Raw genomic sequence first — 55110 nt, forward strand, 5'->3', positions numbered from 1 at the left:
AAGGGGTGTCAACTCGACGAAAAGCGTGTCGAGTTGACACCCCTTCTCGCATGCAGCAAGAGCTGTGGCGCGACTCGTGACGGGACCCACCGCCCAGCCCGTTTGGTAAGGACAGCTCGCCTTCGGCTTCGCGGTGATCTGGGTTCTGTTGCGCTTCCACGTTTGTGTGTGGGCGACACCCGTTCACTCTGTGGTGGAGGGCCAACCTCGTTGTGTAGGTTGACAAACCTATGCGTGGGAACAAGTTCTTCGTGGTACTGGGCGCGGGTCTGTTGGCGGTCTGCACGGCCTGTTCTGCTGCTGTGCCTCAGACTCAGGCGCCGCCGCCGCAGATTCCTCGGATCACGCCACCCACGACTCCGTCGCGGGTTCCGGTGATGGTGGATCGGGCGTTGCCTGACGACTGTGAGCTCGTGGTGCCCGTTGAGGTCATGAACGCGACGCTGGGGCAGGAGATCGGCGGGGAGCCTCGGATCATCGTCGGCATCAAGGAGCCTGGGATCGGGCGGACCGGGAAGATCGATTGTTACTACGGGATTCCTGAGAAGAAGAACCTGCTCGATGCCAAGATCGTCATTGGGCTGTCGACGTACACGGATGATCTGACGGCTCGGACTCGCGTCAACGAGAGTGTTGAGGCTGAGCGGGCTGAGGGGGCGAAGGTCACCGAGGTTGATGTCGGCAAGCAGAAGGGGACGTTGGTCGAGGGCAAGGACGAGCAGCTGTTGATCGGGTCCTTGGGGAAGTCGACCTTCGTGGTGCGCAACCGGAACAACTTCATCCCCAAGGAGAAGTTGGTCGCCGTCCTTCCCGTACTCGCCCAGCAGTCGATGACGCCTCCCGTCTAACCTGGGCCGCATGCTCAGGGTGGGGTTGACCGGGGGAATCGGGTCTGGGAAGTCGACGGTCGCGCGGTTGCTCGTGGAGCGCGGTGCTGTCGTCATCGACGCGGACAAGCTTGCGCGTGAGGTGCTTGAGCCTGGGACTGACGGGCTCAAGGAGGTCGTTCGGGCGTTTGGTGAGGACGTGCTCCGAGCTGACGGGTCGCTTGACCGGGCTGCGTTGGCGGCCAAGGCGTTTGCCTCCGAGGAGGCTCGGCAGACGCTCAACGGGATCACGCATCCTCGGATCGGGGCGTTGACCGGGCAGCGGATGGCCGAGGCTCCTGAGGACGCCATCGTCGTGCACGACATCCCGTTGCTGGTGGAGCGGGACATGGCGGCCGTGTACCACCTGGTGATCGTTGTGTACGCGGACTCTGCCACTCGGCTGGGGCGGTTGGTCGGTAGTCGTGGCATGGACCGGCAGGACGCCGAGAACAGGATTGCCGCGCAGGCCAGCGATGAGCAGCGGCGGGCCGTTGCGGACGTGTGGCTGGACAACAGCGGTGAGGTTCCCGACGTCACGGCGTTGTGGGATCGGCTGGTGGGTTTTGAGAAGAACCTGCGCATCGGGTCCTATGCGTCTGGGGCGCCGATCGTGGTGCCTTATGACGAGCGGTGGCCTGCGCAGGCTCGGCGGATCGCTCGGCGGATCAGTGTGGCGGCCGGTGGGCGGCATGTTGAGCACATCGGGTCGACTGCCGTGCCTGGGCTTGCGGCCAAGGACGTGCTGGACTTCCAGCTTGCCGTGGAGGACATGGAGACCGCCGACTCGCTGCGGGAGACGTTGGCGCAGGCCGGGTTCCCGTACGTCGGGCCGTACGTGGACACGCCTCGGGGCGAGGGGGACTGGAGCAAGCGGCTGCACGCCGGCGCTGACCCTGGGCGTCGGGTGCACCTGCATTTGAGGGTCGAAGGGGCTGCCAACTGGCGGTGGGCCGTCGACTTCCGCGACTGGCTGCGGCACGACGTGGAGGCGCGTGAGGAGTACGCGAACCTGAAGCTGGAGCTGTCCCAGCGGTTTGCGGCCGACGCCACCGGGTTCGCCTACGGTGAGGCGAAGGATCCCTGGGTGCACGCGGCCGCCGCGCGGGTCGAGGCCTACAGGGGCGGCCAGGAGTCGTAGATGCCGTGCCACGTCAGCCACGACGTCAGGTTGTGGTTGACGTTGCTCAGCTCTTCGAGGGTGCGGTGGATCGTGCGCAGCGCCTGGTCGGCGTCGCCCGGCCGGAGCACGCGGCCCGCCACGGCGGCGGCGAACTCCTCGCTGCGCACGATGCGGGCCGTGGTGCCGCCCGGAACGGCCAGGCCCAGCAGCAGGTCCGTCGTCTGCCAGTGGCGGTGGTCGCGCTCGACCCGCACCGCGGACAGCACGCTCGGGGTGCTGCGTGCGTGCCGGGAACGCGGGCGGTAAGTGGTCAGGCGCACGCCCAGTTCGGGCATCAGCCAGGTGACCTCGGAGTCCGAGAACGGGTCTTCCGGAGTGGGATGCTCGATTCGCAGACCCCACCGTTCGACGTTGCACGAACTAAGAGTTCGTGAGCCACCGGACGAATAAGCGCGCACGCCCGAAATGGTGTCGACGACATCGACCAACTGAGGTGTAGTGACCGCTCCCACGCCGCCGAGCGTAGTCAGATATGTGCTCGCAGTTACACGCCGGGTCGATTTGTTACGTCACGGTCAGGTGACGAACACGCTCTGTGTACTAACGCCAGGACGTAGGACAACCCGAAGAGGTGAGCCACCTGACCACATCGTGACCGTGCGCTGAAATGCCGGACACCGCCGAGTAGGTGGTTTCCAGCGCCCATTGCGCGCGTTGCGGAGAGAGCAGGTTGTGCTGAACTGCGGAGATCAACTCGTCCGTGTCCAGAACGGTTGTGCTGTGACCCGTTCGGACTATCAGGTCGAGGTACAGATCGGTTGTTTTCCAGACGCTGCCGATCGCGTTGATCTCCACGACGTCGACGTAGAAGTCGAAGTCGAGCTCGTGACCCCGGTGCCACGACTGGCGCGTGACGCGGATGTTGAGCTTGGGCAGGAACCAGCTCTCGAAGTGGCTGATCTTCGGATGCCCCGCGAGCGGCCGGAACATGTAGAGGCCGGTGGGCGTGAGACGGAACTCGTCGACGCTGCGCAGCTGTCCCTTGGGATCGGTGTTGCTCTTGGCGTCCAGGTCGAAGTACTCGATCTTCGGCGGATGGATGTGTGCCACGTCCGCGATACTGCCATCGTTGGGCCCCGCGGCCACTTAGGATGCCGCGCATGTTCGGGATCATCCGCCCCTGCCGCAACAGAATGGGCGCTGAGCTGCGGTCCGCGTGGCTCTCTCACCTTTGTGGAATGTGCCTGTCGCTGCGCGACGAGCACGGTCATCTCTCGCGCCTCGTCACGAACTACGACGGGCTGATGATCTCGGCCGCCGTGGAGGCGCAGTCCGGCGTCTCGCGGCGGACCGCCGGGCCGTGTGCGTTGCGCGGCATGAAGTCCGCGGACGTGGCCGTCGGTTCCGGGGCGCGGCTGGCGGCCTCGGTGTCGCTCGTGCTGGCGTCGTTGAAGATCCAGGACCACGTGGACGACGGCGACGGGCTCGCCGGCCGGGTGGGCTGGGCCGGGCGTGCGGTGGCGCAGCGCTGGGCTTCCAAGGGGCTGGAGACGGCGTCCGACCTCGGGTTCGACGCGTCGGTGATGGTCGACGCGGTGCGCCGGCAGCCCGAGGTGGAGGGCGGGGCGGGGCTCGGCAGCTCCGTGCTCGTGGTCACCGAACCCACGGAGACCGCGACCGGGTTCGCCGTCGCGCAGACCGCCGTGCTCGCCGGCAAGCCGCAGAACGTCGAGCCGTTGCGCGAGGTGGGGCGTCTCTTCGGACGGGTCGCGCACCTGATCGACGCCGCGGAGGACCTGGAGGCCGACCGCGCATCGGGTGCGTGGAACCCGTTGATCGCCACCGGGACCCCCGTCGCCGAGGCGCACCGGCTGTGCCTGGACGCCCTCACGGGGATCAAGCTGGCGCTCGACGAGGTGGAGTTCGTCGACGCGCGGCTCATGCACCGGCTGATGGTGCACGAGCTGGAGGAGTCGGTCATCCGGGTCTTCGGCCGCAAGAACCGGGACCCGCACAAGCACAGGTGGTCGGATCCCGGCAGCGGGCTGTGGGCCTACCCGAGGCTCAACTGGCAGCCGCAGCCGCGCGGGTGCTTCAGCGGCTGCGGGGCGTTCCTCTACGAGTGCGGGACGTGCCAGTTCTGCTGCCGCGACCCGTTCCCCGGCCCCTGGAGCGACAAGCGGCGGGACAACCCGTTCGACTGCGACGGGTGCGACTGCGACTGCTGCGATTGCTGCTGCTGTCCCTGCGATTAGGCCTCTGAACAGGCACAATCGGAAATTGTCAGACCTCCGGCGTAACGTGCTTCCCGTGGCTTTCGCAACCGAGCTCCCGTCAGAGGAAAGCACCGTCAAGGCGCACTCCGAGCACCGTCCCGTAGGTGACATCGAGCGCACCGACGGGCAGTTCCGCGTGGTCAGCGAGTACCAGCCCGCCGGCGACCAGCCGGCGGCCATCGCCGACCTGGAACGCCGCGTCCGCGCCGGCGAGCGCGACGTGGTGCTGCTCGGTGCCACGGGTACCGGCAAGTCGGCGACCACGGCGTGGCTGGTCGAGAAGCTGCAGCGGCCGACGCTGGTGATGGCGCCGAACAAGACCCTGGCCGCCCAGCTGGCGAACGAGCTGAAGGAGCTCTTCCCGCACAACGCGGTGGAGTACTTCGTCAGCTACTACGACTACTACCAGCCCGAGGCGTACATCCCGCAGACGGACACGTACATCGAGAAGGACTCCTCGATCAACGACGACGTCGAGCGCCTGCGCCACTCGGCCACGATGTCGCTGCTGACCCGGCGCGACGTCATCGTGGTCGCGTCGGTGTCGTGCATCTACGGCCTGGGCACGCCCCAGTCGTACCTCGACCGCTCGATCCCGCTGGAGACCGGCGTGGAGGTCGACCGCGACGCGTTCCTGCGCCTGCTGGTCGACGTCCAGTACACCCGCAACGACATGTCGTTCACCCGCGGCTCGTTCCGCGTGCGCGGCGACACGGTCGAGATCATCCCGTCTTACGAGGAGCTCGCGATCCGAGTCGAGTTCTTCGGCGACGAGATCGACAAGCTCTTCTACCTCCACCCGCTCACCGGCGACGTGGTGAAGGAGGTCTCCGACCTCCGGATCTTCCCCGCGACGCACTACGTGGCGGGCCCGGAGCGGATGGAGCGCGCGATCCGCGACATCGAGGCGGAGCTGGAGACGACGCTCGCGCAGATGGAGCGCCAGGGCAAGCTGCTGGAGGCCCAGCGCCTGCGCATGCGCACCCAGTACGACCTGGAGATGATGAAGCAGGTCGGCTTCTGCAACGGCATCGAGAACTACTCGCGCCACATCGACGGCCGCGGCGCCGGTACCGCGCCGGCGACGCTGATCGACTACTTCCCGGACGACTTCCTGATGGTCATCGACGAGTCGCACGTGACGGTGCCGCAGATCGGCGGCATGTACGAGGGCGACGCGTCCCGCAAGCGCAACCTGGTCGAGCACGGCTTCCGGCTGCCGTCGGCGTTGGACAACCGCCCGCTCACCTGGGAGGAGTTCGCCGACCGGATCGGCCAGGTCGTGTACCTGTCGGCGACGCCGGGCCCGTACGAGATGGGCCAGGCCGGCGGGGAGTTCGTCGAGCAGGTCATCCGCCCCACCGGTCTCATCGACCCGGAGGTCGTCGTGAAGCCGACCGAGGGCCAGATCGACGACCTGGTGCACTCGATCCGCGAACGGGCGGAGCGCGACGAGCGGGTGCTGGTCACGACGTTGACCAAGAAGATGGCGGAGGACCTGACGGACTACCTGCTGGAGCTGGGCATCCGGGTCCGCTACCTGCACTCCGAGGTCGACACCCTGCGCCGCGTCGAGCTGCTGCGGCAGTTGCGGCTGGGCGACTTCGACGTGCTGATCGGCATCAACCTGCTCCGGGAAGGCCTCGACCTGCCCGAGGTGTCGCTGGTGGCGATCCTCGACGCGGACAAGGAAGGCTTCCTGCGCTCGGGCACGTCGCTGGTGCAGACGATCGGCCGTGCCGCGCGAAACGTGTCCGGTGAGGTCCACATGTACGCGGACCGCATCACCGACTCGATGCGGCACGCGATCGACGAGACCAACCGGCGGCGCGAGAAGCAGGTCGCCTACAACCTCGAACGCGGCCTCGACCCGCAGCCGCTGCGCAAGAAGATCACCGACATCCTCGAGGCCGTGTACTCCGAGGTGGAGGACGAGGTCCCGGTCGGCGGTTCCGGCCGCAACCAGTCCCGCGGCAAGCGGGCCACCGGCGAGGGCGGTCGTTCCTCCGGCGTCGTCGCCTCGCACGAGCGGGCCGGCATGGCCCGGTCCGAGCTGGCGGACCTGGTGCAGTCGCTGACCGACCAGATGATGAACGCGGCCCGGGATCTGCAGTTCGAGCTGGCGGGCCGGCTGCGGGACGAGATCCAGGACCTGAAGAAGGAACTGCGAGGGATGGACGCCGCCGGCGTCAAGTAACCCCGCGTCGCGCGGGTAGCTTGGGACGGCATGGGGGAATCGCTTTATCAGGACGTGGTCGACGCGGGCGGCCTCACGGCGGTGCTTCAGGCCGCCTGCCCCGGCTGCGACATCGACCTGCGTGACGCGCCGCGCGCCTTCGGCGGCTTCGTGGTCATGGCGAGCAAAGGTGATCGTGCTGTGCTCGTCACGAGCGGCTGTTCTACGTGCGGCACAAACTGCGGGAGATGCACCTGAGCCGGGTGACCACGACTGAACTGTCCGAGGTCACCGGATCTGCCGCGGCCTGGCTCGGCGGTGCCACCCCGCGAGAGCTGGCCGCTGCCTGGCCGTTCGCCGATTTCGTCGCGGTCGCCGACGCGTACGAGAGCGGCGACCGGACCGAGCTCAGCTGGCAGCAGTACCGCGCGAACAAGAGGGACGGCCTGGGCGAGTTCGTCGAGGCGGCGATGCGGGAACCGCGGCTGCGGCGGATGTACCCGTTCAAGTCGATGTGGTGGATGTCGTTCCGGCCGACCTCGGACGAGTACCCGGTGCCAGGCCCGTGGGTGCGGCCGGCCGGTGCCGGACGGTTCACGGTCGCCGAGAGCCGGCAGGTGACACCCGAGATCACCTACGACGCCGCCGAGGCGGTCCGGGTGTGCCTGACCGAGATGGACCGGCTCGGCGTGCCGTCTCCTGAGGATCTTCGTTCACGCGACTCCGGCCGCTAGTTCGTCCACTATGGACGTTGCTGACGGTGAGATCGGTGACTGCGGCGGGTAATCCCGCTCGCGTATAACGATTCGCGCGTCGCGCGTAAATCGCCCTCTGGGGTGAGATGTGCGCGGACAGCTTTCGTCAGGGCGCGGGACGGCCATGATCTCGGGGTGGATGTGGACTCCCACCTCGCCGCGGTGGAGCAGGCGCTGATCGCTGTGCGGCGCAGTCAGTCACGTCGGGCGCTGGCCGAGTTGGCCGTACCGGCCTTTGACGTGCTCGACGTTGTGGAAACGGCAGAACGGACCGGGGCTCAGGCCACGGTTTCCAGTGTTGCCCTGGCTTTGCACGTTGACCAACCTCGGGCCAGCAAGCTCGTCACCAGTGCGGTCGACGCCGGGCTGGTGTCGAGGATCGCGGACAAGGCCGACGGCCGGCGGGTGTTGCTCGTGCGCACGCCCAGAGGGCGCGCCACGTCCGCTGAGCTGCACCGGGCGCGGCAAAGTGCTTGTGCCGCCGCCATGACGGACTGGAGCGAGGAGGAGCGGGCGGAGTTCGCCCGGCTGCTCACTCGTTTCGTCGCGGTGTTCGGCGCGCGATAATTCCTGTTGTGACACTGGATGAGTTGATCGTGTACTGCGCGGGCAAGCCTGGCGCGGAAGAGACGTATCCGTGGGGCGAGGCCGAGTTGGTGTGCAAGGTCGGTGGGAAGGCGTTCGCCTTCATCGGGCTCGACGTGCACACGGTCGGGCTCAAGTGCGGCGTCGACGCCGAGGCCGCCGCGGTGTGGCGAGAGCGCTTTCCCGGCGACGTCACGGTGAGCGGCTACGTCGGCCGGTACGGCTGGAACACCATCGCGCTCAAGGGTTCCGTGCCCGACGACGACCTGCTGGAGCTGGTCGACGGCTCCTACGAGGCCGTCGTCGCGCGGTTGCCCAAGAGCAAGCGGCCCGCCTAGCGCTCTTCCGGCTGGAGGATGCCGAAGATGTTGTTCTCGGTGTCCTTGTAGTACGCGAGCAGGCCGACGCCGGGCATCTTGTCCTTGGGCAGTGCGACCGTGCCGCCGTTGACCTCGATGGCGGCGATGGCGGCGTCGATGTCGATCACGCTGATCGTCATGACGAAACCGTTGACCGGCGCGTCCGCGGCGGGGTCGGGGCCCCGGCGGGGGAGCAGGCCGCCGTTCACGCCTGCCTGGTCGTCGTCTCCGGTGGTGATGATCCAGTAGGGGATGTCGCCCCACTGTTCGATCTTCCAGCCGAAGACGGAGCTGTAGAAGTTCCGCGCCCGCTCGGGATCGGCGGCGTGGATCTCGAAGTGCACAGGACGCAACATGGGACGGCACGCTACTCCGGACAGTGGGTGTCCGCATTGGCTTCTACGGTGGCGTCATGGCTATCGGAATCCAGGTCACGATGGACGCGGCTGACCCCGGCAAGCTGGCCGCTTTCTGGGCGGACGCACTCGGTTACGTGCTGCAGCCGCCGCCTCCCGGCTTCGAGTCGTGGGAGGACTTCGCCGTCAAGAACAAGATCCCCTTCGAGTCGGTCAACGACTACTCGGCGATCATCGATCCCGAGGGGAAGGGGCCGCGGTTCTTCTTCCAGCGCGTGCCGGAGGGCAAGACCGCGAAAAACCGCCTCCACCTCGACGTGAACGCCGGGCTGGAGGCGGTTGATCGGCTCGTTTCCCTTGGTGCCACGCGGGTTCGCGAGTTCAACGACAACAAGGGCCACTGGGTCGTGATGCTCGACCCCGAGGGCAACGAGTTCTGCGTGCAGTAGGCAGCGCGGTGACCGCCCACCTTCGCCGTCTCCTGCGGCGCCCAGCAGGGTGCCTCACGACACCGGCCCCGCACCCCCATATGCCCGATATGAGGATGCGGGGCCGGCGCCGTGATGCACCCGTCTGATCGTCGCAGGAGCGGGCGAAGGCGGGCGGTCACCGCGCTGGCTAGCTGGTGATGTCCTTCGTCTTGAACTGACGTGCCGCGAGCAGCGTGAAGATGCCGCCGTAGACGAGCGCGGAGAACGCCCCGCGGGTCATCTCCGACCAGTCGATGTCGGTCGAGAGCAGGTCGGCCCACGCCATCGCGTAGTGCGTCGGCAGGTAGTTGCGCAGGTCCCCGAGCGGCTCGATCTGGTCGAGGATCTGCGACAGGATCGAGACGAGCACCGTGCCGCCGACCGCGCCGAGAGGTGCGTCGGTGGACACGGACAGGAACATCGCGAGGCCCGCTACCCAGAACAGGTTGATCGCGATGTAGACGACCGCGAGCGCCATCCCGAGCACGCCGTCGCCGAACGGGGCGGCTTCGCCGGTCGGGCTCACCACCTCGCCGGCGCCGTACCAGGCCACGCCGACGCCCAGAGCCACCGCGGGGAGCAGGGCCAGGGCGAAGACGCTGAGGATGCCGCTGCTGACGGCTTTCTGCCGCAGCAGGCGGTGCCTCGGGATCGGTGCGGCGAGCAGGTACTTGAGGCTCGACCACGACGCTTCGGACGCGATCGTGTCGCCGAAGAACAGCGCCACGATCATCGGCAGCAGGAAGCTGCTGCTCACGAACAGCGTGAGCACCACGAAGTTGATGCCGCTGGCGGTCGCGAGATCCACGAAGCCACCGGAGCGGCGGTTCGGGTCGGACTGACCGATCTCGAAGCTCGCCGCGAGGATGAACGGCAGCAGCACCAGGAAGCCCAGCACGAGCTGGGTCCTGCGGCGGCGGATCTGCCGTTGCAGCTCCACGTGGATGCGGAGCGTGCGGCGCGCCTTGTACCCGACCGACGAGCCGTCCGGCGCCACCTTGGTGTGCTGCAGGGCGGCCGCGTCGGTGAGGTCGTTGAGCGCGCCGGGATCGGTGTGGACTCCGTTGTCGTTCACTGGTCCACCTCCTGCCGGATCGGTGCCTTCGTGCGGTTCGGGTTGGCGGTCCGCACAGGCGCGAACGCGGGCGTCGCCGCGATCTCGTCTGCCACGTCGAGGCCGGCGTCGGCCAGCACCTCGATCGCGGCGGGGTTCGGGGCGTCCGCCGTGGCGGACGCCGCTGCCATCAGGAAGTCATTCACCGACCAGCTCCAAGAACGCGTCTTCCAGCCTGCGTCGCGGGCCCGCCTGGTCCACTGCCACCCCGGCCGCCACGAGAGCGGTCAGTGCGACGGAGCGCGGGACACCGTTCATCGACGCGTGCACGGCGTCCTCGTCCTCGTGCACGTCGTGCACGCCTTCGAGGCCCCGCAGGACATCGGCTGCCTTCGAGGGGGAGTCGACGCGGAACGTCGCCTCGCCGCCTCCCGCCGCGATGTCGGCCACCTCGCCGGCGGCGACGAGCTGACCCTTGTGCATCACGACCACGTGCGAACAGGTCTGCTCCACCTCGGCCAGCAGGTGCGACGACACGACGACCGTGCGGCCCGCCGCGGCGTAGCGGCGCAGGACCTCGCGCATCTGGTGGATCTGGGGCGGGTCGAGTCCGTTGGCGGGCTCGTCCAGGATCAGCAGGTCCGGGAGGCCGAGCATCGCCTGGGCGATCGCCAGCCGCTGGCGCATGCCCTGGCTGTACGTGCGCACGCGGCGGTGCACCGCCTTGCCGAGGCCCGCGATCTCCAGCGCCTGCTCGAAGTGCGCCTCGTCCACCGGCCGGCCGGTCGCCGCCCAGTACAGGTGCAGGTTCGCGGCACCGGAGAGGTGCGGCAGGAAGCCGGAGCCCTCGACGAACGACCCGATGCGCGACAGCACCGGAGCGCCTGGCGTGACCTTGTGGCCGAAGACCCGGATGTGGCCCTCGGACGGGTGGATCAGGCCCATCACCATGCGCAGCGTCGTGGTCTTGCCGGCGCCGTTGGGGCCGAGCAGACCGAGCACCATGCCGTGCTCCACGCGGAACGACAGGTCCTTCACCGCCGTCACGCCGCCGGGGTAGGCCTTCGTGAGGTTCGAGATGACCAGCGGCACGTCGGCGAGGTCGGGGTCCGAGTCCTGCGCCATGCGCCGGCGGAACATCGCGATGATGCCGGCGCCGATCAGCACCAGCAGCGCGATCACGATGCCCCACAGGGCTTCCACCGGGAAGCCCTCGGTGACGTTGCGGCCCGGCACCACGGGCACCGAGAGCTCGTCGGAGGCCAGCGAGATCCGGTACGCGGCGGGCTGCTCGGCGTTCGCGAACGCCTGGTCCGTCGTGGACACCACGAGAGCCAGCTTGTGCTCGCTCTCGACAGGACGGACGGTGCCGGGCAGCGTCACCGTCACCTCGGCGGCCGAGCCGTCCGTGGGCAGCGCCACGCGGAACGGCGCGACGATCGAGCCGGGCAGCGTGCGGGTGCCGTCCGCGGCGACGTCGTAGAGCTTCGCGAACAGGATCGCCTCGCCGGAGGTCTGGTCACCGCGCGCGACGCGCAGCTTCACCGTCGACGACCCGGTCAGCAGCACCTGCGAGGTCAGCTCCTCCGAGGTGAACACCGCGGCCTGGCCCGGCATGTCGAGCGACAGCCGCGACGAGATCGCCGACGACCGCGACAGCGCCGAACCCAGACCGGGCAGGTTGCTGATCGACGCCGGGTTGCCGCCCGCCGGGTTCACCACGACCTGCTCGCGTCCGCTGAGCTTCAGCGTCTTGCGCTCGGTGGAGGAACCCTGGGCGAGACCGGGGTACGACGGCGCGATGACCGTGCGCAGCGACGGCTGGCCGGACGAGCGGAACGCGCCCTGCACCGTGTACTCGAAGCCGGTGCCGGGGTCGGTTCCCTTGCCGCGCAGGTGGAAGTCCATCCAGTCGGCGATCTCACCGCGCAGCGCGGTGCCGGGGTTGCCGCCGTCGTGGCCGCCCGCGTACCAGACCATCTTGACCTGGCCGCCGGCCGCCGCGATCTGGCGCGCGGTGGCGTCGGACTGGTCGAGGCCGAACAGGGTGTCCTGCTCGCCCTGCACCAGCATCGTCGGCTGCTTGATCTGGTCGGTCACGGCGACCGGGGACGACTTGCGCAGCAGTTCGAGCGTCTGCTGCGAAGCGCTGCCCGTCGTGGCGACCTCGGTGTAGGCGGTGCAGACCTCGGGCGTGAAGCGGCCGCACGCGCCGAGCGACGGCGTGGGCGGCTGCTGGCCCTGGCCACCCGAGTTCCCACCCGGCTGCTGCTGCGGCACGGTGGCCTGCTGGTTCGACGACTCCCGCTGGCCCGTCTCGGGCGCGTCGCCCGTGGGGGACGAGAGGTCGATCGACGTCATGCCCGCGGAGAAGAAGATGCCCGCCCACGAACGCTTGAAGACGCCGTCCTCGCCGAACGCGGTGGCGGACGGGGTGGCGTCCGCCCGCGGGGTCGCCAGCGCCGAGTTCGGCAGCAGCGACTGAGCGAGGTCGTTGTAGGTGATGACGGGGACGATGGTGTCGACGCGCTTGTCGACGCCCGCGAGCAGCAGCGACAACGCACCGCCGTACGACGCGCCTGTCACGCCCACACGGGGGTCGCCGCCGCTGTCCTTCTGCACCTCGTCACGTGTGCCGAGGAAGTCGAGGAGCTTCTGCGCGTCACGAACCTCGCGGTCGATCGAGTTCAGCGCGATCTGGCCCGTGCTGCGGCCGAAACCGCGCGCGGACCACGTCAGAACGACGAAACCGCGCCGGGCGAACTCCTCGGCCTGGGTGTGCACGCTGCGAAGACTGCCGCCGAAGCCGTGCGCGAGCATGATCGCGGGCGCGGGCGTCTGCTGGGGGAGGTAGAGGCGTGTCTCGATCGTCACCGTCTGAGCGCTGTCAGGGCTCTCAGGTGCGTCGATGTTCGCTTCTTTGAAGGAAACGGCTACGGGGTCGTCTCCGGATCGAGTGAAGTACACGCCACCTGCTACGAGGGCGAGGACCACGATCAATGCGGGGATCGTCCACCTGCCGCGAAGGCGGGATAGGCGGGACACGTGGATGACGATATGCGAGTTTTGCTGAGAACCGCCTGTCAGGATCCCGTCGCGGTCTCAGCATGAGTGGATCTTCAGCGCGGCTTCAGGTAACGGCGGTTCCGGCCCGAACGACACGCAGCGTATTCCCGTTGCACCTGGTTACGTGGGTCTGCTCACCCTGTGTGGCGCTAACCGCACTTCGTGGAGCACAATATTGACGCAGCATGGAGGGGAGTACTCCCTAAGCGGCGGTGTCGTCAATACGGAGCTCGGCGTGGAGCTCCCGGTGCCGTCGGTCGTTCGAGGATCATCTCGGCGGCGGAGGAGACCTCCGGGTTTATCTGGCATGCGCTGAGAATCCCGGAGGTTGGGTTGTGAACGTCCCCGCATGGATGTGGCTCGCGACGATCGGTGGTCTGCTCGTACTGCTCGCGGTGGACCTGGTGATCGTCGATCGAAAACCCCATGAGGTGACGATCGGTGAAGCAGCCCGCTGGGTGATCTTCTACGTCGCGATGGCGGCCCTCTTCGGTCTCGGCATCTGGTACTTCTCCGGTGGTCAGTACGCCACGGAGTTCTTCGCCGGGTACATCACCGAGTACTCGCTGAGCGTCGACAACCTCTTCATCTTCTTGATCATCATGACGACGTTCAAGGTGCCCGCGATCCACCAGCACAAGGTGCTGCTGATCGGCATCCTGATCGCGCTCGTCATGCGTGGCATCTTCATCGCGGCCGGCGCGGCGCTCATCAGCCAGTTCAGCTGGGTGTTCTTCATCTTCGGCGCGTTCCTCATCTACACCGGCTGGCAGCTGGCGCGGGAGAACCACGACGAGGAAGAGGAGTACAAGGAGAACCTCATGCTCCGCATGGTGCGCAAGGTTTTCCCGGTCACCGACGACTACCACGGCTCGAACTCGTTCATCAAGATCGACGGCAAGCGCTTCGTGACCCCGATGTTCATCGTGATGGTCGCGATCGGCTCCACCGACCTGCTCTTCGCGCTCGACTCGATCCCCGCGATCTTCGGGCTCACCAAGGAACCGTTCCTGGTGTTCACGGCCAACGCGTTCGCGCTGATGGGCCTGCGCCAGCTGTACTTCCTGCTCGGCGGCCTGCTGGAGAAGCTGGTCTACCTGTCGATCGGCCTGGCGGTGATCCTGGGCTTCATCGGCGTCAAGCTGATCCTGGAAGCCCTGCACACCAACAACCTGCCGTTCCTCAACGGCGGCGAGCCCTTCCACGTGCCGACGATCGGCATCGAGGTCTCGCTGTCGGTGATCATCGGCGTGCTGGCGATCACGACGGTCGCCAGCCTCCTCAAGGTGCGGCGCGACCCGGACTCCGTGAAGCACGTCGGCGCCGACGCCGGCCACTGACCGACAGACGAACAGCGCGGCACGTGTGTCCTGTGGACACACGTGCCGCTTCTGTTTTCGGACCTGTACGTGTTGGGCCTTCTCCTGGTGGACGTTCCCTCGAACGGAGCGGCTGGACTCAGCTGACGGAGACGCCGTTCTGGTAGACGGCGCGGACGGCCTGCTTCAGCGTTCCGGCCTTCACGTGCTGCTCGGCGTCCCCCTCCACGAGAACGAGATCCGCGAGCTTGCCCGGTGCGAGCTCACCGAGGTCGTTTCCGAGGCGCATCAGGTCGGCGGCGGACGTGGTGGTCGCGTAGAGCGCCTCCGCCGGGGACATGCCGTACTCGACCATCAGCGTGAGCTCGTTGAGGTTGTCGCCGTGCGGGCCGACGCCGGAGTCGGTGCCCATCGCGATCTTCACTCCCGCCTGGTGCGCCTTCTGGAACGCCTGGAAGTGCTGCGAGACAACGGCGTTGGCCTTGTCCAGGATGACGTCCGAGATCGCCATGCCGGCCGCGGCCTGGTCGAGGACCATGCGCGGGGCCATCAGCGTCGGCACGAGCCAGGTGCCGTTCTTGATCATCTCGTCGACGCCCTCGTCGGTGAGGAACACGCCGTGCTCGATGGACCGCACGCCGTTGCGCACAGCCGTGAGGATGCCGTCGCCGCTCATCGCGTGCGACATGACCGCGATGCCCGCGGCGTTGGCCTCCTGCACGATCATCGCGATCTCCTCGTCGCGGAAGTGCGCGTGCCGAGGGTTGCTGCGCGGGGACATCACGCCGCCGCTGGACGCGATCTTGATGATGTCGGCGCCGTGGCGGACCAGCGTGCGGATGACCTTGCGCAGTTCCTCCGGACCGTCGGCGACGGTGTCCGGCAGGCCGGGGTGCAGCGGCGGCGAGATGTGCGCGCCGCACTGCATCCAGTCGTCGTTGTGGCCGCCGGTCTGCGAGACCATGTTGACCGCGATCTGCATGCGCGGGCCCTGGATCAGGCCGCGCCGGACCGCCTCCGCGACACCGAGGTCGGCGCCGAGCGCGTCGCGGACCGTCGTGATGCCGCACTGCAGCGTCGCTTTCATGTTCCCGATCGCCTCGTAGAACGGCAGCGAGAACGGCGTGTTCAGCGACCGCACGAGGTCGGCACCGCTGAACATGAAGTGCACGTGGCAGTCGAACAGTCCCGGCAGGATCGTGTGGCCGGTCGCGTCGACCTTGGTGTCACCATCGAGTCCGATGCCCACGTCCACGATGCGGTCGCCCTCGACGACCACGTCGCCGGGCTCGGTCGTCCGGCCGGTGAAGACCCGGCCCCCAGAGAACACGATGCGCGTCATACGCGGGAATCTATGCGCTGAGTCAATTTTTGTGATCGGTCAACAAATAACTCTGAGCCTTGCTAACAAGTTCTGTTAACGTCCTGGCCGTGCGCCCTGAAGACCTGCAGCTGCTCACCACGCCCGGCACCGTCGCCGTGTCCGGAGACCTGGTGCTGGTCAGCATCACCACGCCCGATCTCGAGAAGAACACCTATCGGGGCGGTCTGCACCGGGTGTTCCCGGATGGCACGACAACACCGTGGACGCACGGTGATCGTGACAATGCGCAGCGCATTTCTCCCGACGGCCGGCTGGTCGCGTTCCTGCGCGTCAGCGGAAAGTCGAAGCCGCAGCTCTACGTCGTTCCGGTGGACGGCGGCGAGCCCCGCAAGCTGACCGATCTCCCGCTCGGCGCCGGCGCCCCGGTGTGGTCGCCGGACTCGTCGCGGCTCGTCTTCGTCGCCCGCGTGCCGGAGGAAGGCCGCTACGGCACGACCGACGACGGTCCCGAGGCCGAGGCACCGCGCCGCATCACGCGCCTGGATTACCGGGTGGACGACGTCGGCTTCCTCGCCGACCGCCGCCCGCGCCTGCACGTCGTCTCCCTCGACGGCACGGTTTCCGAGGCGACCGACGGTTCCTTCGACGTCTCCGACCCGGCGTGGATCGACGACTCGACGCTCGTGTTCGTGGCGCCGCGCGACCTCGGCGTGGCCGAGACGTTGCACTCCGACCTGTACACCGTTCCCGCAGCCGGCGGCTCGGCGTCGTTGCTGGTGCGCGCCGCCGGCGAGGCCTCGATGCCGTTCGTCGCCAACGGCTCGCTCTACTGGCTGGGCACCGAGTTCTCCGGCATCGACGCCGTCGCACGCAACCTCGGTCTGTGGAAGGCGTCGCTCGACGGCTCCTCTCCTGTTCGGCTCATCGACGGCGAAACCGTTGACGTGGAACGACTTTCCGGCCAGCCCGTGGCCGACTCCGCCGGCGTTCTGCTCGTCGTGCGCAACCGCGGCGCGTTGGAGCTGCGACGGATTCCGTTCGACGGCGGGGCCGGCGAGGTGCTGGCGGGTTCGTCGGCCGCTGTCCGGTCGTTCGCGACGGACGGGTCCACTGTGGTCGCCGTCGTGTCCACTCCGGACAGCCCCGGTCAGGTCGAGTTCGTCGGAACCGGTGTGCGCACGGCGTTCTCGTCGGTCGAGGCACGCCGCGTGGTCGAACTGGAAGGCTCCGCCTCCGACGGCTACCCGGTGCACGGCTGGCTCGTGCTGCCTGAAGGTGACGGCCCGCACCCGGTCGTCATGGCGGTGCACGGCGGCCCGTTCATGTACCACAGCTGGGGTTTCTTCGACGAGGCCCAGGTCTACGCCTCCGCCGGATACGCCGTCGTGCTGCCGAACCCGCGCGGTTCCGCCGGCTACGGCCAGGCCCACGGCCAGGCGGTGATCGGCAAGTTCGGCTCCGTCGACGTGGACGACGTCCTGTCCCTTTTGGACGTTGCCCTCGCCCGTGAGGATTGTGATGCCGACCGCGTCGGCGTGATGGGCGGCTCCTACGGCGGCTTCATGACGTCGTGGCTGTCCGCGCACCACGGCGAACGCTTCAAGGCGGCCTGGAGCGAGCGCGCCGTCAACGCCTGGGACTCGTTCTCGGGCTCGTCGGACATCGGCTACTTCTTCGCCGACGCCTACTGCGGCAACGATCCCGAGGCGCAGCGCGCGATGTCGCCGCTGACCTACGCCGAGAAGATCAACCTGCCGTTCGCCGTCGTCCACTCCGAACAGGACTGGCGTTGCCCGCTGGAGCAGGCGCAGCGCATGTTCGTCGCGTTGAAGCGGCGTGGTGTCGAGGCGGAGATGCTGATTTTCCCCGGCGAGGGGCACGAGCTGACCCGCACCGGGCAGCCGCGGCACCGCAGGCAGCGCTTCGACGCCGTTCTGGAGTGGTGGGGCCGCTACCTCAAGGCCTGACCCGCCCGGAAGAGCCAGCCGACCGGTGATTCCCGCACCGCGTCCGCCTTCAGCCACACGCGGACGCGGCGCGGGACCAGCTTCACCGAGCGGAGCTTGTCCTCCAGTTCGGCGAGTTCGGCACGCACGAGCTCGTCGAGCGCGACGGTGATGTGCAGGTTCGCCGTCGCGTCCGCCCGCAGGTCGGTGAGGTGATCGCCGATGTGCGCGCGGAAGCGGTGGAAGTCCTGGGGGAACGTCTCGCGCAGTTCGAGGATCTTCTCCACCGGAACGTCGTCGAGGCCCGCCGGTATGACGGTCTGCACCGCGGCGGTGATGAACTTCTGCCTCACCTGCGACCTGTGCGGGCGCGGCGACGCACCGAGAAGCACCTCCATGACGCGGTCGACGCCCTGCTCCAGAAGAGCGTTGTGCGGCAGGCGCTGATCGGTCACCGGGTGCAACGACTCCTGCTCGGCCAGGACGTTGGCCAGCATGCACATGTACACGGCGGCGAGGTCCGGGTGCATGCCGAGCCAGTCGCCGCCGCGGCCCCGATGCCGTTCGCCGAGGCCGTTGTCCACGATCATGTCGACGAACTGGTGGCTGAACTTGTCGTAGTGCAGGTAGGTGAGGCGCCGGTCGGCCATCGGTCCTGCCGACGAGCCTTCGGTGGGCGTCCACTCACCGCGCCTCTCGATGCCGAAGCGGGTGCGGAGTTCCTCCGCGCTGGACCCGACCACGAAGAGGAAGTGGGCCGAGTCCCTGAAGAACGCCCTCGTGGGCAGCACGTCGCTGAGCACCCCTGCCGCGACGAACTCGGCCGAGACCGGGGAATCCTCCGGGAAGTAGTTCTGCGGGACCAGACGCGTGATCATCGGCCAGTACATCGCCGCGTACTTCAGCCAGGTGTCGTCGCGGATGTGGATGTACGGGTAGTAGAAGGCGATCGCGGACGCACGTTCTCGCGGACGTTCCAGGTGCCCGATCTGCACTGCGGTGCCGTGCACCGGTCCGTTGATCTCGTTGTACGTGCTCACCCGAGCAGTGTGTAGTTGAGCTCCTCGCACACGCGCGCCAACGGGAGATCAAGACCCGGATGGTCCAACGGCAGCAACACGTCCGGCGCCGCGGGCAGCCCGGAGGCCCCGGGCGGGTCCCACAGGCAGATCGCCGGGTCGCCCGAGTCCATCGACGACCGGTACCAAAGCCCGTCCAGCTCCGGATAGGCCGCCCGGATCGCCCGTGACCAGGCCTGGGTCACGATCTTCGGCCCGGTCGAGATCTCCTGCGAGGCCCCGACGCGCGTCGGCCACAACCCGCCCAGGTCCAGCAGCCGCAGCGTGCGGCGCGGCCGGAGAACGACCAGGAACGGCGAGCGGGTGCGGCGGTCGACGATCGACGTGGCCTGGAAGACCTCGGCGATCGACGTGCGCACGGACAGGCCGAAGTAGAGGACGCCGTTCTCGTGGTCCTGGACCGGGCTGCCGTCGTCGGCCGGTTGCTGCGCGTCGAAGCGGGCGTGGGGGAGCGGGCCCGTGTAGCGGAACGTGTTCCAGCGCTGCGGGTGGGAGCCCTTCGCCGTGAACACGCGCACCAGGCGGGTCGCCCGGTGCACCGCCACCACGTCCTCGGTGCGGCGCAGGTGTGCTTGGAGCACGGCAGGGGCAGGCGGCTGCGGAAGCCGTGACATTCGGGTCCTGTCGGTGTTCGGGAACGCTCAGGCAGGTGTGCCGAGCGTGGAGGCCAGGGTGGCGACGCGCCGGGGGTCTCCTCCGGCGAGGAGCCACTCGCGCGGGGTCGCGGGCTTGCCGTCGACGGGCAGGTCCTCCTGGCGGGTGGTCATGAACGCGGCGACGACGAGCGCCGGCTGGTCCGACGGGATCTCCGCCAGCACGGTTTCGAGGCCCGGGAGCACGCCGGTGCCCGCGAACTGCCACGCGGGCAGGCGCCAGCTGCCCCTGTCCTTCCAGCCCACGAGCCTGCCGACGCCCAGGCGGTGCCGGATGCGGCTCGTGTCGACCTGGAGCTGGCGCGCGGCCTCGTTCACGGTCAGCGCCGAGTCGCGCAGCACCGCGTGGGCCACGACCGTGCGGGTGCGTGGCTTCGCGTCGGACGGGCCCGCCGGCGAGAGGTCCAGGCCCACGTCGGTCAGTGCCGCCTGCTGGTCCGGCGTGAAGTACGTGGCCGGTTCCGGGTGTGGCGGGGCGAGCCTTCGTGCCGCGTCGGTCACGAGGGCCAGGAACTCGTCGGGACTCACCTGCAGGCCGGCCTTGGCCAGCACCGTCTCCAGGGCAGGACTCATGCGCACAGAATATCCCGTGCGTGCGCATTTGTGCGCCCTACGAACGGCTCAACCGGAAACGTTCGACGTTGCGCGCTCACGCGACGACGCTACGTGAGAATTCCCGGTCCGGACCGGTGACGTGGGCCTCATCTGGCACATCGATACCATTCCCGGATGCAGCTCGACCGCACCGCCAAGCGGGTCGTGGTGGCGTGGGCCGCCGTCATGGTCGCCACGATCGCCTACGTCCTGTTCCGCCCGCCGGGGTGGTCGCTCGACCTGCGCGTCTACCGCAACGGCGGCGCGGCGTTCCTCCAGGACATCCCGCTCTACGTCGAGGGCTTCGCGAAACCCCTCGGTGGCCCCGACCTGCCGTTCACCTACCCGCCGATCGCCGCCGTGTTGTTCAGCCTGCTGGCGCTCGTGCCGCTCGGGGTCGCGATCTTCGTGGTGGCCGCGGCGAACCTCGCCATGCTCACCGGGCTGTGCCTGATCGCGGCGGGCCGCGTGCTCGGCTGGGGACCGGAAGCGGTGAAGTGGGGACTGGGCGCGGCGGCGGTGTCGTCGATCTTCGACCCGTTGCGCGAGACGTTGTGGTTCGGTCAGATCAACCTGCTGCTGGGCCTGCTGGTGATGGCCGACTGCCTGCTGGAACGCACGCGCTGGTGGCCTCGGGGCGCGCTGATCGGGCTCGCGGCCGCGATCAAGCTGACGCCGGCGTTCTTCGCGTTGTACTTCGTGGCACGACGGCAGTGGAAGCCCGTGTTCGTGTCCATCGGCTCGTTCTTCTTCTTCGGGCTGCTGGGGTTCCTCATCTCGTTCGGCGACGCGAAGGAGTACTGGACGCACGCGCTGCTTGACCCGGGCCGCGTCGGGCGCCTCACCTACGCGTCGAACCAGGCCATCCGCGGCACGCTCGCCCGCTTCGGCCTGGAGAACGGCGCCCAGGTCGGCGTGTGGCTCGTGCTGGCACTGCTCGTCGTGGCGGCCGTGTGGTGGCTCGCCTCGCAGCTCGGGGACGTCGAGGCGTTCTTCGTCGTGGCGATCGGCGGGCTGCTGATCTCGCCCGTGTCGTGGGGGCACCACTGGATCTGGATCGCACCCGCGCTCGTGCTGCTCTCCCGGCCCGCGTTGCGCCGTCACTGGGCCTCGTGGGCGGTCGTGGCGGTGTTCGCGATCGGGCCGCACTGGCTCTTCCCGCGCGACAACGACGTCGAGCGGAACTGGGCGTGGTGGCAGCAGGTGATCGGCAACCTCTACGTGTTCGTCGGGGTCGCCGTGCTGGTCACACTCGCGGTGCGGGTTGTACGAGACCGCCGTCGAGCTGCTTCAACCGCAGGCTGAACAGCACCAGCACCACGCCCCACAGGATCGCGAAGACGCCGATGGTGATCACGAACGCCAGCGCGCCCGCAGCCGGGTTCACGATCAGGATGATGCCGAGCAGCACCGTGAGCGCGCCGGTGACGACGTAGAACCACTCGTTCGTCATCACCTTGCGCAGGCGGATGGCGTCGACGATCTGCAGCACGCCCGTGACGAGCGCCCACGCCGCGATGAGGAGCAGCAGCGCGGTCGCCGTGATGCCCGGCCAGAACAACGCGATCAAGCCCGTGACCAGGCCGAGCACGCCGATGAGGCCGAGTGCCCAGCGGGCGGGCCACTCCTTGTGGGTCAGCGTCAGGTACAGCATCATCGCGCCGTCGAAGAGCGCGTAGGCGCCCCAGAGGATGATCAGCGCCAGCAGTGTCAGGCCCGGCCAGACCAGAGCGGCCAGGCCGAACAGGACCGCGAACACCCCGCGCACCGTGAAAAGCCACCACCGTTGCATGTTCAGGATCGTCTCGGCTGTTGCTGGGCTCGGCAACCTGAGACCCTCGACCGGTGCTGATCCGAGTGGCTGACTGGGAACGCATCCGATCCGGCGAGATCACGCTCCAGTTCCGGCGGTGGAAACGGCCGACCGTGCGCGCCGGCGGGAGGTTGCGGACGTCGCTGGGCGTCCTCTCGATCGACGAGATCGAGGTCGTGTCGCGGGTGACCCGTGCCGAGGCGCTGGCGGCCGGTTTTCCGACCGTCGCCGCGCTGAAGTCCTCTGTGGATGGACGGGAGGGCTCGCTCTACCGGATCCGCCTGCGTTTCGCGGGCGAGGATCCGCGCGTCGAGCTGCGTTCGTCGTCCGATGTGGACGGAGTGGAGCTGACGGAGGCCGCCCTGGCGCTGCTGCGGCTGATCGCGGCGAAACCCGGCGTGCGGGCCGCGGACCTGGCCGCGTCGATGGGCCGCGAGAAGCTGCCGTTCAAGGCGGACGTCCGCAAGCTCAAGGCCAAGGGACTGACCGAGTCCCTGCGGGTGGGGTATCGCCTCTCCCCGCGAGGAGAGGCGTACCTCAAAACCCTCGACTAGCCCTGGCCCGTGATGATCGTGACTGCCCGGTCCTGCGTCTGCTCGTTCACCTCGGCGACCTGGAAGCCACGCGCTGCCGCGTGCGCCACCAGTTCGGGCTCCGGCGGCAGGCCGTACTTGCGCAGGTAGTGCGGCACGGCGCCGGCCCAGATCCAGGTGCCGTCGGTGCGGAAGTTCAGCGGCACGTCCTGCTCGCCGCTCTGCGAGAACTCGTCGAGGTCGTAGCTGCGCGCGGCCAGCACGACCGGCGCCGACTCGAGGTAGGCGAGCAGTCCGTCGAGCAGCTGCGGGTCGACCGGCTGACGGTTCACGATGATGCGGCCGTCGTCGTTCTTGCCGTCGTACACGCGTGCCGTGCGCAGCTCGTCCGAGCCCGCCTGCGGCTGGTCCGGCTGCGCGGCCGGCACCTGGTACTCCTGCTGCGGCTGCTGGGGTTCCGGCTCGGGCGCGGGCAGCGGCGGCAGGCCGACGCGCTGACGCCACCAGTCCGGGATCATCCGGTCCGGCCGCGGGAACGTCTGGAGCTCGTCGCGGAAACCGATGGGCGGCGGCGCGTTCCGCCAGCGCGGCTCGTCCTCGGCGTTGAAGTCCACCGTGAACGCCGCCGGTGCCTCGATCTCGTACGTCGCGCTCAGCCACGTGCCGCGCTCGGGGTGGTACATGCCCCCGCGCAGGTGCCCGAACATCTGCACGACGTCCATCGGTGGCCGCACCGGTCGCAGCTGGCCATCGGGCCCCGCGAACGCCAGGTCGACCTCGATGTGCCGGCCTGCCGCCCGGTACTCGGCCCGGATGCGCTGCCAGCCCTGCGGTACGGCAGGCAGCATGGCACGGCCGATCTGCCGCACCAGCTGCTGCTGGTCCTGCTCGCTCAGCGGTGTAGCCGGCTGGCTCATGTGGTCCTCGCCCCTCTCCCCGTGAAAGCCCGCTGATCTTATCGGGCTGCCGTGACGCGCGCGGGCCGGTCGTACACCCCACGCCGTTCGCACCACTCTGAGTGGGTGTCCGGCCCTGCGGTTCCACCGGTCAGCGGTGCGACCGGGCTCCGCTCAGCAGGTTCTCCGGCAGGTAGCCGGACTCGACCTCGACCGGGAACCCGTTGTCCCTGCCGCGGATCGCCACGGCGAGCACGGCGAGCGAGACGAAGCCGTCGGGGTTGTCCGCGAAGCCGGCCTGACGCCAGTGGTCGCGGTGCGCCTCGGTCGCCTGCACCAGTGCGTCGGTGAAGTCCTCCGGCCCGCCGCGCAGGACGCGGAACAGGACGTTCACCGGCGGGTACGCCACGAGCAGCATGAAGTCGCTGGAGGCGAACCTCGCCCGCCTGGGATCGGTCAGGTCGATCACGGACTCGAGCAACGCGGGCGGAACCTGGTCGCCGCGGAGGTGGCGCTGCATCGTGTCGACCCAGGGGCCGACGTACTCCTCGACCTTCGCGCCGCTGCCGAGCAACGTGTACTTGCCGACCGCGCACAGTTCGGCGACGCGCTGCTCGCTGCGCGTGATGATGGCGAGCCAGGCCGCGGTCAGCCAGTCGACCGGGGTGGCGTGGTGGTTCGGGCCGAGCACGGGCAACCGGTACTCCCGGTCGCCCAGCCGGTAGGGGACGAAGTCCTCCGACTTGGACGTGCGGGCGAAGACCGCGTTCGCCGTCTCGGACGCGAGCACGGCCGCCTGCCACGTCTCTTCCTCGCTCGCGGCGGGATCGAGCGCGGTGAGGTGCTCGAAGCGCGTCAGCGCCCGCCTGCGTGCGGCGCTCAGCGCGTCCGGGTCCGACTCGACGTCCTCCAGCGCCGACGCGATCAGGCGCTGGAGCGTGTCCACCTGAGCGCGGGCGAACTCCACGTCGATCTCGTGCCTGAGGATCTCGTGCATCGTGGTGGCCGGTCGGTCAGAGGCCTTCGTGCGTCCAGGAGCCGTTGTACAGGTACGGCGGCAGGTACTCCGACGTGACCTCGATGGGGATGCCCGCGTCGTGCGCGATGCTCGCCAGCCCGAGGGGGCCGATGGCGACGTACCCGTTCGGGGACTCCTCGTTCTCCTCCGTCGACCAGAGTTCCTTGAACAACTCCAGCGCTTCCGCGAGGGCCTGGTTGAACTGCTCCTCGCGGCCGGAGTTGATGATGTTGTGGAACAGGTTCAGCTGCGGGAAGGCGACGACGCGCACGTGCTCGCGGTGCACCGGGTCGACCTCGTCCGGGCCGGTGGCCTTCAGCGCCGCGTTCAGCGCCTCGTGCACGCCGGGTTGCTGGAGGTTGAACTTCTGGAACATGTCGACCATGAGGAAGACGTAGTCGGGCTCTTCGCTGCCGGAGGCGCGCAGCACCTCAAGAGGCACCGCGCTCAGCTGCTCCGTCTTCGCGACGTCCCTGGCGATGGCCGCCAGGTAGTTCGTGGTGAGCCAGGTGCCGCCGGACGCGAAGTACACGGGGCCCGTCGCGGTGACCGGGATCTGCTTGCCCCGCAGCGTGATCTCGACCTGCGCGCCTTCCTCGGCCGTGGCCACGGCGTAGATCGCGGCACCGACCTCCGCGGCGAAGAGCAGGCTGTCCCAGGTGTCGCCGTTGCTGCCCAGCGGGTCGACCGCGCACCGGTGACCGAGGTGGGCCAGCGCGTCCCTCATCAGCCCGCTGAGCGCGATCGTGCGGACGTTCTCGAGGGAGTCGACCGTCTCCTCGATGCGCCGCTCGATCTTGGCCAGCTGCTTGGCGGACCAGTCCGGATCGACCTCGTGTCGGCTGACCTCGACCACCTGGGGCTCACTCCTCGGTTTCCGTCTGCCACTTCATCTTGAAGTGCTTCGTCTCGTAACCGTCGTAGACGTCCACGCGTCCGCCGGGGTACTTGTCGTTGAAGCCGTGCTCGCGCTTGTAGGCGTCGAGCTCTTCCGGAGTCAGGTCCTTGACGTCCTCCGCGTGGTGCTTCTGGAGGTAGTCGTCGAGGCTCATCTCCTTGACCTTGGCCTGCGTCACAACGTACTCGACACCGGGGTGGTTCGGGTCCCGGCTGGCCGTCAGCAGACGGTCACCGAGCTCGTTCTCCCGCAGGTAGGCGGCCTTGAGGTCGTTGACGGCCTGGTCGACGTCGGTCTTGCTCATGCCCTGGCCCTCGAGCTCGGCACGCATCTTCTTCTCCGCCTTGGGGGAGAGCTCGCGGTCGCGCATCTCCTCGGCGATCTTCTCGAAGTACGTGTCGTGGCCCTGCTTGACGAGGACGTTGTCGCCGTTGAGCGCGTTGCCCAGGCCGGCGCTCGGTCCCTTCGCCTCGACCACGACGAGCCTGCCGTCGCCGGTCTCCCACACCTGGTCGAACCGGCCGCTGCCGGGCAGGCCGGGGTCGATCCGGGAGGGCGGCGGCGGACCGGGGTAGATCTCGGGCGTCGAGTGCATGCCCGCGCGGTCGCCGAGTTCCTCACCGATCTTGGTGAGACGTGCCTGGGCGGCCTTCTCCTCGGGCGAACTGGTCTCGGCGTCCTTCTGGTTCTGGTTCTCCTGCCGGCGTTCGTCGACGAGGTCCTGGTTCTCGCGCTTGAGCTCCGGGTCGACGTCGTCGCCGCGGGACGTGTCCACCTTGTCCTTGTGGAAGTCCGGCGGGATCGGCGTCTGGTCCTCGGACAGCACGAACTCGTCGCCCTGCCTGCGCACGGGCGGCACCGGGTCGCCGTTGGCGTCGGAGATGAGCTGTTCCTTGCGCGGGATGCGTCCCTGGGAGTCCTCGTCGAGGTAGTACTTCTTCCGGTAGTCCGGGTCGTTGACCTTCTCCTCCATCGACGCCTTGGGGTTGCGCGTCTCGATCTCCACGGGCTCGGGATCGATGTGGCGCTTGCCGTTGCCGTCGTCGCCGCGGTCCCTGGCGTCGGTCGGGTCGAGGTCCTTGTCCTTGTCGTGCGTGCCGGGCGCGAAGCCGTCGTCGCCGGTCTTCGTGGACGACCCGTCCGGGTGGTGGGTCTCCCACTCGCCGTTCGGCGGGATCTTCGGCTGGCGGGTGCCGTCGGGACGGATCTCGGGGTCGCTCGTGAAGACGCGGCCGTTGGCGTCGGTCCAGGCCGGCTTGGTCGGGGCCAGCACGGGCGCGTCGAGGTGCTTGGAGAGCTGCTTCGCGAAGTCGTTGCTGGCGGCGTCGCAGCCGATCAGGCGGACCGGCTTGCTGCCGTCGTAGCCGGAGCGGCGGAGCATGTCCGCGTACTCCTTCGGCGTGTAGTCGTGGCCGCCGATGCGGGCCCTGCCGTCCGGGGTGACGTGGACGTCCGCGGTGAAGTAGCGCGGGTCGTTGGGAACGCGGTGCGGCAGGTCGCCCATGTCCGGGTCGCCACCGTGGTGCGAGACGCCGGACGGGGTGGTCTCGGCGTGCCGCTGGTGCGCCTCCTCCGGGGAGGGGCGGTCCGCGGGCGGGGCGTCCTGGTCGTGGTGGTTCGGGCTGTCGGGGTCGCCGTCGTGCGGCTTGTCCGGGGTGTTGTCGTGCGGCTTGTCGGCGTCCGGGCCGTGGTGCGGCGCGTCCGCGTCGGGGCGGTGGGGCGCGTCGGCGTCGGGGCGGTGGGGCGTGCCGGCGTCGGGACGGTTCGGGGTCGCGGCTTCCGGGTGGGTGCTGTCCGGGGCGCGGTGGGGTGCCTCGGCCGTGTCGGTGCCCCGGTGGCGGGGGCCGTCCGGGGTGTGCGGGCGGGTGCCGTCGGGACGCGAGCCGTCAGGACGCGAGCCGTCAGGACGGGTGCTGTCGGGGCGCGAGCCGTCGGGGCGCGAGCCGTCCGGACGTGAACCGTCCGGGCGGGTGCCGTCGGGACGGTTGCCGGGGCCGCTGCCGTCCGGGCGGGACGGGCTGTCGGGCCGGTGTGGTGCGTCGGGCCGGTGGGGGGCGTCGGGACGTGACGGACCGCCGTGGGGCGCGTCCGGTCGGGACGGCGAGTTCGGGCCGCCGTGCGGCGCGTTGGGCCCGTGCGGAGTGTTGGGCGCGTGCGGTGCGTTGGGGCCGCCATGCGGCGCGTTGGGTGCGTGCGGTCCGTTGGGCGCGTGTGGCGAGTTCGGGCCGCCGTGGGGCGCGTTCGGGCCGTGCGGGGTGTTTGGACTGTGGGGTGCGTTGGGGGCGTGCGGTCCGTTGGGCGAGTGCGGTGCGTTCGGGCCGCCGTGGGGCGTGTTCGGGCCGTGCGGTGCGTTGGGACCGCCGTGTGGCGCGTTGGGCGCGTGTGGCGCGTTGGGACCGCCGTGTGGCGCGTTGGGCGCGTGTGGCGCGTTGGGACCGCCGTGTGGCGCGTTGGGCGCGTGTGGCGCGTTGGGACCGCCGTGCGGTGCGTTCGGCGCGTGTGGTGCGTTCGGGCCGCCGTGTGGTGCGTTTGGGCTGTGGGGTGCGTTCGGCGAGCCTGGGCGCGTTGGTGCGGACGGGCCGTTGTGCGGTGCGTCGGGACGTGACGACGGCGTCGTGTTGCCGTGCGGTCCGTCGGGACGCGACGGTCCGCCGTGCGGGCCGGACGGGGCCGTGTTGGGGCGGCCCTGGGGTGCGTCGGGGCGTGACGACGGTGCGTTCGGGGCGTCGGTGCGGGCCGAGGGGGCGTTCGGAGCCGTCGGTGCGGACGACTGCGGGCGCATCGGGGCGTCGCCGCGAGGGGCGTTCGGCGCGGACGGGCCGCCTGCCGCGGGGGCGTGCGGTGCTCCCGCCGACGGGCTGTGCGCCGGCGGCATGGTCGGGGTGGACGGTGCCGACGGGGCGTGCGGTGCCGCCGCCGAAGGGGAGGTGGCGCGGCTCGGGGGAGTCGCGTCGGGACGCGCCGCGTTCGGCGAGCCGGCCGAAGGGCCGCCGGTCGACGGGCTGTGCGGGGCACCGCCCGAGGGGGCGTGTGGCGCGCCGCCAGCAGAAGGCATTCCGCCCGAAGGCGCCGAAGGCGCGGAAGGCATCGAGGGTGCCGAAGGGGAGGACGGCATCGACGGGGACGACGGTGCGCTCGGCATCGACGTCGGACGGGCTGGGGCGTCCGCGCGGGACGCCGACGTCGACATGTCCGGGGAGCGCGGCGCGGGGGCGCTGGAGCCCAGGTCGCCGCGGCTGCCGGGGGTGCCGGTCCAGCCCTGGCCGGGACCCGACGGCGGACGGCCTCCCGCGGAGGACGACGGTGCGCCGCCGCCGCCGGCATTCGGGGCGCCGCCGCCCATCGGGCCCGACTGGGAGGGCGTCGACGACGGGGAGGTGTCCGGGGCGCGGGTGGGGGCCTGCGGGGCGTCCGGGCGGAGAGGTGCCTCCGGCGGTGCCACCGAGGACTGGACGGTCTGGCCCGTGTTGCGGGCCGGCGCCGGTGCGTCCGGGGTCGACGAGGTGTGAGGGGCGCTCGGGGCCGCAGGTGCGGAAGGCGAGCCGGGAGAACCGGGAGAGCTGTCGGGCGAACGCGGGGCCGAAGGAGCCGAGGCGTTGTCGGGCGCCCGCGACGGGGCGTCGGGCGCCGAGCTGTCCGGGGCGCGGGAAGGCGACGGCGCGGACGAGGGCGACGAGCTGTCCGGAGCACGCGAAGGCGCGTCCGGCGACGAAGGTGAAGAAGGTGACGACGGCGAGGAAGGCGACCCCGGCGAGGAAGGTGACCCCGGCGGCGAGGACGAGGAAGGAGACGACGGCGAACTGTCCGGAGAGGACGGTGAGGAAGGCGAAGAGGGCGAGGACGGCGAAGTGTCCGGAGAGGACGGTGAAGAAGGCGACCCGCCCGGAGACGAAGGCGAACCCGGAGACGAAGGCGAGCCAGGAGAAGACGGCGAGAGGTCCGGAGCGTTGGTGCTGTGGAACAGGCCACCGGGCTTGATGGACTTCGTGGAGATCACGTCGAGACCGGTCACCTTGCCGACCAGCTTGCCGACGACCTTCATGATCTTCGTGAAGATCTCGACCAGCTTGCCCAGCAGCGGCGAGACCTTCTTGATGGTCTTGATGAGCTTCTGGATCAGCTCACCGATCCGGGTGGCCCACTTCGAGATCGCGGTCACGGCCTGCGCCACGATCACCGGCGTGCCGAAGCCCAGCGTGAACACGGCCTCCAGCACCCACGTGATCAGCTTCGCGACCAGGTCGGCGATCAGGTCGCGCACCATCTCGCGCACGAACCCGACGACCATGCCCATCACACCGACGACGGTGCCGACCGAACCAGCGGTGGAAGCGGCGCCGGACAACGCGTCCAGCTGCTCGCCCGCGGCCTTGCGGTAGGCGTCGGCCGCGCCACCGGTCCACGAACCGGTGCCGTCGACGGCGGCCTTGTAGTCGCCCGCGATCTTGCCGAGCTCCTGCGAGACGTTGCCCCACGTCGTCGAGTACGACTGGATCACCGGCGGGTCACCCGCCAGCCAGTCCAGCGCCTCCTTCAACGGCTGCATGTGTTCCATCAGGAACGAGGCCGCGGACGACAGCAGCGTGCCGAACGGGTCGATCGCCATCGAGGCGGCGTCGGCCACGAGACCGACGACGCCGAGGCCGCCCTCGATCCAGCTGCCCTCGGAGATGCCCTTGTACGCGTCCACCGCCGAGTCGGCGATGGAGAAGCCGGTGGCCCAGCCGTTGTCACCGGTGCCGGCGTTGAAGAAGCCGGACGGTTCGGCGGGGGCCTTCGCCACCAACGGGTTCGGTGAGGACATCAGACGCCACCCTTCAGCGTGCGGGTGATCTGGTCCTCGACCTCTTGGTAGTGCTTCGCGGTCTCGGTGACCTTCTTGGCGGTGGCCTCCATGGCCTCCGCCGCGCCTTTCAACGCGTCCATGCCCCACTGCTCGACCGGATCGAGCAACATCCGGAACGGCTGGCAGATGATCCCGTACGCGTCAGTCGGCATCGACACGGTGTTCGCCGCGTCCACTGCCCCCTGCAGTCGCCCGTGCAGGCCCTCCAAGGCCTTGGCGTGCGCTTCCAGCACGTCCGAGGTGACGTTGAAACCACCGGAAGTCATCGAACCCCCTCAAGTTCGAGCAGCGGACAGAAAGATCAGGAGAGCACGGACTCCCCGCCGAAGTCGTCGTCATCGTCTGACGGCGGCCGGCGGCGCGGGGGAGGCGGCTGGGTCGGGCGGGGCGGAGGCGGTGCTTCGTCCTCCACCCGGAAGTTGATCTCGTTGCGGTCGTACGGCGTGCGCGTCGGCTCTTCGGCCGGCGGCGCCGGGAAGTTCTTCTTGGCCTCGTTGAACAGCACGTTGGCCGTCTCGTCCTGCGTGCCGATGGTCTCGGCCATGGCTTCCTGCAGCAGCTCGGGAATCCGGGACTGCGCGCGCTGCAGCAGCTTCATGATCTCGCCGCTGACCTCGGACATGCGCTTGCCGGAGGCGGACTCGTTGATCACGAGGTTCTGCAGGATCCCGTTGGACCCGACCAGGATCTCGATGGAGCCGTCCTGCGACCGCTCGGAGATCGTCATCCCCTGAACGCGCGTCGCCATCTCCTGATAGCGCGCGGCGCGTTCCTGGATGTTCTGGTTCCAGTTCGCGAGCATCTGCTCGGATCCGGCGATGTCCTCGGGCACCGGTGATTCCCTCCCAAAGCGGCGGCGGACTCAAAGGATGACGCAGCCGGATCCGATCTCGTTCCACCATGAGGTCAAATCGGCTGTGCAGACCAACGGCGTCCCACTGATCGGACCAGTGGGACGCCGTTACGTCAATCAACACAAGTCAAAGATCGCGCAGGGCGAGTCGACGAAAAGCGCGTCGACCCGCCCTGCGCGGGGTCACGTGCTAGTTGATGCCCAGCAGGTCGACGACGAAGATCAGCGTCTCGTTGGGCTTGATCACGCCACCGGCACCGCGCGCGCCGTAGCCCAGGTGCGGCGGGACGACCAGCTTGCGGCGGCCACCGACCTTCATGCCCTGGACGCCCTGGTCCCAGCCCTGGATGACACGGCCGCCGCCGAGCGGGAACTGGAACGCCTCGCCGCGGTCCCAGGACGCGTCGAACTGCTCACCGGACGAGTGGGACACACCGACGTAGTGCACGGACACGAACTGACCGGCCGTGGCCTCCGCACCGTCGCCAACGGTGATGTCCTCGATCAGCAGGTCGGCGGGCGCCGGGCCGTCGTGCGGGTCGACCTCAGGCTTCGTGGGGGCCATCACAACTTCCTCTCGGAACGGGGTTGTTCGCGCTCGATCCAATCACGCGGGGGCGGGCGCGGCCGAATGGCCTACGCGGACCAGCCCTACCCGGCCAGGAGTCCTCATGTCTTTCTTTAATCACCACCGGCCCCGCGGCCGGGAGACACAACAGAAGAAGGAGATGATCATGGCGGCAACCCTGCACCGCCTCCGGTCACTGCTCGGTGCGGCACTGGCGGCGGCAACGCTGTCCATGGCCTGCGTCAGCGTGGCCGAAGCAGCTCCGACTCCGGCCACCGACGGTGAGTTCGGCACCCAGATCGTCGGCGGCACGCGCGCGAGCACGTCCACCTACCCCTGGGTCGTCTACCTCGCCACGAGCAGTGGTTTCCAGTACTGCGGCGGCACTCTCGTCGCTCCCAACAAGGTCGTCACCGCCGCGCACTGCACCGAGGGCGACTCGGCGTCCGCGGTCCGGGTCGTGGCGGGCCGCGACGACAAGAACTCCACCGCGGGCACCGTCGCCCGGGTCACGAAGATCTGGATCCACCCGAGCTACCGCGACGTGACCCTCGGCTACGACGTCTCGGTGCTCACGCTCGACCGCAACCTGTCGCAGACCCCGATCCCGTTCGCCACCTCGGCGGACAGCGCGCTCTACAACGCGGGCACCAGCTCGACGATCCTCGGCTGGGGCACCACGTCCTCCGGTGGTTCGGCCTCGCGCTACCTGCTGCGCGCCACGGTGCCGCTGACCAGCAGCTCCAGCTGCACCAGCTCGTACGGCAGCGACTACAAGGCCACCCACATGGTGTGCGCCGGTTACGCCCAGGGCGGCACCGACACCTGCCAGGGCGACTCCGGTGGCCCGCTCGTGGCCGGTGGCAAGCTGATCGGCATCACGTCGTGGGGCGAGGGATGCGCGTCCGCCGGTTACCCCGGCGTCTACACCCGCGTCTCCACCTACGCGGCGCAGATCCAGGCACAGCTGTAAGAAACGTGCGGCCGGGAAGGGGCAACCCTTTCCGGCCTCGCTTACGTCCTGGAGACATGAACGGCAAGAAGCTGTTGGCCGGCGCCGCCGTGCTGGTCGTCGCCGGAGTGAGCGTGAGCTCCGCGGTGCGGGACGAGACCCTCGCACCACCACCGATCGTGGACTACGGGCCGGTGCGCCTTGTCGCGTTCGATTCATGTGACAACGCATTGACCGAACTGCGCCGCGCCATGGCCCCGTACGTCAGCGCGTACGGCATTGGCAGCCACAACTTCCTCACCATGGAGGGGACGGTGGCGGACAGCGCGGGCGTCGCGCAGAAGAGCGTGCCCGACGCTCCCACCGCCGCCACGCCGCCCACGCAGCAGCAGGACCACTCGACGACGAACGTCCACGAGCAGGGCGTCGACGAGCCGGACATCGTGAAGACGGACGGAAAACGCGTCGTCTCCATCGCCGACGGCAAGCTGCGCGTCATCGACGTCGCGTCCAAGTCGATCACCGGCACGGTCGACCTCGGCGAGCGCAGGGCGAGCCAGCTGCTGGTCTCCGGCGACCGCGCACTCGTGGTCGCCGACGGCCCCGTGCCGATGATGAAGCCGTCGCTGCCGCCCGACCGCCCGTCGATCGCGCCGGAGACCGCCACCGAGCTCGTCCTCGTAGACCTCAAGGGGCTCAAGGAGATCAGCAGCCTCAAGACCGACGGCTTCTACCTCGACGCCCGCCAGATCGGCGGCACCGCCCGCGTCGTCGTCCGCTCGCAGCCGCGCCTGCCGTGGGTGTACCCGGACCAGACGACCAACGAAGCAGGATCGTTGCGCCGCAACAAGGAGATCCTGCAGAACGAGCCCATCGGATCGTGGCTGCCGCGCTACGAGCTGAACGAGAACGGCGCCAAGTCGAGCGGAACCCTGGTCGACTGCGCGAACGTCAGCCGCCCGTCCGCACCGAGCGCGACGTCGATGCTGACCGTGCTGACCTTCGAGCTCTCCGGTCAGCTCGGCACCGGTCAGCCGGTCTCGATCGTGGCCGACGGCGACACCGTCTACGGCACCGACCGCAGCCTCTACATCGCCGACGACCACCGCCTGCTGCCGGAACTCCCTTCCAGGCCACCGGTTCAGCGCCCGATCACCACGGCGATCCACCAGTTCGACATCGGCAGCCCCGGCCCGCCCAAGCACGTCGCTTCCGGTGACGTGAACGGCACGCTGCTCAACCAGTACTCGCTGTCCGAGCACGAGGGCGTCCTCCGCGTCGCCACCACCACGGGCACCGAAGGCCCTTGTTGCTGGCGGATGCCCGCGGACGTGGTGCCGCAGCAGAACATCGCGCCGGCGCCGTCGGAGAGCTTCGTCACGACACTGCGCCGCGAGGGCAACCAGCTCGCCAAGGTGGGCCAGGTCGGCGGGCTGGGCAAGAACGAGCGGATCTACAGCGTCCGGTTCATCGGCAAGCTGGGCTACGTCGTCACGTTCCGCCAGACCGACCCGCTCTACACGCTCGACCTGAGCGATCCCAGGCAGCCCAGGGTGACGGGCGAGCTGAAGATCACCGGCTTCTCCGCCTACCTGCACCCCGCGGGCGACGGGAAGCTGATCGGCGTCGGCCAGGAGGCGACCGAGCAGGGCAGGACGACCGGCACCCAGGTGTCGCTGTTCGACGTGGCCAATCCCGCGTCACCGCAACGACTCGCGCAGTACCACCTGCCGAACTCGAGCTCAGAGGCCCAGTTCGACCCGCACGCGTTCCTCTTCTGGCCGCAGGACGGCACGCTCGTCATCCCGGTGTCGGCCTACCGGTCGAGTCCCGAGGTCTCCTCGTTGGTGCTGCGCGTCGAGGGCAACCAGTTGCGCGACAACGGCAAGATCGTCGAACCGTCCAGCCCGAACAACTACGGCGGCCCGAGGCGCACGATCGTCATCGGCGACCAGCTGTGGTCGATCTCCAACGCGGGCGTGCAGGTCAACGCGCGCAGCGGCCTGGCACAGCAGGCCTGGCTGCCGTTCACGCAGTAGCGCGGTCTCCGTTGAGCAGGCGGTGCGACAACACCGTGCCGCCTGCCATCGCCGCCGGGATCACGACCAGCGCGGCCAGCGGGATCAGGCACAGCAGGTAGGTCGGCACGGCGAGCCCGAGCACCAGGCCACGGCGCGTCGCGAGGATCTGCCTGCGCTGCTTGAACGTCCGGCCGCGGCGCGTGAACGGGATGCCGGTCAGCTCGATGCCGAGCAGGTAGCCGTTGATGAGCACGGCCAGCACCGGCACGACGGTCTGCCCGACGATCGGGATGAACCCGCAGAAGAACAACGGGATCGCGAACAGGATCGACGTGCCGACCAGCAGGAGCGTGCCGCGCAGCCCCACCAGGAACCCGCGCCACCAGCCGATCTGCTCCGCCTCCGGCACGCCGCCGAGCTCGTCCTCGACCTCTTCCGAGATGTACTCGTAGAACGGGCCGCCGATCATGAGCGTGATCGCGGTGAACAGCAGCACGCTCAGTCCGAGCCCGGCCGCGATCACCGAAATTCCGACGGCGACCTCGACGACGCTCTTCCAGGTGTCGCTCCACGAGTCCGCGAAGCCGGTGAGCCATCCGGCGATCGAGTCGATGTTCGTGACCAGCAGCACCCAGCCGCCGATCATCAGCACGGCCGTGATGACCGCGGGCAACGCACCCATCAGCACGCGCTTGGGCGAGCTGAACACCAGGCTGAACCCACGCAGCAGCAGACCGACACCGGCACCGAAGTCCTTGATCACGCGCGCAGGATAGTCGGTTTCGTCCCCTGCTGAGACGCGGTGGAGTGATTTCGCGCGGAGCGGCATGATGGGCGGTCCGAGTGCGGGAGGCGTTGAGGTTGAGCAACCCAGCTAAGAACGCCGTCGTCGTCCCGGACGGGCCGCTGCCGATGCTGCCGCCGTCCATCTGGGAGTCGAGGGACGTGCGCGAGGCGGTCGCCGCGGAGTCGCCTGGCGCCGTGGTCGCGATCGCGCGCAAAGCCCACGGCCTGCGTCAGGACGAACTGGGCACGCTGGCCGGGTTCTCCCAGTCCGCGATCTCCCGCCTGGAGTCGGGCAGCAACATCGCCTACGACATGCGCGTCCTGCGCACGTTGCAACGGCTGCTCGGCATTCCCGCCCACCTGCTCGGCCTGACCGACCGCACGGTGCCGGTGCCCTCCGGCGACCTGGTCGTCGGGATGGAGGGCAAGGCGCTGATGGCGTTGTGCGCCTCCGCCGTCTTCAGCGCGGACAACGACGACGCGGTGAGCCAGCTGCTCGTGCTGCGCCGGATCGTCAACGACGCGCACAACTGGCGGGCGACCGGAGCCCTCATGCCCGCCGTCCGCAGCATGTACGACGTCATCGACGCCTTGCGCCGCAACGCGCGTGGCGAGATCCGCCGGCGGTTGCTCGGCACGGGCGCGATGTACGCGGAGTTCTACGGCTGGCTGTTCGAGGAGGTCGGCGACCTGCGCAACGCCGGCGCGTGGACGTCCAGGGCGTTGGAGCAGGGCCAGGCCGCGGACGACAGGGACGTCGTCGCGTACTGCTACGTGCGGATGAGCCAGCTCGCCGAGGCCGACGGCGACGACGACCGCGTCATCGGCCTGGCGCGGGCCGCCCAGCGCGAGACCGGGGTGAGCCCGGTCGTGCGCGCGATGGCGTTGCGGCAGGAGGCACGCGGACTTGCCCGAGCGGGTCAGAACGCGTGCATGCGGCGGTTCGACCTCGCACAGGCGTTGGTGCAGAACGTGGAACGGCCGCTCACGGACGAGTACTCGATCGGCTACTGCTTCACCGACCTGCACGTTCAGATGCAACGGGCCGCGAGCATGGTCGCGCTTTCCGACCACCGGCGCGCCATCGACGCGTACACGGAGCTCATGCCGCGGTGGGGCAGCGTCTGCCAGTGGGAGCAGGGCGTGCACACGGCCACCCTCGCCTACGCGCACGCCGCCAACGGTGACGTCGACCAGGCCGTCGAACTGGGGTTCGCGGCACTGGACCTGGCCCGCGTGACGGGGTCGCAGCTCATCGTGAACGAGCTGGCCAGGCTCGGACCGTGGGCGGCGACGCCGGCGATCGCCGAGCTCACGGCCCAGCTCCGGTAGCCCGCCGTATGCGAGTTCCGCATACGGCACCCGCAAATCGTATAGAACCCTGCCCATTCCGCGGGGCAGCCCGCACGATCTAGGGGTGATCGACCTAGCCGAACGAACGCCGCGCTCGGATGAGGTCACCGAGAGGTTCTGCGCGGCAGTGGCAGAGCAGAGCTCGGGCCCTTACCGGCTCAAGTTCTACGCCACCACGCACGCCGTCGTGTGTGTGGTGGACGACGCCGAGGTGAAGGCATGAGCATGCCTGTCTTGCTGGTCCGCAAGCGTGCGGGTGTCGTAGGCGAGACACAACGCACGTGCCACCTCGTACCCGTACCCGACGACGACACACTGCTCGCGTTGACCGCGTACTGCGGCGAACTCATCCATGAGGGCGAGGCCGAACTGCTCTCCCAGCCCTCCGGAATGCCGTGCGTCGGCTGCCTGTACCGCGTGCCGATGCCCCGTTAGCTCGCTGGCGAGGCGATGCAGGCCGTACCGAACCTGCGGAACCCGACGCGTTCGTAGACCCGCGCGATCTCCAGGCTTCCCGCAGACAGGAACACCAGCTCGGCGCCCCGTTCCAGGGCGTCGCGCGCCAGTTCCGCCGTGACCGCACCACCGAGGCCACGTCGCCGTGCCGCCGGCAACGTGCCGATGCCCGCGATCTCCACGACGTCACCCGCCCGTTGCGCGGTGCCCACCGCCAGCACGCCCTCGCCTGGCAGGTCGGCCACCGCGTGACGGTGCCGGGTGCTCATCGGGACGGCGCCTTCGAGTGCCGCGTCCCGTTCCGCCACACCGGCTTCACCCGCCGCCGTGCCCGGCGAGGAGAACGCCAGCTCCGCCACGACGGACACCTCGGCGGGCCGCGTGTCGAGCACGCGCACGTGCGGATGCGGTTCCGGCAGCTTCTCGGGATCGAGCACCAACAACGGCGCTTGGAGCACCTCCAAGCCGGCCTCGACCGCGACGTCGAGCAGGCCCGGCGTCGTCTCGTGCACCCACTCGAACGCCTCGGGCACACCGAGTTCGCGCTGCCGCTCCCGCACCTTCAGCACGTCCGCCACCGTCGGCTGCCCGCCGGGGAACCGGGGCCGCGCGTAGTACGGGTAACCGTCGCCCGCCTGGACGAACAGCACCAGCTCGCCGTGTTCCTCAACACGAGATCCCGGTCGGGGCACAGAGTCGTAAAACTCTTCGAGAACACTCCGCATAGAAGATCACGCTAGCTACCTTTGGCGGTATGACGCACCGCATTTCCCGCAGCGACCTCTCATGAGGGCCTTGGCGGCGTTGGCCGCCCTGCTCCTGGTCCTCACCGGCTGCGGCAGCGACCGCGAGGACCGCTTCGCCCGGCCGGGCGCGCCCAAGCAGTCCCCGAGCGGGAAGTTCGTCGCGCACGCCGAGAGCGCGAGCGAGGTGCGGGTGACCGACCGCAACGGCGGTGACGTGTTCCGCAAGTCCTATGAGTACGCGACGAGTTCGCGGGCGGACGGCATCGGCGTGGTGTGGCTGTCCCAGAAGGACCAGCTGTGGGTGCTCGTCCCCGGTGACACGAGCGAGCGCGTCGAAGCCGGGCCCGACGGCGTGTGGACGGCGGTCGAGGCGGACCTACCGAGCGAGATCACGCGGCTCGGGTGAGGGGTCCGGCTCGCCTTCGGTGATCCGCCGGCCGCGGTCCAGTTCCGCGTCGAGCTCGGCGCCGAGCAGCACGGCGATGTTCGAGATCCACAGCCACACCAGGAAGACGATCACGCCGCCCAGCGAGCCGTAGGTCTTGTTGTAGGACGCGAAGTTCGCGACGTACAAGGCGAAACCGATGGTCGCGAGCACCCACAGCACGATCGCGAGGAGACTGCCGGGGCTGACCCAGCGGAAGCCCTGCTGCCGGACGTTCGGCGCGGCCCAGTACAGGACCGCGAACGCCAGGCTCACGAGCAGCAGGATGACCGGCCACTTCACGACGTCCCACACGGTGACCACGGTGTCGCCGAGACCGATGGCGTTGCCGACCGTGTCCGCGATCCCGCCGGTCAGCACGAGGGCACCGAGGGTGAGCGACACCAGAACCACCGCGCCGAGCGTCAGCCCGAGCCGCAGCGGCACCGTCTTCCAGAACGGCCGGCCTTCCTCCACGTCGTACATGGCGTTGCACGCGCGCATGAACGCACCGAGGTAGCCCGACGCGGTCCACAGCGCCGTCAGCAGGCCGATGATGCCGAGCAGGCTGGCAGCGTTCTGGCTCTTCTGCAGCTCCTCGATGGACGACTTCACCAGGTTGCCGGCCTCACCCGGTGCGACCTGGTCGACGTACTTGAGGAGTTCCTGCGTCGTCGTGTCGCCCAGCAGAGCGAGCGCGGACGTCAGGACGATGATCCCGGGGAACAGTGACAGCACCGCGTAGTAGGTGAGCGCTGCGGCCCAGTCCGTCAGGTTGTCGTCGTTGAACTCCTTGACCGTCCGTTTGAGAACGCCCCACCAAGCGCCCTTGGGCAACTTGGTGGGGCCTTCGACGGTCTTACCTGCGGGCACGGCGCCAGTTGACCGAGCGCGAGCCGATACCGGCCATGTGCAATGCGAGCAGCAACAGTCCGAGCACGATCAGCGTGTTCACGGTGATCACGTCACCGAGCGCGACCTTCGCCAGATCGAGGATCAGCGCGAGGCCGAACGAAACCGCGGCGATGATGGCCAGCATGTGTCCACCTCCTAAGTGGTTGAGCTGCGGATACCCACTTGTTCACCGCGGAATCGCGCCGTTCGGAGCAATGGACATGTCATGATCGGTCCCGTGGACGTCCAGCGCTGGCAAGCAGCGGCGGTTCCGTGGTGGGTGACCAAGGTCGGGCTCGTCGGTGGGTGGATCGCCGCCTTCTACTTCGCCGTGAGCGCGAACGAGGCACCGTGCACGGCCGCGCAGCCGTGCCTGCCGGATCCGTTGTTCTCTCTCGCGGTGGTTCCGTTGCTGGCCACGCCGTTGCTGTTGTTGTTCAGCCGTGTGCTCACGGGCTGCGCGATGGGCGTGCTGTTCGGTGCGATGGACCTCATGCTCGACGGCAGTGCGGTGGCGAACCTGGCGTTCGGGCTGCACGCCGGTGCGTGCGCGTTGGTCGCGGCGTGGACGGTCAGGTCGCGTGCGGACCAGCACGAGGCCGCGGGCGCGACGATCGTCTCGCTGCCGGACCTGCCGCCACAACGCGGAGTTCTCCGCATCGTCGCCGTGCTGCTGGTCCTCTTCGGGTTCCTGACGTTCGTGCAGTACAGCCTCACCAACGACGCGATCGAGCAGCACATCGCGAACGCCAGCCGCGTCGACGCCGAGGTCGTCGAGATCAAGAACGCCTACGAGGTGTGGGTGGAGCTGCCGGACCGGCAGCGCACCGCGTTCGAGCCGCTCGCGCCGGAGTCCTATCAGGTCGGTGACGAGGTGCCGGTGCTCGCGGACGGCACGTGGGTGCGGATGGCGAACGAACCCGAGGACGTCACGTGGTGGCTGACCATCGGTGGCTCCGCCGTGTTCTTCGCGATCATGCTGGCCGCGCGGGAACGCCGCCGCCGCGCGTTGTGGACGGGCCCGGTGAAGGCCCTCCGGTTGCGGATCCACCAGATCGGGCCGCGCCGGGTCCTGTTGCGGTACGACAAGAAGGACATCGCCACGCTCACCACGCTCGCCGATCTGGGGCTGGAGGAGCCGCTCTACCACGACACCGAGGAGTTCGGCCGCGTGTGGCGCGGCGAGGAGGACCCGCCGGTGCAACTGGAGCCGGCCGAGGTCCTCGTCGCGGGGGAGTGGCACCTCGGCGGCCAGGTGGCGGTGCTCGTCGAGGGCGAGGTCGTGGCGACCAGCACGCTGAACCGCGTCCGCCCGCGCCACGTCGTCCACAGTGCACACCTGCCGGGCGAGCCGGTCACCGCGGGCACGCCGGTCGAGCTGCCGCACGCGATCTGGCCGGGGGACCGCCGCCGGATCGAGGGCGTGGCGCTGCTGCTCGGCGCCGCCGGCGCGTTGATCGCGCTGAAGTTCTACCCGGAGCTCATCATCCTCGGGCTGATCGGCATCCAGTGCGTGCTGTCGGCGGTGACGCGGTTCCAGCCGATGCTGCGCCTCGACCACAACTCGGTCGTGCTCTACACCGGCGTCTTCACCTACCGCGTGCCGTGGGCGCAGCTGCACGGTGTGCGTCGCTCCGGCCCTCAGCTCATGCTCGCGTTCGGGCCGCACGGCGACGTTCTCACGACACCGCACCTGCCGGACAGGCAGGCGGGCGAGAAGCTGATGTGGGCACGCGCCCGGTCGTTGATCGCCGAGCACCAAGGGGAACGCGTGACCCGCAAGCTCAACATCAGCGTGCTGATCGGCGCGATCTACGCCGCGCTGGTGCTGTTCATCTGAGCTTGGCCACGGCCTTGAGCAGACGGTCCACATCGGACTCGTCGGTGTAGGGCCCGATGCCCGCCCGCACGGCACCCTTGTCGCCCAGACCGAGCCACCGCGAGCACTCGAGCGCGTAGAAGTGGCCGGCGGGCGCGTTCACGCCCTCGGCTCCGAGCCTGCGGTAGACCTCGGCCGGGTCCAGCCCGTCGACGGAGAACAGCACGGTCGGCGTGCGCGACGAAGCCTTGCTGTAGATGCGCACGCCGAGTTCCTGCAGCCCGTTCTCCAACTGCTCGCGGAGGCCGAGTTCGTGCTCCTCCAGGCCGTCGAGCTCTCGCATGAACTCCACGGCGGCGGTCGTGCCGGCCAGCAGTTCGTACGGCAGCGTGCCCAGCTCGAACCGTTCCGGCACGGCGTTGGTCGAGGGCAGCAGCTTGTCCGGCCGCAACGTCTCCAGCAGTTCCGGTGCGGCCGCCAGCACGCCGAGGTGCGGGCCGAGGAACTTGTACGGCGAGCACACGAAGAAGTCCGCGTCCAACGCCTCGACGTCGACCGGCACGTGCGGTGTGTAGTGCACGCCGTCGACGTAGACGAACGCCGCCGCCTCGTGCGCCGCCCGGGCGATCTCCGCGACGTCCGGACGCGTGCCGAGCAGGTTCGACGCCGCCGTGATCGCGACGACGCGGGTGCGGTCGGACAGCAGCTTCGTCACCGACTCGACGGGCAGCTCACCGGTCGTGCGGTCGAACGGCGCCCATCGCACCGTGGCCCTGGCAGCCTCGGCCGCCTGGACCCACGGCCTGATGTTCGCGTCGTGGTCGATCCTGGTCACGATGATCTCGTCGCCCGGCCGCCAGTTCTTCGACAGCGTGCGGGCGAAGTCGTAGGTCAGCTGGGTCATGCTGCGCCCGAACACGATGCTGCCGGCGTTGAGGAACTCCGCCATCGTGCGCCGGGCGGTCCGCACGATCTCCTCGGCCCGGCGTTCGGCGGCCGTCACGCTGCCGCGGTTGGAGATCGCCGAGGTCAGCGTCGCCCTGACCGCCTCGCCGACGACGTCGGGCACCTGCGCGCCGCCGGGCCCGTCGAAGTGCGCGGCGCCCTCGCGCAAGGCGGGGAAGTGGGCGCGAACCGCAGCTACGTCGTAGGCCATGCCCTCATGGTGCTGGAGCACCCACGAATCGGGAAAGGATCAACCGTAGGGTCATCACCTGTTCGGTCGCGTCGAAGTCGGGGTCGATCAGCCTGCCGAACAGGCCGTCGACCAGTGCCTGAGCCCAGCTCGCGGCCGTCAGCGCGCTCACCGGGAGGGTGATCTGGCCGGCGTCGTGCGCCTGTTGCAGCAGGGCGGCCAGCTCGTCGCGCATCACCTGTTCGTTGCGGCCGACGAGCTCCCACAGCTCCGGATCGCGGCTGGCCTGCGCCACGACCTCCAGCACCAGCCCCGCCACGGACCGGTCGAGCGCGGGCACGCACAGATGGTCGACCATCAGCAGGACGCCGTCCCACGGGCTCAGCTCGCGGGCCTTGGCGAACATCTGCGCGTTGTCCTCGGCGTCCTGCACGAAGATCTCGCGGAAGATCGCCCGCTTGGTGGGGAAGTAGTGGAAGAGACTGCCGGTGCTGATGTCCGCGGCCCGGCAGATGTCCGCGACGGTCGTGCGTTCGAAACCCTTCTGCGCGAACAACCCCGCCGCGGTGTCGGTGATGTGCCGCTTCTTCTCCGCGTGCTTGACCGGGTCTACCGTTCGCACCTGTAGTACTGCCTCTTCTTCTCGTCCCGCACGGAGACGCCGCGTTTGCGGATCTCCCGCGCCAATTCTGCGGCCTCCGCGTTCTCGTACTTCGCGATGGCCTTCCTGCGGGCCGTGAACAGCGCGTTCACGTCCGCCGCCAGTTCGGGCGCGTGCTCGACCCACATCCGGAACTCACCGGCGAACAGGTCCGCGGCACGCCACCGGTAGTCCTGTTCGGTGAAGGCCCGTTCCAGTCTGGACCTGCTCAGGTCGGACGTCTCGCGGGCCAGTTCGGTGCCGCTGGGCGACAACAGCACGAGCTGCTTGCCGTCCGCGAACGCCGACTCGACCTCCTCGCGGCCGAAGCCGAACGTCCTGTCGTCCTTGTGCAGCGTGATCCGGCTCGGCGAGACCTCGACCGACATCATCTCGCTCGCCCAGAACAACGCGAACACGAAGCCCGCGCCCGCGCCGACGGCCAGAGCCGCGAGCGTCGCCCAGGGCTCCGGGATGTCCGTGACCAGCTCGAACACACCTTGGAACGGGAACCACCTCAGCGTCGTGATCCACCCGGCGGCCAGCTCGAGTCCCCAGCCCGCGGCGGCGCCGGCGGCCGGGCACGCGACCCAGATGCCGTACCGGACCGCCGCGGTCTCCTGCACAGTCGTCATGGCGCTCAATACTAGACCGAGCGCTCGGTTTATTCTGAGTTACGGCAGGTAGAAGGTCAGGAAATCGCTCGTGACCGGCGGGAACAGCCTGGTCATCAGGGCTTCCTTCGGGCCGGGGTAGACGTCGGAGAACCGGCGGCGCAGCCCGTCGATGCCGTGCGGGCCGAACAGCAACGGCGCCAGCAGGTCCGGGGCGATGCCCGCGCCGCCCTGCGAACCAGGGCCGAGCAACGTGCCGCCCCACTCGTACGGGCCGATCTCCTCGCCGTCCCAGTGGAAGCGGACGTGCGTGCGGTAGAAGCCGAGCACCACCTCGTCGGGGTCGTGCCCGCGCAGGCGTTGCGCGAAGACCGGCCGCAGGTGTTCGAGCAGCCTCGGGATGCTCGGGATGCGCACCATGTACTGGTCGAGGTCCGCTCGCCTGGCTCCCAGGTACTCCTCCAGCGCCGGGTGCCGTTCGCCGGCCTCGGCCGGATTCACCAGCGCCACCAAGGCTTTCACGGCGTCGTCGTCGATGCCGGCGATCTCGCCGAGCACGACGTCGCCCTCTTCCTCCGGCGTGCTGCGCCCGGTGGCGACCGGGGTGCCTTCGCGGTCGACGATCCAGGTGATCGAGCCGGTGCGGTCGATCAGCCAGCGCCAGCACGGCGTGCCGTGGCCCACGCGCAGGTCCGCGCCCTGCTGGGCGGCGTCCTGAAGCCTGTTCAGCACCGGGATGTCGGCCTCGGTCGCGCGCCGGATCGTGTGTCCCGCAACGGCTTCCGGCTTCCGGACGAGCGGCCGGGTCTGCTTGATCGGGATCGCGTAGGTGTAGCCGAACTGGCGGTAGAAGTACGGGACGCCCATCACGAACTGGAGCAGGTGACCGCGCTCGGCCGACCTGTCGTTCGCCCAGCCCATCAGCTGTCGTACGAGGCCTCTGCCCTCGTACTCGGCGTCGGTGGCGACCTGTTCGATCTGTCCCGCCGGGATGTCCAGGCCGGCGAGCGTCACCGTCTCGTCCATCAACGTGAGGGTGGAGACGATCCGGCCGGCGTCGTCGGCGACTCCGACCCAGTCGCAGCCCGCGTCCGGGTCGGTCATCAGCAGGCGGGCGTCGACGCCGTCGCTGGGATCCATGCGCGAGACGACGAGCTTCTCGACCTGGGGCAGGTCTTCCGGGCGTGAGGTGCGGATTTCCACGGCCGGAGTGTTTCCAGGGCGGTGGTTGTCCGCAAACGGATTTACGGTCGTGCGCATGGACTGGAACAAGCAGTTGACGGACCAGCTCGAATTCCACTGGAACGTGCAGTTGCGGCCACGGCTCGAAGGCATGACCGACAACGAGTACTTCTGGGAGCCCGTGCCCGACGCGTGGACCGTGCGTCCGGACAACACGATCGACTGGCAGTACCCGGCGCCCGAGCCCGTCCCGGTCACCACGATCGCGTGGCGGATGGCGCACATCATCGTGGGCGTGTTCAACGCGCGCACGGCCTCGCACTTCGGTGGCCCGCCCGCCGACTACGCGACCTGGCAGTTTGCGATGACGGCGGATGACGCGCTGAAGCAGCTCGACGACGCCTACGCGGCGTGGATGGCCGGCGCGCGCACGGCGGACCTGTCGAAGGCCGTCGGTCCGGCGGAGGGACCGTTCGCGGCGGAGCCGATGGCGACTCTGGTGCTGCACATCAACCGCGAGGTGATCCACCACGCCGCGGAGATCGCGCTGCTCCGGGACCTCTATCTCAGGGAGAGCTAGTCACCTCGAAGTGCCTACTTTCTAGAAGTTGGCGCTAACTGCAAGATGGTGCCCGTCGAGAACGTCGGAGGGGATCATCATGCGAGTCATCACGCAGAAGACCGTGGGCGACGCGTCCGTGCTGGAGGTCGCGGAGGCGGCGACGCCCGTGCCCGGACCAGGTCAGGTGATGGTCAAGGTGGGTGCGGCGGCCGTCAACCCGGTCGACACCTACGTCCGCGGCGGCGGGTTCCCCGCGCTCGGCGAGCCGCCGTTCACGCTGGGCTGGGACGTCGCGGGCACCGTCGTGCAGGACGCTGAGGGGTTCGTGGCCGGGGAGGACGTCTACGGGCTGCTGACGTTCCCCGGCACCGGCGGTGGCTACGCCGAGTACGCCGTCGTGAACGCCGCCGACCTGGTGCGACGGCCGTCGTGGCTGACCGTCGAGCAGGCGGGCGCGACTCCGATGGTGGCGCTGACCGCCTGGCAGACGCTCGTCGGGCGCGCCGGTGTGTCGGCCGGTCAGCGCGTGCTGGTCCACGCGGCCGCCGGGGGTGTCGGGCACGTCGCGGTGCAGATCGCCAAGGCCCGGGGCGCGTACGTGATCGGCACGGCCTCCGCGGCCAAGCACGACTTCCTGCGCTCGCTCGGCGTCGACGAGGTGATCGACTACCGCCACCAGGACTTCACCGAGATCGAGCCGGTCGACGTCGTCCTCGACACAGTCGGCGGGCAGTACGCGGAGCGGTCCGCCAAGGTGATCAAGCCCGGTGGCGTGCTCGTGTCGATCATCCCGGGGAACCCGGGTTTTGACGTTGACCGAGCTTCCGAGCTGGGCATCCGGTTCGAGTTGTTCCTGGGCGTCGTCGCGTCCGGGGCTGACCTGGCCGCGTTGCCGCAGCTCAAGGTGCAGATCGATCACGTCGTGCCGCTGGCGGAGGTCACGAAGGCCCACGAGCTCGTCGAGTCCGGCCGGACGACGGGCAAGGTCGTCCTGGTGCCGTGACCCCTCGTTAACCGTGCGTTGACCATGTACACCGATCGTGTGACAAACATCCACACGATCGGGGAGTGCTCATGGCGCGGTGGAGTCCACTTGCCTTAGTTGTCGCTTTGCTGGCGGCGGTCGGCCTTTACGGGTCGACCGCCGCTGTCGCAGCAGCTCCGCTCACCGTGGCGCAGGCGATCGCGACCCAGAACGGGTCGTCGGCGACTGTCCGCGGGTATGTCGTCGGCCAACCCACGGCCACGACGACGGTCATCCGTTCGGGTTATCCGAACGACTACGCGCTGGCGCTGGCCGACTCGGCCTCCACGACCAGCACCTCGAACATGGTCTACGTGCAGATCCCGTCGGCGTTCCGCGCCTCATGGGGCATGCAGTCGAACCCGTCGCTGCTGGGCAGGCAGATCGACGTCACGGGCTCCCTGAGCGTGTACTTCTCGCACGCCGGGCTGACCTCGTCCACGGCGTTCGCGTTCGCCGGAACGACCCCGCCGACCAGCACGACCACTCCGCCGACCACGACCACCAGTGGACCGCCGTCTGCCTGCGAGAGCTACTACACGTCCGCCTGCGGCAAGAGCGGCGCGGCGCTGAAGTCGGCGTTGAACTCGATCATCCGCAACCAGACCAAGCTCAACTACGAACAGGTCTGGGACGCGCTGAAGGCCACCGACCAGGATCCGTCGAACTCGAACAACGTGATCCTGCTGTACAGCGGCCGCACGCAGTCCAAGTCGACCAACGGCGGCGGGGCGAACGACTGGAACCGTGAGCACGTCTGGGCCAAGTCGCACGGCGACTTCGGCACCGCCACCGGTCCCGGCACCGACATCCACCACCTGCGTCCCGAGGACGTGTCGGTCAACGCCACGCGCGGCAACCTGGACTTCGACAACGGCGGGAACGCGGTCCCCGAGGCGTCGGGAAGCAAGTACGACAGCGACTCGTTCGAACCGCGCGCCGCGGTGAAGGGCGACGTTGCGCGCATGATCTTCTACATGGCCGTGCGCTACCAGGGCGGCGACGGGTTCGCGGACCTGGAGCTCAACGACCAGGTGTCCAACGGGTCCGCGCCGAAGATGGGCAGGCTCTCGGTGCTGAAGGCCTGGAGCGCCGCAGACCCGCCGGACGCGTTCGAGAAGCGCCGCAACCAGGTGATCTTCGACAGCTACCAGCACAACAGGAACCCGTTCATCGACCACCCGGAATGGGTCTCCTCTATCTGGCCGTGAGTCGTTCGAGGAAGGGGCGCTGCGCGGAGACGATCTTCGCGCTCGCCTCTTCCACGCTGAACCACTGCACGCGGTCGACCTCGGGAAAAGTCTTCTTCTGACCCGACTTCGGCGGCCACTCCATCTCGAACGTGCCCGGCGTGACCGTCTCCGGATCCAGGTCGCCCTCGAGCGCCCAGACCGTGATGACCTTGCCGGAGCCCTTGGCCTCACCGAGCGCGATCAGCTCGCCGTCCGGCACCGGCAGCCCGAGTTCCTCCTCGAACTCGCGCCGTGCGGCCTGTTCGGGCGTCTCGTCGTCGGTGTACTCACCCTTCGGCACGGACCACGCGCCGGCGTCCTTGCGGGCCCAGAACGGGCCGCCCATGTGCCCGAGAAGCACTTCCAGCTGCTCGCGTCGTCTGAAGAGCAGGATTCCGGCCGACCGTTTCATACTGTCCAGCATGGCGGACTGGGTCCTGCACGTGGACCTCGACCAGTTCATCGCGGCGGTCGAGGTGCTGCGCGATCCGTCGTTGCGCGGCAGGCCCGTGGTGGTGGGCGGCAACGGCGACCCGACCGAACGCGCGGTCGTGGCCACCGCGTCCTACGAGGCGCGCGAGTTCGGCGTGCGTTCGGGGCTGCCGTTGCGGACCGCGTTCAAGAAGCTGCCGGACGCCGTCTACCTGCCGGTGGACCACGCCCTGTACGAGGCCGCGTCGGCGGACGTGATGGCCGTGCTGCGCTCGTTCCCCGTGGTCGTCGAGGTGATGGGCTGGGACGAGGCGTTCGTCGGGGTTTCCACGGACGATCCCGTCGAGTTCGCGCGGTCGTTGCAGGCGGCGGTGCTGTCGGCGACGGACCTGCACTGCTCGGTGGGCATCGGCGACAACAAGCTGCGGGCCAAGATCGCGACCGAGTTCGGCAAGCCCGCCGGCGTCTTCGAGCTCACGCGGGAGAACTGGGTCGAGGTGATGGGGCACCGGCCGACGTCCGCCCTGTGGGGGATCGGCACGAAGACCGAGCGCAAGCTCGCGGAACTCGGGCTCGTGACCGTGACGGACCTGGCCTCCGCGCCGGTGGACGTGCTGGCCGCCCGGTTCGGGCCGCGGATGGGGCCGTACTACCGGACCGTCGGGCTGGGCGCCGGTGACACGGTCGTGAGCGCGACGCCGTGGGTCGTGAAGTCCCGGTCGCACGAGAAGACCTTCCAGCAGGACCTCGCCTCGCTGGAGGACATCCGCCGCGAGGTCGTGGCGCTGGCGCATCAGGTCGCCGCGGACGTGGTCACCGAGGGACGTCCAGCCGTGCGCGTGGGCGTGAAGGTGCGGTTCGTGCCGTTCTTCACGAAGGTCCGCCTGATGAAGCTGCCTGCACCGACGTCCTCCGCCGACGAGCTGGCAGCGGCCGCTCTGGTCGTGCTGGACCGCTTCGAACACGGTCGCGCCGTACGCCTTCTGGGGGTGCGCGCAGAATTCTCTGACGAAGATGTCGAACCGAAGCCTTCTCCTTCGACGTATCAGTAAGTAGAGGATTTGAAGGCTAGGAGAAGAAGATGACCGACTCATCGCTCACCCACCGCGACCGCGCCGTTCTCAGAGCAGTGGCCGACGGCCGTTGCGAGATCGCCGGAAGCTCCCTGCTCGTCGACGGCCTGTGCTGCGCCGACCAGTTCGCCGGCCTGCGCCTGACCACTGCGGGCCTGATCAGCGCACGTTCAGGCCCCGCGGCGCTGACCAGTGCGGGCTACCAGGTGCTCGCCGCCTGATCGTTCTTGCGGAAGACGGACATCAGGTACTTGTTCGAGAATCGATAGGCGCCGTCTGGGGTTCGGAACGGTTCAACGGCGACCCGGATTTTTTCCACGACTTTTTCCTCCCCCTCGCTCTCGATGATGCGCTGATAGCTGCCCACGCTCAGGAAGCTGTGCAGCATCGTGGCCTCGTCGGGATGTTCCTGAGGAATGTCGATCGTGAGTTTCTCGTGCGGCTCAGGCAGCTTCGCACCCCTGCGCCCACCCGGCCCTCGCACGGCCCTGCCGACGACCAGCAGGTCGCTCGCGTGCTCCGGATGCCACTCGCACACGACCACGTAGTCCTTGCTGACCCTGACCGCCTCCGCGAACGCTTCGTCGGGGTCCGCTGCGAAGAACAACGCGTTGAACGCCGTCACGACGTCGAACGTGCCGTCCTGCCAAGGCAACCGCCCCAGCGGGAGCTCGTGGAACTCGGCAGTGCTCGCCTGCCGCGCCAGCGCGATCATGGCTTCCGAGATGTCGATCCCGGTCGCCTTCGCGCCCGCTTCCGTTGCGGCGGCACAGAACTCACCGCTCCCACACGCCAGGTCCAGGACCGTCGTGCCGTGTGTGATGCCGGTGCGTTCGATCGCGGTTTTCCAGGCAGGCATGGACATCTTCGCGCCGAGCGCCGCTCGCTGCGCGGCCCTGCGGCCCCACAGCTCGCCTTCCTGGATCTCCGTCATGCTCCCGACCCTAGTGATCCACTGCGGTGCTCGCAGAAATCCGCTGGCTCGGACGCGGATCATGGCAGGCATGGGTGTCTTGGCGCGGGTACTGCGATCGGTGGGCGGCGACGAGGTGCTGGACCGGCTCGCGGGCCTGTCCGGCAGCGATCTCACGAGCCTGCTGCTCGCGTTGGCGCGGCGACGTGCCGGCGCGTTGTCCGGCGCGGATGTGTTGCGGCAGTACCGGTCCGACCGGTTCGTAGCGCCTTCATCGGTGCCGTTCGACGTGCTGCGCGCGGCGGAGGACCGCCTGCTGGCCGCGCTGCCGTCGTCGTTCTCCGTGCTGGGCCTCGCGCCCGTGGCACCTCTGGGGACGTGCTCCGCAGTTGCTCTGATGGACCAGAACAACGTCCTGTCGACCATGCGCGGCACCGAGGTCGCGGCCGACCCGACGAACGCACTGGCGCTGGAAGCCGCACTGCTGCGCCAGTCCGGCCCGGACGACGTGCGGCTCGCCGCGGTGCAGCGGGTGGTGCGGGCGCAGTTGTTCAGCGGTGCCGGGAGGTTCGCGCATTTCACGTTGTTCGCCGCGGTGTCCGCCGGACGTGATCGCGGCTCGCTCGCCTTCGAGGTCGAGCACTTCGCCGAGCACGTCGCGTTCCTGCGTGAGGCGTGTGGTGACGTGGAGTTCCGCGTGACCGTGCTGGATCCGCGGTTCGAGGTGGTGCGCGGTGATCTGCCCGCCGACCCGTCCCGGGACACTGGTTACTACAAAGGTCTGTGTTTCAAGGTGTTCCGCGACGGCGTGGAGATCGGTGACGGCGGGTTCGTCGACTGGACTGCGCGGTTGACGGGAAACCGCAAGGAGCGGCTGCTGATCAGCGGCGTGGGCGTGGACCGGTTCGCCACGCTCTGATTCCACGTGAGGGCAACAAGTTCGAGTAGGCGACCTCTGGCGGTAGATCGATCAACTAGCCGGATCTACGCTCAGGTGTGGCCTTGTCGGGTCGGGGACCTTGCCGGGAGGGCGACCAATGGCGGCGGAGTTCACGTGGAAGCGCAGCTCTTACAGCAGCTCTGGCGGAGATGCCGATTGTGTCGAGTGCGCTGGCGACGGCCGCATGGTGTGGCTTAGAGACTCGAAGGACCGCGGCGATCAGCGGCTTGAGGTTTCGTCGGCGGCCTGGCACGCGTTCGTCCTCTTCGCTCGTTCGTGAACACGCCGAACGGGTGACCTCCTCCACTCTGATGGAGTCCGCGATTTGATCTGCGTGGCCGCTTTCTGCGATCTTTCTGTCTGAAAGTGGTCAATTGGTGGCCAACCATTGTGGAGTCCCTCCAATTGAGGGCTACCATTCTGCTACCTAGCAGATTGAGGAGTGGCGCGTTGCCCCGCAAGGAAAGTCCCGTCGTGCTGCAGAAACGCCTGCTCAGCGAGCTCAAGCAGACGCGGGACGAACTCGGTCTCAGCCAGCAGGCCGTTGCCGACGCGATGGACTGGTCCGTTTCGAAACTGATCAGGATTGAAAAGGGGGAGAACAAGATCTCTGTCACCGACGTGCAGGCGCTCCTCTTCCACTACGGGGTGCGCGACGACGAACGGGTCACCGAGCTGGTGGGCATGACCAGGGCGATCCGGCAGTCGAAGTCCGCGTGGATGGAGAAGTACCGAGGTTCGTTCAGCGAGCAGTTCGCGAAGTACGTTGAGCTGGAGACCGCTGCCGTACGTATCCGGCAGAGTCAGCTCAACGTCGTCTCCGGGCTGCTGCAGACCCCGGACTACGCACACGCGCTCGTCAAGAGTTACGGCAACACGGATGCCGTCGTCGAACGCGGTGTGGAGATCCGCATGCACCGTCAGTCGGTGCTGGACTCGGACGGCCCCGACATCTCCATCATCCTCGACGAGTCGGTCCTGCACCGGGTCATCGGTAACGAGGGAGTGCTCCGCCGGCAGTTGCAGCGCATCAAGGAGGTCTCGGCCCTGGGGCACGTGACCGTTCAGATTTTGCCGTTTTCCGCCGGGGTCCATCCGGCGATGAAGGGCTCATTTTCGATCTTGGAGTTCTCCGAAGGGGAGGAGGACTTCGCTTTGCTGCTCGAACATCCCGGCCGCGACGAGCTCATGACAGCGGGGCCGGAACTCAAGGAGTTCCTGAACTACTTCATCCAGCTGGAGGGCTTCGCGCTGCCGGCTGAGGAGACGCCGAAGGTGATCGACCGACGACTGAAAGAGCTAGGAGGGGCCTGAATCGCTAAGGCCGGGCGGGTGGCTGCGCCAACAGCCACCCGTCCGATGGCAGACCACGACCCGAACCCCAGTCCGATGAGGCGAGGCAATGTCGCCGTAGGCAAGCCTATGACGTTCGATCCCAGATGAGTGCCGCCATCCAGGTTCCACTCGGGTGATTGCTCCTCGCCACGCCGGTCTTCGCTGACCGGAGAGCGACCACACCCGCAGGAGGCGCACCATGTGCAAGGACACCAGAAATCGCACCCACCCCCTCGTAGATCATCACGGGAGAGGGCGCTGCGATGGCCATATTCGTTAGCTACAGCAGTAGCGATGGGGGTCCTGCCGCCTCGGCGGTGGTGGGGGTGTTGCGGTCCCGCGGGTTCGACGTGCTCTGGGACGGCGATCTCCCGATCATCCGTCCACTGTCCATTCCGGCCTGGATGGAGACCGCGGTCCGGGACAGGACGGTTCTCGTCATCGTGTCGGACGACTACGTGAAAGCGTTGCAGTCCAACGACTTCGTAGAGCGCAGGGGAGTGCGCTACGAGGCGGGGCTGGTGCGGCACAAGATCTACCACCACGGCGGCGCGAACGGGTGCGCCGTGTTGCCGGTGGTGCCGCCGGACGTCGACGCGAACGCGCTGCCGTCCGTCCTGCAGCAGTTGGTGCTGCACCGGTTCGATCCCGGCACGCGACTCGGCGAGGAGGAACTGGTGCGCAGTCTCGGCGCGCTCGAGGTGGGGAACGGGGGTGAAGTGATGCAGGTGGAACAAGGGGTGGCGCACCGGACCCGGCTGATGCTGGCGGCTCTGGAGGCGCATCCGCCGTCGTCGGAGCTCGCGTACCGGCTCGCGCACGAACTGGTGGACCAGGGCGAGAGCGACCTCGAACTCGCGAGGGCGTTCGACTCGGTGGTCGGCGTCGCCAAGGCGCACGGCGATGTCAGGCTGGTCAGCCGGCTGTCGCAGGTGTGCCTGAAGACGCTCTCGTCGACGTCGCCGTTGAAGGGAGAAGGGTCCCTGATGGCGAAGGTCCTCGTCTCGGGGAAGGCGTGGCACCTGTTGCGGGAACACCGTTTCAGCCAGGCGGCGTCGGTGGCCGAGGAGGGGACGCAGATCGCGAAGAAGTACCGCGACCTGCCCACGGCCGCGCGGGGACAGCGTGCCCACGCGCGCGTCTTCCTGCACATGGCGATGGAGGCGATGCCGTACGACCGCGAGTTCTACCTGCGCAACTGCGAGCATCTGCTGATCCTCGCGACCACGTCGTTCCGCTCCATCGGCGGACCGACCAGCGAGGAGGTCGGGGTGTGCGCCTCGCTGCACGCGGAGAAGCAGTTGCTGCTGTACGAGACGACGGGCGACCGGGACCTCCTGGAGACCGCGTGGGAGAGCGCGGGGGTGGCCGAAGGCCTGCTGACACCGGGCACCGAGCCGTACCACTGGCTCACCGTCCTGCAGGCGCGGCTCTGCCTCGCCGCGCGGAAGTACAACGAGGGCAAGGAGTTCGTCACGAGCGTCATCGCCACCGCGGACTACCCCGAGGTGGTCGCGAGGTCGCGGCAGGTGCGTGCCGACCTGCTGCTCGCCACCCGCGAGAAGTCCGAGGCGCTGCGGGACCTCCTCGACGCCGAGGAGCAGTTCCGGACGCTGGGCTGCGACTACGCGGCGGCTGCCTGCTGGTGGACGGTCGCGAAGATCGACTCGACCAAGCTCGTCGGCTTCCGCCTGAGCGCGGCCGACGTGCAGCGGCTCGAGGACCTCGCGCCCGATCCGCGGGACCGGCGGCTGGCCGTGCTGGCGCACGAACTGCGGACGGCGAGCAGGCTCGGCCGGCGGTGCGTGCCGGACTGGGCCTGCCTCGTCGACCGCGTGCAGCACGCTTGACCCCGGCGGCGCGGCCGTTGCGCGACGGCCGCGTCCGGGGTCCGGTGCCTTCGGTCAGCGCTCCGCGTAGCGCTCGGTCAGTTCCTTCTCGCGGTCCGCGGGCCACGGGCAGCGGATCTCGCCCTGCGTGGCCGCGAAGAACAGTTCCAGGTGCACGTGCCAGGCCGCGAGCGCTTCTGGGCCGTGGGCGTTCTCCTGGACGAGTGTGACCGTCGTGCCCTGCAGCGGCACGTGCTCCAACTCCCAGCGCACCTTGCCCTTCGGCTCGCCGTCCTGGAGCCATTCGTACTCCAGCAGGTGCGGTGCCTCGGACCTCGTGACCTCGCCCGGCGTGATGCCGGGGTGTGCGGCACGGACCGGTACCGCGTCCTCGGTGCCTTCGGTGAGGACCTTCCAGACGTCGTCGAGTGGTGTCCAGACCAAATCGCGGACGAAGTGCACGCCAACGGGTTCATCGGTGCCCTCGTCCAGGCCGAAGAGCCGGACGTGGTGCTCGATGCGCGACAGCCACTCCGTCGGTGGTTCGAACTTCGTGCCGTCGGCGTGGGCTACCAGCGCGTCGAGACAGGTGATCCAGCCCGGTGCGTCGCGGCCCACCGACAGCTTGTTCGTGACGACCGCGGTGAACACCAGCAGACAGCCGTCCTCACGCGGCAGGATCTCGAAGCGCAGCACGTCGTTCTGCCAGCGGAACGCGAAGACCTTCGGCGGATCGGACTCCAGCACCTCGCCCTCGCCGCCGTCGGAGTCGACGGGTGCCGCGTCCGGGAACGTGAAGCGCATCTTCCGGCCGTCGACGTCGACCTCGGCGGGGAACCAGTGCTTCATCTCGGCGGGATCGGTGACGACCCGCCAGACCTTCTCCGGCGAGTGCCGCAGCGCGCGCTCGAAACGCAGCACGGGCTTGCCCTCGATCATCCGCAGTTCGGCGTCCACGGTCAGTCCCCTTCGATCTCGTCGAGCCGGCGTTCCAGTGCGTCGAGGCTCTTCTCCCACATCCGCCGGTACGGCGCGAGCCAGGCGTCGATCTCCGCCAGAGGCCCTGGCGACACCCGGTACCAGCGCTTCTGGGCGTCCGTGCGCACCTCGACCAGACCGGCCTCGCGCAACACCTTCAGGTGCTTCGAGACGGTCGGCTGGGCGAGCGTCAGCCGGTCGACGAGGTAGCCGACCGGCTGCTCGCGTTCACGCAGCAGGTCGAGGATCTCCCGGCGACTCGGATCCGCCAGCACGGCGAACGTAGATGCCATTCCAGCAATATAGCTCGATCGGCATATACGCGCTACCTCAGCCCGCGAGGC

The 55110-nt window shown here is 68.8% G+C and carries 60 protein-coding genes (1 of these 60 only partly in view); 29 read left to right on the top strand and 31 right to left on the bottom strand.

What is annotated here, in order from left to right; genetic code table 11:
• The first annotated feature begins 377 nt into the window (after nt 1-377).
• Both ACH413_RS41590 and coaE read left to right on the top strand, forming a co-directional pair.
• Nucleotides 378-848: a hypothetical protein gene (locus ACH413_RS41590; protein WP_360046764.1), complete on the top strand. Its 471-nt coding sequence runs from the start codon at nt 378-380 to the stop codon at nt 846-848.
• Nucleotides 849-858: 10 nt separating this feature from the next.
• The gene (coaE, locus tag ACH413_RS41595) at nt 859-2007 is read left to right on the top strand and encodes a dephospho-CoA kinase (protein ID WP_360046765.1); all 1149 of its coding nucleotides are present in this window, start codon (nt 859-861) and stop codon (nt 2005-2007) included.
• Here coaE and ACH413_RS41600 read toward each other — a convergent pair.
• Both ACH413_RS41600 and ACH413_RS41605 read right to left on the bottom strand, forming a co-directional pair.
• Nucleotides 1983-2501 (bottom strand): hypothetical protein, encoded by a 519-nt coding sequence (locus ACH413_RS41600; protein ID WP_360046766.1) that lies wholly within the window; start codon nt 2499-2501, stop codon nt 1983-1985. The genes coaE and ACH413_RS41600 overlap by 25 nt on opposite strands.
• Nucleotides 2502-2589: 88 nt before the next feature.
• Nucleotides 2590-3099 (bottom strand): DUF402 domain-containing protein, encoded by a 510-nt coding sequence (locus tag ACH413_RS41605; RefSeq protein WP_360046767.1) that lies wholly within the window; start codon nt 3097-3099, stop codon nt 2590-2592.
• 50 nt (nt 3100-3149) lie between these two features.
• Between ACH413_RS41605 and ACH413_RS41610 the strand changes: the two genes are divergently transcribed.
• The 6 genes from ACH413_RS41610 to ACH413_RS41635 all read left to right on the top strand — a co-directional run bounded on the left by ACH413_RS41610 (nt 3150) and on the right by ACH413_RS41635 (nt 8119).
• A complete protein-coding gene (locus tag ACH413_RS41610) occupies nt 3150-4244 on the top strand; it encodes a DUF5685 family protein (RefSeq protein WP_360046768.1) in 1095 nt (364 codons plus the stop codon).
• A gap of 55 nt (nt 4245-4299) precedes the next feature.
• A complete protein-coding gene (gene uvrB, locus ACH413_RS41615) occupies nt 4300-6462 on the top strand; it encodes an excinuclease ABC subunit UvrB (protein WP_360046769.1) in 2163 nt (720 codons plus the stop codon).
• Between the two features lie 30 nt (nt 6463-6492).
• A complete protein-coding gene (locus ACH413_RS41620; protein WP_360046770.1) occupies nt 6493-6699 on the top strand; it encodes a hypothetical protein in 207 nt (68 codons plus the stop codon).
• A 5-nt stretch (nt 6700-6704) separates the two neighbouring features.
• Nucleotides 6705-7175, top strand: coding sequence for a DUF6193 family natural product biosynthesis protein (locus ACH413_RS41625; protein ID WP_360046771.1), 471 nt, complete (start codon nt 6705-6707; stop codon nt 7173-7175).
• Nucleotides 7176-7331: 156 nt separating this feature from the next.
• Nucleotides 7332-7763, top strand: a complete 432-nt coding sequence (locus tag ACH413_RS41630; RefSeq protein ID WP_319977063.1) for a MarR family winged helix-turn-helix transcriptional regulator — start codon at nt 7332-7334, stop codon at nt 7761-7763.
• Between the two features lie 8 nt (nt 7764-7771).
• Entirely contained in the window at nt 7772-8119 is a 348-nt protein-coding gene (locus ACH413_RS41635) for an MmcQ/YjbR family DNA-binding protein (protein ID WP_360046772.1), read from the top strand.
• Here ACH413_RS41635 and ACH413_RS41640 read toward each other — a convergent pair.
• Nucleotides 8116-8496, bottom strand: coding sequence for a VOC family protein (locus ACH413_RS41640; RefSeq protein WP_360046773.1), 381 nt, complete (start codon nt 8494-8496; stop codon nt 8116-8118). The two genes, ACH413_RS41635 and ACH413_RS41640, sit on opposite strands and share 4 nt — an antisense overlap.
• Nucleotides 8497-8552: 56 nt before the next feature.
• Between ACH413_RS41640 and ACH413_RS41645 the strand changes: the two genes are divergently transcribed.
• On the top strand, nt 8553-8945 hold the full coding sequence (locus ACH413_RS41645) for a VOC family protein (protein ID WP_360046774.1): 393 nt from the start codon (nt 8553-8555) through the stop codon (nt 8943-8945).
• A 169-nt stretch (nt 8946-9114) separates the two neighbouring features.
• Here the strand turns inward: ACH413_RS41645 and ACH413_RS41650 are convergent, their stop codons facing one another.
• From ACH413_RS41650 to ACH413_RS41660, 3 genes are read right to left on the bottom strand one after another with little or no spacing between them, the layout of a single operon-like run.
• Nucleotides 9115-10041, bottom strand: a complete 927-nt coding sequence (locus tag ACH413_RS41650) for an ABC transporter permease subunit (protein ID WP_360046775.1) — start codon at nt 10039-10041, stop codon at nt 9115-9117.
• Complete coding sequence (locus tag ACH413_RS41655; protein WP_360046776.1) at nt 10038-10226, bottom strand: hypothetical protein; 189 nt, start codon at nt 10224-10226, stop codon at nt 10038-10040. The genes ACH413_RS41650 and ACH413_RS41655 overlap by 4 nt, the downstream gene beginning before the upstream one ends.
• Nucleotides 10219-12894 carry an alpha/beta fold hydrolase gene (locus ACH413_RS41660; protein ID WP_396425798.1) on the bottom strand — a complete coding sequence of 892 codons (2676 nt, stop codon included), beginning with the start codon at nt 12892-12894 and terminating at the stop codon, nt 10219-10221. Before ACH413_RS41660 ends, ACH413_RS41655 begins: the two co-directional genes overlap by 8 nt.
• 527 nt (nt 12895-13421) lie before the next feature.
• Here ACH413_RS41660 and ACH413_RS41665 point away from each other — a divergent pair.
• Nucleotides 13422-14426, top strand: a complete 1005-nt coding sequence (locus tag ACH413_RS41665) for a TerC family protein (RefSeq protein ID WP_360046778.1) — start codon at nt 13422-13424, stop codon at nt 14424-14426.
• A 118-nt stretch (nt 14427-14544) separates the two neighbouring features.
• On the opposite strand, the gene ACH413_RS41670 is transcribed toward ACH413_RS41665, so the two are convergent.
• Nucleotides 14545-15747, bottom strand: coding sequence for an amidohydrolase family protein (locus ACH413_RS41670; RefSeq protein WP_360046779.1), 1203 nt, complete (start codon nt 15745-15747; stop codon nt 14545-14547).
• Nucleotides 15748-15836: 89 nt separating this feature from the next.
• Here ACH413_RS41670 and ACH413_RS41675 point away from each other — a divergent pair, with 89 nt between their 5' ends.
• Nucleotides 15837-17696 carry a S9 family peptidase gene (locus tag ACH413_RS41675; RefSeq protein ID WP_360046780.1) on the top strand — a complete coding sequence of 620 codons (1860 nt, stop codon included), beginning with the start codon at nt 15837-15839 and terminating at the stop codon, nt 17694-17696.
• Here the strand turns inward: ACH413_RS41675 and ACH413_RS41680 are convergent.
• The 3 genes from ACH413_RS41680 to ACH413_RS41690 are packed head-to-tail and all read right to left on the bottom strand — an operon-like array spanning nt 17681 to nt 19980.
• A complete protein-coding gene (locus ACH413_RS41680; RefSeq protein WP_360046781.1) occupies nt 17681-18715 on the bottom strand; it encodes a DUF6236 family protein in 1035 nt (344 codons plus the stop codon). The two genes, ACH413_RS41675 and ACH413_RS41680, sit on opposite strands and share 16 nt — an antisense overlap.
• Nucleotides 18712-19368, bottom strand: coding sequence for an RES family NAD+ phosphorylase (locus ACH413_RS41685; RefSeq protein ID WP_093596775.1), 657 nt, complete (start codon nt 19366-19368; stop codon nt 18712-18714). The genes ACH413_RS41680 and ACH413_RS41685 overlap by 4 nt, the downstream gene beginning before the upstream one ends.
• A gap of 27 nt (nt 19369-19395) precedes the next feature.
• Entirely contained in the window at nt 19396-19980 is a 585-nt protein-coding gene (locus ACH413_RS41690) for a DNA-binding protein (RefSeq protein WP_360046782.1), read from the bottom strand.
• A gap of 156 nt (nt 19981-20136) precedes the next feature.
• On the opposite strand from ACH413_RS41690, the gene ACH413_RS41695 reads away from it, so the two are divergent.
• A complete protein-coding gene (locus ACH413_RS41695; protein ID WP_360046783.1) occupies nt 20137-21306 on the top strand; it encodes a glycosyltransferase 87 family protein in 1170 nt (389 codons plus the stop codon).
• Here ACH413_RS41695 and ACH413_RS41700 read toward each other — a convergent pair.
• On the bottom strand, nt 21248-21793 hold the full coding sequence (locus tag ACH413_RS41700; protein WP_360046784.1) for a DUF308 domain-containing protein: 546 nt from the start codon (nt 21791-21793) through the stop codon (nt 21248-21250). The two genes, ACH413_RS41695 and ACH413_RS41700, sit on opposite strands and share 59 nt — an antisense overlap.
• Nucleotides 21794-21846: 53 nt before the next feature.
• On the opposite strand from ACH413_RS41700, the gene ACH413_RS41705 reads away from it, so the two are divergent.
• Nucleotides 21847-22368: a hypothetical protein gene (locus tag ACH413_RS41705; protein ID WP_360046785.1), complete on the top strand. Its 522-nt coding sequence runs from the start codon at nt 21847-21849 to the stop codon at nt 22366-22368.
• Here ACH413_RS41705 and ACH413_RS41710 read toward each other — a convergent pair.
• The 7 genes from ACH413_RS41710 to ACH413_RS41740 form a co-directional block, all read right to left on the bottom strand.
• Nucleotides 22365-23264 (bottom strand): hypothetical protein, encoded by a 900-nt coding sequence (locus ACH413_RS41710; RefSeq protein WP_360046786.1) that lies wholly within the window; start codon nt 23262-23264, stop codon nt 22365-22367. The genes ACH413_RS41705 and ACH413_RS41710 overlap by 4 nt on opposite strands.
• A gap of 130 nt (nt 23265-23394) precedes the next feature.
• A complete protein-coding gene (locus ACH413_RS41715) occupies nt 23395-24240 on the bottom strand; it encodes an immunity 49 family protein (protein ID WP_360046787.1) in 846 nt (281 codons plus the stop codon).
• 16 nt (nt 24241-24256) lie between these two features.
• Nucleotides 24257-25117 carry an immunity 49 family protein gene (locus ACH413_RS41720; protein ID WP_360046788.1) on the bottom strand — a complete coding sequence of 287 codons (861 nt, stop codon included), beginning with the start codon at nt 25115-25117 and terminating at the stop codon, nt 24257-24259.
• Nucleotides 25118-25124: 7 nt separating this feature from the next.
• Nucleotides 25125-29963: a hypothetical protein gene (locus ACH413_RS41725; RefSeq protein WP_396425804.1), complete on the bottom strand. Its 4839-nt coding sequence runs from the start codon at nt 29961-29963 to the stop codon at nt 25125-25127.
• Nucleotides 29963-30271 (bottom strand): type VII secretion target, encoded by a 309-nt coding sequence (locus ACH413_RS41730; RefSeq protein ID WP_360046789.1) that lies wholly within the window; start codon nt 30269-30271, stop codon nt 29963-29965. The genes ACH413_RS41725 and ACH413_RS41730 overlap by 1 nt, the downstream gene beginning before the upstream one ends.
• A gap of 35 nt (nt 30272-30306) precedes the next feature.
• On the bottom strand, nt 30307-30837 hold the full coding sequence (locus ACH413_RS41735; RefSeq protein ID WP_360046790.1) for a YbaB/EbfC family nucleoid-associated protein: 531 nt from the start codon (nt 30835-30837) through the stop codon (nt 30307-30309).
• A 211-nt stretch (nt 30838-31048) separates the two neighbouring features.
• Nucleotides 31049-31423, bottom strand: a complete 375-nt coding sequence (locus ACH413_RS41740; protein WP_360046791.1) for an FKBP-type peptidyl-prolyl cis-trans isomerase — start codon at nt 31421-31423, stop codon at nt 31049-31051.
• Nucleotides 31424-31592: 169 nt separating this feature from the next.
• Here ACH413_RS41740 and ACH413_RS41745 point away from each other — a divergent pair, with 169 nt between their 5' ends.
• Together ACH413_RS41745 and ACH413_RS41750 are read left to right on the top strand one after the other, a co-directional pair.
• On the top strand, nt 31593-32399 hold the full coding sequence (locus tag ACH413_RS41745; protein ID WP_360046792.1) for a serine protease: 807 nt from the start codon (nt 31593-31595) through the stop codon (nt 32397-32399).
• A gap of 56 nt (nt 32400-32455) precedes the next feature.
• Nucleotides 32456-34417 (top strand): beta-propeller domain-containing protein, encoded by a 1962-nt coding sequence (locus ACH413_RS41750; protein WP_360046793.1) that lies wholly within the window; start codon nt 32456-32458, stop codon nt 34415-34417.
• On the opposite strand, the gene ACH413_RS41755 is transcribed toward ACH413_RS41750, so the two are convergent.
• Nucleotides 34407-35162, bottom strand: a complete 756-nt coding sequence (locus ACH413_RS41755; protein WP_360046794.1) for an EI24 domain-containing protein — start codon at nt 35160-35162, stop codon at nt 34407-34409. The two genes, ACH413_RS41750 and ACH413_RS41755, sit on opposite strands and share 11 nt — an antisense overlap.
• 98 nt (nt 35163-35260) lie before the next feature.
• Here ACH413_RS41755 and ACH413_RS41760 point away from each other — a divergent pair, with 98 nt between their 5' ends.
• From ACH413_RS41760 to ACH413_RS41770, 3 genes are all read left to right on the top strand, one after another.
• Nucleotides 35261-36517, top strand: a complete 1257-nt coding sequence (locus ACH413_RS41760; RefSeq protein ID WP_360046795.1) for a helix-turn-helix transcriptional regulator — start codon at nt 35261-35263, stop codon at nt 36515-36517.
• Between the two features lie 85 nt (nt 36518-36602).
• Nucleotides 36603-36761, top strand: a complete 159-nt coding sequence (locus tag ACH413_RS41765; RefSeq protein ID WP_360046796.1) for a hypothetical protein — start codon at nt 36603-36605, stop codon at nt 36759-36761.
• Complete coding sequence (locus ACH413_RS41770; RefSeq protein WP_360046797.1) at nt 36758-36973, top strand: hypothetical protein; 216 nt, start codon at nt 36758-36760, stop codon at nt 36971-36973. The genes ACH413_RS41765 and ACH413_RS41770 overlap by 4 nt, the downstream gene beginning before the upstream one ends.
• On the opposite strand, the gene ACH413_RS41775 is transcribed toward ACH413_RS41770, so the two are convergent.
• Nucleotides 36970-37644, bottom strand: coding sequence for a GNAT family N-acetyltransferase (locus ACH413_RS41775; protein WP_360046798.1), 675 nt, complete (start codon nt 37642-37644; stop codon nt 36970-36972). The two genes, ACH413_RS41770 and ACH413_RS41775, sit on opposite strands and share 4 nt — an antisense overlap.
• A 136-nt stretch (nt 37645-37780) precedes the next feature.
• Here ACH413_RS41775 and ACH413_RS41780 point away from each other — a divergent pair, with 136 nt between their 5' ends.
• Nucleotides 37781-38146: a hypothetical protein gene (locus tag ACH413_RS41780; protein WP_360046799.1), complete on the top strand. Its 366-nt coding sequence runs from the start codon at nt 37781-37783 to the stop codon at nt 38144-38146.
• On the opposite strand, the gene ACH413_RS41785 is transcribed toward ACH413_RS41780, so the two are convergent.
• The gene (locus ACH413_RS41785) at nt 38117-39037 is read right to left on the bottom strand and encodes a YihY/virulence factor BrkB family protein (protein WP_360046800.1); all 921 of its coding nucleotides are present in this window, start codon (nt 39035-39037) and stop codon (nt 38117-38119) included. The two genes, ACH413_RS41780 and ACH413_RS41785, sit on opposite strands and share 30 nt — an antisense overlap.
• Nucleotides 39024-39203, bottom strand: coding sequence for a hypothetical protein (locus tag ACH413_RS41790; protein ID WP_360046801.1), 180 nt, complete (start codon nt 39201-39203; stop codon nt 39024-39026). Before ACH413_RS41790 ends, ACH413_RS41785 begins: the two co-directional genes overlap by 14 nt.
• An 81-nt stretch (nt 39204-39284) precedes the next feature.
• Between ACH413_RS41790 and ACH413_RS41795 the strand changes: the two genes are divergently transcribed.
• Nucleotides 39285-40898, top strand: coding sequence for a hypothetical protein (locus tag ACH413_RS41795; RefSeq protein ID WP_360046802.1), 1614 nt, complete (start codon nt 39285-39287; stop codon nt 40896-40898).
• Here ACH413_RS41795 and ACH413_RS41800 read toward each other — a convergent pair.
• From ACH413_RS41800 to ACH413_RS41815, 4 genes are read right to left on the bottom strand one after another with little or no spacing between them, the layout of a single operon-like run.
• On the bottom strand, nt 40891-42033 hold the full coding sequence (locus ACH413_RS41800) for a cysteine desulfurase-like protein (protein ID WP_360046803.1): 1143 nt from the start codon (nt 42031-42033) through the stop codon (nt 40891-40893). The two genes, ACH413_RS41795 and ACH413_RS41800, sit on opposite strands and share 8 nt — an antisense overlap.
• Nucleotides 42034-42037: 4 nt before the next feature.
• Nucleotides 42038-42634: a TetR/AcrR family transcriptional regulator gene (locus ACH413_RS41805; RefSeq protein WP_360046804.1), complete on the bottom strand. Its 597-nt coding sequence runs from the start codon at nt 42632-42634 to the stop codon at nt 42038-42040.
• A complete protein-coding gene (locus ACH413_RS41810; protein WP_360046805.1) occupies nt 42622-43287 on the bottom strand; it encodes a hypothetical protein in 666 nt (221 codons plus the stop codon). Before ACH413_RS41810 ends, ACH413_RS41805 begins: the two co-directional genes overlap by 13 nt.
• Before the next feature lie 39 nt (nt 43288-43326).
• Nucleotides 43327-44469 carry a GNAT family N-acetyltransferase gene (locus ACH413_RS41815; RefSeq protein ID WP_360046806.1) on the bottom strand — a complete coding sequence of 381 codons (1143 nt, stop codon included), beginning with the start codon at nt 44467-44469 and terminating at the stop codon, nt 43327-43329.
• A gap of 49 nt (nt 44470-44518) precedes the next feature.
• On the opposite strand from ACH413_RS41815, the gene ACH413_RS41820 reads away from it, so the two are divergent.
• The 3 genes from ACH413_RS41820 (at nt 44519) to ACH413_RS41830 (ending at nt 47245) form a co-directional block, all read left to right on the top strand.
• Nucleotides 44519-45028: a DinB family protein gene (locus ACH413_RS41820; protein ID WP_360046807.1), complete on the top strand. Its 510-nt coding sequence runs from the start codon at nt 44519-44521 to the stop codon at nt 45026-45028.
• 79 nt (nt 45029-45107) lie between these two features.
• Nucleotides 45108-46013: an NADP-dependent oxidoreductase gene (locus ACH413_RS41825; protein ID WP_360046808.1), complete on the top strand. Its 906-nt coding sequence runs from the start codon at nt 45108-45110 to the stop codon at nt 46011-46013.
• A 71-nt stretch (nt 46014-46084) separates the two neighbouring features.
• Nucleotides 46085-47245 (top strand): endonuclease, encoded by a 1161-nt coding sequence (locus ACH413_RS41830; protein WP_360046809.1) that lies wholly within the window; start codon nt 46085-46087, stop codon nt 47243-47245.
• Here ACH413_RS41830 and ACH413_RS41835 read toward each other — a convergent pair.
• Nucleotides 47232-47678: an NUDIX domain-containing protein gene (locus tag ACH413_RS41835; RefSeq protein WP_360046810.1), complete on the bottom strand. Its 447-nt coding sequence runs from the start codon at nt 47676-47678 to the stop codon at nt 47232-47234. The two genes, ACH413_RS41830 and ACH413_RS41835, sit on opposite strands and share 14 nt — an antisense overlap.
• Before the next feature lie 10 nt (nt 47679-47688).
• Here ACH413_RS41835 and ACH413_RS41840 point away from each other — a divergent pair, with 10 nt between their 5' ends.
• On the top strand, nt 47689-48750 hold the full coding sequence (locus ACH413_RS41840) for a DNA polymerase IV (protein ID WP_360046811.1): 1062 nt from the start codon (nt 47689-47691) through the stop codon (nt 48748-48750).
• A gap of 29 nt (nt 48751-48779) precedes the next feature.
• The gene (locus ACH413_RS41845) at nt 48780-48992 is read left to right on the top strand and encodes a hypothetical protein (protein WP_360046812.1); all 213 of its coding nucleotides are present in this window, start codon (nt 48780-48782) and stop codon (nt 48990-48992) included.
• Here the strand turns inward: ACH413_RS41845 and ACH413_RS41850 are convergent.
• Nucleotides 48971-49705, bottom strand: a complete 735-nt coding sequence (locus ACH413_RS41850) for a class I SAM-dependent methyltransferase (RefSeq protein WP_360046813.1) — start codon at nt 49703-49705, stop codon at nt 48971-48973. The genes ACH413_RS41845 and ACH413_RS41850 overlap by 22 nt on opposite strands.
• A gap of 70 nt (nt 49706-49775) precedes the next feature.
• Between ACH413_RS41850 and ACH413_RS41855 the strand changes: the two genes are divergently transcribed.
• The 4 genes from ACH413_RS41855 to ACH413_RS41870 all read left to right on the top strand — a co-directional run bounded on the left by ACH413_RS41855 (nt 49776) and on the right by ACH413_RS41870 (nt 53809).
• Nucleotides 49776-50603, top strand: coding sequence for a hypothetical protein (locus tag ACH413_RS41855; RefSeq protein ID WP_360046814.1), 828 nt, complete (start codon nt 49776-49778; stop codon nt 50601-50603).
• 118 nt (nt 50604-50721) lie between these two features.
• Nucleotides 50722-50904, top strand: a complete 183-nt coding sequence (locus ACH413_RS41860) for a DUF397 domain-containing protein (protein ID WP_360046815.1) — start codon at nt 50722-50724, stop codon at nt 50902-50904.
• 110 nt (nt 50905-51014) lie between these two features.
• Nucleotides 51015-51938, top strand: coding sequence for a helix-turn-helix transcriptional regulator (locus ACH413_RS41865; protein ID WP_360046816.1), 924 nt, complete (start codon nt 51015-51017; stop codon nt 51936-51938).
• Nucleotides 51939-52285: 347 nt separating this feature from the next.
• Complete coding sequence (locus ACH413_RS41870) at nt 52286-53809, top strand: hypothetical protein (RefSeq protein ID WP_396425814.1); 1524 nt, start codon at nt 52286-52288, stop codon at nt 53807-53809.
• Nucleotides 53810-53863: 54 nt separating this feature from the next.
• Here the strand turns inward: ACH413_RS41870 and ACH413_RS41875 are convergent, their stop codons facing one another.
• The 3 genes in view from ACH413_RS41875 to ACH413_RS41885 are tightly spaced (at most 37 nt apart) and all read right to left on the bottom strand, a layout consistent with a single transcriptional unit that may run on beyond the window.
• Complete coding sequence (locus tag ACH413_RS41875) at nt 53864-54745, bottom strand: SRPBCC domain-containing protein (RefSeq protein ID WP_360046818.1); 882 nt, start codon at nt 54743-54745, stop codon at nt 53864-53866.
• Nucleotides 54746-54747: 2 nt separating this feature from the next.
• Nucleotides 54748-55059 carry a metalloregulator ArsR/SmtB family transcription factor gene (locus ACH413_RS41880; RefSeq protein WP_330273547.1) on the bottom strand — a complete coding sequence of 104 codons (312 nt, stop codon included), beginning with the start codon at nt 55057-55059 and terminating at the stop codon, nt 54748-54750.
• Between the two features lie 37 nt (nt 55060-55096).
• Nucleotides 55097-55110: the end of a GyrI-like domain-containing protein gene (locus tag ACH413_RS41885; RefSeq protein ID WP_360046819.1), read on the bottom strand. 442 nt of this gene lie beyond the right edge of the window; only the last 14 of its 456 coding nucleotides appear in the window; its start codon lies beyond the right edge, outside the window; its stop codon occupies nt 55097-55099.

Origin of the sequence: Lentzea sp. NPDC020367, assembly GCF_044387305.1 — a bacterium.
In the GTDB taxonomy this organism is placed as follows: Bacteria; Actinomycetota; Actinomycetes; order Mycobacteriales; family Pseudonocardiaceae; genus Lentzea.

Coding starts and splice junctions, on each gene's coding strand:
- ACH413_RS41590 (WP_360046764.1), top strand. CDS start 378: ATGGTGGATCGGGCGTTGCCTGACGACTGTGAGCTCGTGGTGCCCGTT.
- coaE (WP_360046765.1), top strand. CDS start 859: ATGCTCAGGGTGGGGTTGACCGGGGGAATCGGGTCTGGGAAGTCGACG.
- ACH413_RS41610 (WP_360046768.1), top strand. CDS start 3,150: ATGTTCGGGATCATCCGCCCCTGCCGCAACAGAATGGGCGCTGAGCTG.
- ACH413_RS41620 (WP_360046770.1), top strand. CDS start 6,493: ATGGGGGAATCGCTTTATCAGGACGTGGTCGACGCGGGCGGCCTCACG.
- ACH413_RS41640 (WP_360046773.1), bottom strand. CDS start 8,496: ATGTTGCGTCCTGTGCACTTCGAGATCCACGCCGCCGATCCCGAGCGG.
- ACH413_RS41645 (WP_360046774.1), top strand. CDS start 8,553: ATGGCTATCGGAATCCAGGTCACGATGGACGCGGCTGACCCCGGCAAG.
- ACH413_RS41670 (WP_360046779.1), bottom strand. CDS start 15,747: ATGACGCGCATCGTGTTCTCTGGGGGCCGGGTCTTCACCGGCCGGACG.
- ACH413_RS41685 (WP_093596775.1), bottom strand. CDS start 19,368: ATGTCACGGCTTCCGCAGCCGCCTGCCCCTGCCGTGCTCCAAGCACAC.
- ACH413_RS41690 (WP_360046782.1), bottom strand. CDS start 19,980: ATGAGTCCTGCCCTGGAGACGGTGCTGGCCAAGGCCGGCCTGCAGGTG.
- ACH413_RS41695 (WP_360046783.1), top strand. CDS start 20,137: ATGCAGCTCGACCGCACCGCCAAGCGGGTCGTGGTGGCGTGGGCCGCC.
- ACH413_RS41700 (WP_360046784.1), bottom strand. CDS start 21,793: ATGCAACGGTGGTGGCTTTTCACGGTGCGCGGGGTGTTCGCGGTCCTG.
- ACH413_RS41710 (WP_360046786.1), bottom strand. CDS start 23,264: ATGAGCCAGCCGGCTACACCGCTGAGCGAGCAGGACCAGCAGCAGCTG.
- ACH413_RS41715 (WP_360046787.1), bottom strand. CDS start 24,240: ATGCACGAGATCCTCAGGCACGAGATCGACGTGGAGTTCGCCCGCGCT.
- ACH413_RS41725 (WP_396425804.1), bottom strand. CDS start 29,963: ATGTCCTCACCGAACCCGTTGGTGGCGAAGGCCCCCGCCGAACCGTCC.
- ACH413_RS41730 (WP_360046789.1), bottom strand. CDS start 30,271: ATGACTTCCGGTGGTTTCAACGTCACCTCGGACGTGCTGGAAGCGCAC.
- ACH413_RS41740 (WP_360046791.1), bottom strand. CDS start 31,423: ATGGCCCCCACGAAGCCTGAGGTCGACCCGCACGACGGCCCGGCGCCC.
- ACH413_RS41745 (WP_360046792.1), top strand. CDS start 31,593: ATGGCGGCAACCCTGCACCGCCTCCGGTCACTGCTCGGTGCGGCACTG.
- ACH413_RS41750 (WP_360046793.1), top strand. CDS start 32,456: ATGAACGGCAAGAAGCTGTTGGCCGGCGCCGCCGTGCTGGTCGTCGCC.
- ACH413_RS41770 (WP_360046797.1), top strand. CDS start 36,758: ATGAGCATGCCTGTCTTGCTGGTCCGCAAGCGTGCGGGTGTCGTAGGC.
- ACH413_RS41780 (WP_360046799.1), top strand. CDS start 37,781: ATGAGGGCCTTGGCGGCGTTGGCCGCCCTGCTCCTGGTCCTCACCGGC.
- ACH413_RS41790 (WP_360046801.1), bottom strand. CDS start 39,203: ATGCTGGCCATCATCGCCGCGGTTTCGTTCGGCCTCGCGCTGATCCTC.
- ACH413_RS41795 (WP_360046802.1), top strand. CDS start 39,285: ATGATCGGTCCCGTGGACGTCCAGCGCTGGCAAGCAGCGGCGGTTCCG.
- ACH413_RS41800 (WP_360046803.1), bottom strand. CDS start 42,033: ATGGCCTACGACGTAGCTGCGGTTCGCGCCCACTTCCCCGCCTTGCGC.
- ACH413_RS41810 (WP_360046805.1), bottom strand. CDS start 43,287: ATGACGACTGTGCAGGAGACCGCGGCGGTCCGGTACGGCATCTGGGTC.
- ACH413_RS41825 (WP_360046808.1), top strand. CDS start 45,108: ATGCGAGTCATCACGCAGAAGACCGTGGGCGACGCGTCCGTGCTGGAG.
- ACH413_RS41830 (WP_360046809.1), top strand. CDS start 46,085: ATGGCGCGGTGGAGTCCACTTGCCTTAGTTGTCGCTTTGCTGGCGGCG.
- ACH413_RS41835 (WP_360046810.1), bottom strand. CDS start 47,678: ATGAAACGGTCGGCCGGAATCCTGCTCTTCAGACGACGCGAGCAGCTG.
- ACH413_RS41840 (WP_360046811.1), top strand. CDS start 47,689: ATGGCGGACTGGGTCCTGCACGTGGACCTCGACCAGTTCATCGCGGCG.
- ACH413_RS41845 (WP_360046812.1), top strand. CDS start 48,780: ATGACCGACTCATCGCTCACCCACCGCGACCGCGCCGTTCTCAGAGCA.
- ACH413_RS41850 (WP_360046813.1), bottom strand. CDS start 49,705: ATGACGGAGATCCAGGAAGGCGAGCTGTGGGGCCGCAGGGCCGCGCAG.
- ACH413_RS41855 (WP_360046814.1), top strand. CDS start 49,776: ATGGGTGTCTTGGCGCGGGTACTGCGATCGGTGGGCGGCGACGAGGTG.
- ACH413_RS41860 (WP_360046815.1), top strand. CDS start 50,722: ATGGCGGCGGAGTTCACGTGGAAGCGCAGCTCTTACAGCAGCTCTGGC.
- ACH413_RS41880 (WP_330273547.1), bottom strand. CDS start 55,059: ATGGCATCTACGTTCGCCGTGCTGGCGGATCCGAGTCGCCGGGAGATC.